The following is a 57,671-nucleotide window of genomic DNA, read 5'->3' as shown; positions in this document are numbered from 1 at the left end:
CCTGGGAGTAAGATTATACGGGTAATGCGGCGTCGACTGGAGTGCCGCGGATCAAAGAACCGGTAACAACCACTTCTTCGATTTCGGGTGAGTCATTTTGCGCCATTGCGGGTCCAGCCACCATGAAGACAGGTGCGGCCAGTGAGGCGCAGGCGATGCTTCGATATAGCTCTTTCAATTTCATTGGGTTTTCCCCCCCGTTGTAATACTTATTGTTTACTGCGTGTTAGCAGACTGCTTAAACAACCATGTACTCAGTTTGCGTCCTTTCGGGGCAATAGCCATCAATACGCAAGCTGATCACAAGGGGAAATTGTCGTGGTAACAACAAACCGCTGTGGACAACCGGGGTTCGAATGTACCCATTAGCAGGGCACAAGGGCAGCCCTGGGGGCTGTTCAATAGATGCGCAAGCTGACGCTGCACGCACTTCACTATTGGCAGTTATCCCAATGGGTGGCGTTGTTCGATACTCGGTTGTCAGCTCAGCTTGTTGTTATTGTGCCGATGACTGACTGAATGGTCTAAACACTCTGGAGTGCAGTGACTTCTTCTCAAAGTGTTACCTAAATTCACAGAATGATCATTTTGTTACTTTTCATAACACATTGTTTTTTAATCATTTTCTGTGTCTTTGGCGAGCTGAAGCATAAACCAGACTTTTTGCTGGCGTCAACAATAGTTACAAACAATAATGATCAGTCAATATTGTATGGCGTAGGATGCTGTAATAGCGGGTGTTTTTTTAAAATCGCTAACAATATTTCTTGACAGGGCTGTTACAAAATGGAGGGAAAATGCTAATAATTGTATGTTTGCAGTTTTGGTGCTCTCATTTTTTATTCCTGAGAGCACTAAAACTTTGCGAAAGTTATTCTGGCAAGTGCTTAAAAAGAAAATTTAAGCCTTTATGCCGAAAGCTGGGGGTAACAATTATTCCGGACAACTGTGAAAAGGCGCTTGCTGGTGGACATACGCCATTTGCATGGCATCCAGAATCGTCCAGAGAATATTCAGTTTAAACTGCAAAATGCTGAGAGCGTATTCTTGCTGCTCGCGTGTTTTGAAGTGATCCAGTGTGATCTGCAGACCATGCTCCACATCGCGGCGCGCTTCCGAGAGGCGTTTGCGAAAGTAACTGTATCCTTCATTATCAATCCAGGGGTAATGCTCGGGCCAGTTATCCAGGCGATTCTGATGAATCTCCGGCGCAAACAGTTCGGTCAGTGAGGAGCAGGCGGCTTCCTGCCACGTGGCGCGACGGGCAAAGTTGACGTAGGCATCGCAGGCAAAGCGCACACCGGGCAGAACACCCTGGTGCGATTCCACGCTCTCGCGGCTCAGGCCAACCGCCTCTGCCAGGCGCAACCAGGCTTCAATACCGCCATCTTCACCTTCAAAGCCGTCATGATCCAGAATACGTTGCACCCATTCCCGACGAACGTCCCGCTCATTGCAGTTAGCGAGGATAGCGGCATCCTTGATCGGGATACTGGTTTGGTAGTAGAAACGATTAGCGACCCAGCCCTGGATTTGTTCTTTGTTCGCTTTACCCGTATTCATCATGACGTGATAGGGGTGATGGATATGATACAGGCGACCTTTGTCGCGCAGTCGTTGTTCAAATTCGTCACGGGACCAGGGAGATTGGTTCATTCGGCTTTATCCTGATTTACTGAAATTGCTTGGCATTTCTCGGGTTACGAAATAGCAGGGGTCTGGTTTCGTCGATATTGTGTTGTTGCTGGTCCTGACTTGCTGCGGCAATGGCTTCGTCGACCAGGTGACGTTTGGGCGACAGGCTGCAAACCGGGTCGGTGGCATAAGGGTCACCGGTCAACAGGTAGGCCTGGCAACGACAACCGCCCAGGTCCTGCTCTTTTTCCGGGCAACTGGCGCAGGGTTCCTGCATCCAGTCGGTGCCGCGAAACCGGTTAAACAGTTCAGACTCCCGCCAGATAGACTTGAGATCCTGATCCTTGACACTGGGGAAGGTCAAACCCGGCAGCACCTTGGCACTTTGGCAGGGTAACACTTCACCTTCGGGGGTCACTGTCAGGAAGGTGGTGCCCCAGCCGTTGCTGCATTTTTTGGGACGGTCATGGAAATAATCAGGGGCCACAAAGAAGACGCGCATTTTGTCGCCATGCTTCTCTTTAAAGCGATTTGTGGCGGCTTCGGCCTCTGCCAGTTGTTCACGGCTGGGCATTAACTGATCCCGGTTGTGCAAGGCCCAGGCGTAATACTGTGTATTGGCCAGTTCCACAAACTCGGCGCCAAGTGACAGTGCCAGTTCCAGGAACGCCGTCACCTGGTGCATGTTCTGACGGTGCAGAACGAAATTCAGCCCTAAAGGTATGCCATGACGAATGACCGAGCGGGTCATGTCCATTTTGTGATGAAAGCTGTTGCTGGCACCAAATGTGTTGTTGGTTGTTTCGTCTGACCCCTGAAAGCTGATTTGAATGTGACTCAGGCCTGCCTGTTTGAAAGCCTGGACTTTTTCATCAGTCAGACCGACTGCCGAGGTGATCAGGTTGCAGTAAAAGCCCATGCCGACGGCGGCTTCCAGTAACTCTTGGAAATCTTGTCGCACCAGTGGCTCACCACCGGAGAAGCCCAGTTGAACCGCGCCCAGGGCGCGAGCCTGCTTCATGACACTCAGCCATTGTTCTGTGCTCAGCTCTTTCTTGCGCGATGCTGGCAACTGCAGCGGATTTGAACAATAGGGACACTGGAGCGGGCAGGCATAAGTCAGCTCGGCCAGTAGCCACATGGGAATGTGATTTGCCCCTGTCTCGGTCATTGTGATTGGCTCTCCGTCATGGCGGAATCCTGGTCAGTCGTGATTAGCCAGTGGTGTTGCAAGGCATGGATGAGAAACTCTTGCACATCGCGGGCCAGAGTTTCTGCGTCGGGATAGTCTTGTTGCAGTTGCGCGATCAGATCGGCTGCGGTAACCGGTTGCTGGCAGCGACTGAGTACCTCATAGGCGCTGTCGCTAAGTTTGACCAGACCTTCCGGGTAAAGCAGTACGTGGCAATCCTGAGCCTCTTCCCACTGTAGTCGGTATTTGCCGTTCATCATAAGCGGTGCGGCGGGAATGGTGTGGTCAATGGTGCTGTCGTTTGACGCTGTCATAATTCAATCTCCATGCCATCCCAGGCCACTTCGATGCCTTCTTGGGCCAGCATTTGCCGCTCTTCGGAGTCTTCATCCAGAATCGGGTTGGTATTGTTAATATGAATCAGAATCTTGCGCGGCTGACTCATCGGGCGCAGCACATCCATCATGCCACCCTTGCCAGATTGCGGCAAATGGCCCATATCAGCGGCTTTCTTCTCGCCCAGGCCGACCGTCTCCATTTCATCCTCACGCCAGAATGTTCCGTCAACCAGCAGGCAGTCGGCATTGTCCATCAGGTTGCGGGTGTCGTCAGTTAATTGCCCCAGACCTGGCGCGTAAAACATGGTCTTGCCCGTTTTATCGTCGGTGACTTTAATGCCGATGTTGTCTCCGGGGTGGGGGTCGTGACGATGTGGAGAATACGGTGGCGCTTTGCCACTGACCGGAATCGCCGTGAAGCTCAGTCCGTCGATACCATTGATTTTAAACGCTGTGTTGTCCAAAGGAATGTCATGACGGTTAATGCCACCATTCCAGTGTTTGAGCATTTTGAATAAGGGAAAGCCAGTGCTCAGGTCTTCGTTGACCATATCGCTGCAATAAATGTCATGGGGGCAGCCTTCGCGCAACATGAGCAGGCCAGTAGTGTGGTCAATCTGGGAGTCCATAAAGACGATTGCCCGGATTGCGGTATCACGCAGACTTCTTGCCGGCTGCAGTGCCGGGAAAGCGGCCAGTTGGGCGAGTATGTCCGGTGACGTATTAAACAGTACCCAGGATATACCATCACTGCTGATAGCGATGGATGACTGTGTTCTGGGGCGGGCATTGATCGTGCCCTGGCGAACACCGTGACACATGCGACAATTACAGTTCCATTGTGGGAAACCTCCGCCAGCAGCGGACCCCAGGACTCTGATCTTCATGAATAATTCCTCAATACTGCGTCTTGCTGGGCAGGCTGCTGATGTCAAAGCATATAGCCAGGCGATACTGTTGTTATGCTGGCATCACCGTGAGCATTCAGCGCCAGAATGAAAAAACGCCAGACAGGCTGGCGTTTTCGGTGGTAGGGGCATGGATGCATGCCAACTACCTTCAGGCTCATTCAAACATGATGGCCTGAATTAGTCTGCCTTGAAATACATAGTGATTTCAAAACCCAGACGGATATCTTGATAGCTTGGCTTAGTCCACATAGTTGATACTCCTTCCCACTGTTACTGTAATCAGTTGTTGAGGAACTTGATTGTTATACATTAACCGATGTGAAATCGGCAGCACCTGTTTAAGTACTGATTCGAATCTATCACAGTAAAAACGGTTTGACTAGTGGTTGCGATAATATGTCTTTCTTTGAGATAAAGCGTTCCTGTGAGCGTTTAATTCTTGCCTTCATGCTGCAACAAAACCGACTGATAGAATGCTTTTTCACACTCTAATGCCTTGATTTGATTTGGTAGTTTTCTGAAACCGTGAGCCTCGTCCGGGAAAACCATAATCTGACATTTCGGTATTCTTGGTTTGAGGGCCTGGTAAATCATCCTGGCCTGTTGCGGGGGGACGACTTTATCAAGTTCACCGTGCAAGAACAGAACGGGAGAATGGATTTTATCAATATGATGGATAGGTGAGCGTTCCCGGTACCGTTCAGCAAATTCTGGCAAAGCACCGATCAGTTGTTCGATGTAATGTGATTCAAACTTGTGAGTTTCTGCAGCCAGGGTAGTCATGTCACTGATGCCATAATAGCAAGCGCCGCCTTTAAATAAGTCGCTGTGGCACAGTGCTGCAAGGACGGCATAACCGCCAGCGCTGCCACCACGAATGAAGATAGCATCCGGGTTTATCAGCTGTTTGTCTGCCACATACTGCACGGCAGCAATGATGTCTTCGAGATCAATTTTCCCCCAATCGCCATATAACCGTTTGCGAAAACGGCGGCCATACCCTGTACTGCCGCGGTGGTCGACATCCAGAATCGCAAATCCCTGCTGTAACCAGTATTGGGTCATCGGGTTTAGTCCGGATTTGGCGCTGCTGCTGGGGCCTCCGTGCACTGTGACTATCAGGGGTGGCGGTTTGGCGGTACTTTCTTCAGGTAAATAGAGAAGGGCGTGCGCCTGCTCCGGGTTGCAGTCTGGCTTGATTTCGCTGTTCGCATTTGTCCCAGTGCTGTAGGTGATGTGGGCCGGTGCGGTCGGTGTAGATTGAGCCGTGGCGGGCAGGAGCCCTGGCTGGATCAGCGTCTGCAGTGTGCCATGGTGGTACTCCAGCAAGGCACCTGCCTGCTCGGGCGTACCGGCAATCATACGGATACGACCGTCATGGCAGGCAAGGGATTCGACATGGCTGAAGTTGTCAGCGATGACTATGCTGTCTGGATCATCACGTTGACTAATCACTTCTACCGTCCAGCGTGATTTATAAACTGTTGTACAGGCCACCATTTGTTCTGCTGTGATGGCAAATTGCTGCTGCCCGACAATCCATGGCGGACTGGCGCAATCCTGGTCTGGTGTATAAAAAGGTATCGCCTGGCTGATATCCAGGACTGCACCTTGTTGGCCTAATGTGTCGGACAGGCATGGTAAATAATATAACTGCCACCACCCGGCAACATCGGTCAAAAACCAGAGTCGTCCGGACGGATCGAATTGCAATTGTTGTATGGCGCCATCCTGCATGCCACCCAGTGTTATGCATCTCTGCGGGGCTCCCGTCTCATCCACTGTGAGTACCTGCAGCTGAGTGTTATCCCAGGGCATATTGGGATGCGACCAACTGACGAATGCAAGGTGGCGCCCGTCAGGGGATAGTCGTGGGCTGGCGATAAAATCGCTTTCAGAAAACAGCACCAGACCTTCGTCCTGAGGAGTATCGCCGGGTTCGTTGCTGTCAGGCAAGGTGATTGCTACCAATGTATTCAGGACAGTATCGCCACGGTGATCTTCGCGGACTGCATACAGCCGTTGTCGCAGACTGTCGTGACAAAAGTCAGCGTACCTAAGCTGGCACTGCCCTTCATCTGGCGTCAAGGCGCTTGCGTGACCTGTCTGTGTCATGGCGGTGTTGCGGTGTTGCAAATCCAGCTGCATTATCTGTTGAGTATCATCCCGGCAAAAATATAATGTGCCTCGACTGACCAGGTAAGGGCGTCCGCCGTATTCATGCAGGCGTGTCCGTACAGCCAGACCCGGTGGGGTCAACGCCAGACAGTCACCCTGATCTGATACCTGGACGACTCGCGGCAGGTTATCTTCACTGGCGCGGGTGCGAATGCAGAAACAGCCCTCTTGGTTCCATTGTAAATAAGCCAGGTTATCGTTCGCACTGAAAACGTCGCTGGGTGTCAGTTGTTGTTTGTGCATAAGGCAAGGTTCCGGGTATCTCTAAACAGGTTTTTGCTCGAAAGCAGCAGGCATTTTTTCGTCCAATATTACGGATTTTGCAAATCACCCGACCGGCCTTTTAATAGTGCCAGCAACGCATCCGGTGGCAGAGCGACCTCCAGGCCGCGTCGGCCAGCAGAGACATAAATCTGCTCAAAGTTTGCAGCTGACGCGTCAAGGTAGGTGGGCAGTAACTTTTTTTGCCCTAAGGGGCTGACACCACCCAGCACATATCCTGTGGTTTTCTCCACCAGCGCAGCATCTGCCATGGCCGCTTTTTTACCGCCGGCAGCCTTGGCCAGTTTTTTCAGGTTAAGTGTGCTCGACACCGGTAGTATAGCCACGATCAGGCGTGACTTATCGACTTCGGCTACCAGTGTTTTAAATACCTGTTCAGCAGGCACAGCCATTTTCTCGGCAGCTTCCAGGCCGAAAGAGCCGTGCGAAGCATCATGTTGGTATTCGTGCACCTCATGAGGTGTTCTGGTTTTTTTGAGTAACAGGATGGCTGGTGTCATAACGTCTTGAGCGGCTACTGTGCCGGGGAACTCGGGTGAGAGGTCCGTCAGCACAGTGCCGTATCGGTAAAGGTGGTTGGAAGATCGTTGTTTATCCTGGTGATACTTTATCTGGGAGCCACCACATTCTGCTCGATTTCACCAATGCCTTCGATACCAATGCGAACGGTATCACCGGGCTGCAGGTATTGTGGGGGTGACATGCCATCACCGACACCTTCAGGTGTGCCGGTGTAAATCACATCACCTGGCATCAGTGTCATGAACTGGCTGAGGTGGCTGACAATTTCGCGTACACCAAAGACCATTTGATTGGTATTGCCGTCCTGGCGTCGCTCACCATTGACTTCAGACCAGATGGAGAGTTCCTGGATGTCATCAATAGAGTCGCGTGTCACCATATGTGGGCCAAAAGGTGCAAAGCTGTCAGCACTTTTGCCTTTGACAAACTGACCGCCACGTTCGCGCTGAAACGCTCTTTCTGAAACATCATTGCCAGTACTGAATCCGGCGACATAATCCAGGGCATCCGCTTCACTGACATACTGCGCTTTTTTACCGATGATGACGACAAGCTCTGCCTCGTAGTCAAGTTTGGTGGCATTACGGGGTGAAATGATGACATCGTTAGGGCCATTTAGTGCAGTAATGGCTTTGCTGAACACCAGAGGTTCTTCAGGTACATCAACAGCCATTTCTGCAGCATGGTCAATATAGTTGAATCCGATGGCCATGATTTTCTGACTACCGGTTACCGGGTTGCCCAGGCGAACATCACCGTTGACTAGCGGGAGTTGATCAACGGGCAGGTCGGCAATGCGCTCCAGCACTTCGTCCGCCAGGTTTTCCGGGGTCCAGTCATTAATGTGAGCTGATAAATCACGGATTTGCCCCTGATCGTCACGTAATCCAGGCTTTTCCTGGCCAGCGGGGCCGTAGCGAAGCAGGGTTAACTCAGCCGCAGCAGCCTGACTGATCATCATGGGGACGAACATGGAGGCGGCCAGCACCGCGACCCAGCCTCTGGTCCTGGGAGTATGGATGGCATCCAAACAGCGTCGTATCGGGTGATTCATAATCTGTTCTCATTGTTATTGGGGGCTGTTTAACACGATGATCCTCATGGTGGTAACAGGCCCGGGTCATGGGGATGAAAAAGGGTAGCGGCACAATAGTATGGAAGATGGCAAGGCGGTGTTTGCCCATCCAGCCGTCAACGGTTAAATTAGCATGCTGCTGTCCTTCTCCTTCAAGCATACAAGACCGATCATAACGGTGCCAGACGGAAGTTGGATTTTATCGATAACCTGAAGTGAGTCCTTTCCCATGACCATTTTTGACAGAATAACAACATTGCTTGGCTCCACATTATCTGAAGCCGGGTTTGCTTGCGCTGAATATGCCAGGCAACCCAGCGGCTGCAAGCGGACAGGCTTGATGGCTGCACTGATTGCCGTGACTTTTAGTGGTCCCTTATGGGCACAGAGTACATTGGTCCACAATATCAATGGCTACACCATGAACAGCCAGCGCGAACGTATTGAATTTGTTGCTATTGAGTTTAATGGCGATACCGTTGAGCGTCTCTATCAGGCTGGTGATACCTTACCGGCGGCGGATGAAGGTGGTCAGTCTATGACCCGGATAGATGGTGAGGGCAAGACACTATTGCCCGGGTTGATTGATGCCCATGGGCATGTGTTGAGTTACGGGTTGAGCCTGCTGCGGGTAGACATGACAGGCACCAGCAGCGAGCAGGAAGCCGTTGAACGGGTAACGCAATTCCGTGCCAGAAACCCTGACTTGAACTGGATTCAGGGTCGAGGCTGGAATCAGGTCCTGTGGGATAGTAATGAGTTTCCGAATGCTGCATCCCTGGATGCAGCCGGTAGCGAAGTGCCGATGTGGTTCAGTCGTGTGGACGGACATGCGGGCTGGGCCAACCAGGCGGCCATGGAGCTGGCTGGCGTTGATGCTTCAACGCCGGATCCTGAGGGAGGCATGATTATCCGCGATGCCGAAGGGCGGCCGACAGGCGTCTTTGTGGACACGGCGATGGATTATATCACCGAGCAGATTCCGGCACTCAGTATTGAGGATCAAAAGCGGGCATTGCTCAGTGCCATGCATTCTTTGGCAGACCTGGGCATGACAAGTGTGCATGATGCGGGTATTTCCAGTACCACATTGCAGGCATACCAGGAACTGGCGGAAGATGGGCCGTTGCCAATACGTGTTTATGCCATGATTTCTGCCAATGATGAAGATTATGTTGAGCGTCTGGGTGAAGGCTATATCGAAACGGCTGACGATACATTCGTGATGCGCAGTGTCAAGATTGTTGCTGATGGCGCACTGGGGAGCCGTGGCGCTTATCTGAATGAGGAATATAGCGATCAGCCCGGACATCACGGGTTATTACTCATGTCTCCTGACCGTCTGACACAACTGATTCAGGTGGGTATGGAAGAAGACTTTCAGATCAATATTCATGCGATCGGTGATGGCGCCAATCAGATTGTGATGGACAACTATGAAGCATTGATTGAAAACACAGGGACGCAAGCACAGCGTCACCGTATCGAGCATGCCCAGATTCTTCGGTTTGAAGATATTCTGCGATTTCATGAGCTGGGCGTGATTCCCTCCATGCAGGCGACCCATGCAACCAGCGACAAGAACATGGCTGTCGACCGGATCGGTGAGGTCAGGATTCAGGGGGCATATGCCTGGCGTAAACTGTTGGATGCTGGTGCCAGGATAGCAAATGGCTCTGATTTTCCGGTCGAACCTGCCAACCCGTTTTTTGGTCTCCATGCTTCAGTAACAAGGCAGGACCGTGATAATCAACCACCCGGGGGGTGGTACCCGGAAGAGAAAATGACCCGGGAGGAGGCGTTGCTCAGTTTTACACTGGATGCGGCTTATGCGGCGCACCAGGATGATATTCTGGGTACGCTTGAGCCGGGCAAGAAAGCGGATTTCATTTTGGTGGATGAAGACTATTTTGCTGTCGAACCGGGAATGCTTTGGCAACTGGATGCTGAAAAAACCTGGGTCGGTGGTCGTCTGATTACGCCCACACCATAAGAGAAAGGCGGGAAGATGTTTCTGGAAGCAGTCTGGATAGGATTTGCCTTTGCTTGCGGGCTTGCAGTCAAGCGTGTGGGGTTGCCGCCGCTGATTGGCTACCTGACAGCAGGTTTTGCGATTTCCTCCTTGCCCGGCACTATTGCCATGCCTGAGCATGCAGACTATGTGCTATCGCACGTAGCACATCTGGGCGTGTTGCTACTGTTGTTCAGTGTTGGCTTGAAGTTGAACCTGGCTAACCTGATCAAACCGGAAGTCATTGGCGGTGGTGTCCTGCACTTTGCCATATCGATAGTTCTGCTCGCGCCGGGTTTATATTTTTTTCTCGATGGGGACAGCTATCGCGCCATCTTGCTGGCCTCTGCGCTGGCGTTTTCCAGTACCGTGCTTGCGGCAAAAATACTGGAAGGCAAACGGGAATTGCGTGCCTTTCATGGTCGGGTCGCCATTGGCATTCTGGTAGTTCAGGATCTGCTGGCGCTGGTCGTTGTATCCATAGCAGGGGAAGCGACACCATCGCCATGGGCGTTACTGGTTTTATTACTGCCGTTTTTACGGCCTGTGCTACACCGTCTGCTTGATGCCAGCGGTCATGATGAGCTGCAATTATTGTTTGGGATGCTGGCAGCGCTGGTACTGGGCGGTTATGGCTTTGAGCTGGTTGGCTTGAATGCGGAGCTGGGAGCTTTGCTGTTTGGTGCCATGCTGGCGGGTCACCGCCGGGCGGTAGAGCTGAGCCGGACGCTGTGGGGGTTGAAGGAATTTTTCCTGGTCGGTTTTTTCCTGCACATCGGCATCGATGGGGTTCCTGGTGTCGATGCCTGGTTGTTTGCCGTGGTAATGCTGGCTTTACTGCCGCTGAAAGGCCTGCTTTTCTTCTTTTTGCTGATCGGGTTCAAGCTGCGTGCCCGAAGTGCATTTCTTACCAGCTTGAGTCTGTCACAGTACAGTGAGTTCGGTTTGATTGTGGCAAGCCTGGTCCTGCCTGACTGGTTAGTGCCGTTAGCTCTGACGGTGGCGTTATCATTTATTATCAGCGCACCTTTAAACAGGAAAGCACATCCACTTTATGATCGCTTCGCTCCCTGGCTGATACGCTGGGAGCGGAATACCCGGCACCCGGATGAGCAGCCTGTTTCATTGGGGCGTGCTGATGTGCTGGTAATGGGCATGGGCCGAACGGGTAAAGCGGCTTATGACTATTTACAATCGCGTTATGAGGTTATTGCGCTTGATTCAGACCCGGCGCGTGTCGTTGATAACGAAAGAGCAGGGCGATCAGTTTTCTTTGCTGATGCTGAGGACCCGGGCTTCTGGCAAAGCCTGGATATGGGAACAGTCAGGTCGGTTGTGTTGACCATCAACGATGTGGAAGCGAAAGTGATTGCCACCCGAAACTTGCGTTCTTCCGGGTTTGATGGGTTGATCGTGTCACACAGTATGCATCAGGATGAGGCCGATCAGATTATGGCGGTCGGGGCTGATCAGACTTACCTGACCATGTCTGAAGCCGGTGTTGGTCTTGCTGAGCACGTGATGCAATCAGGAAGAGTCTAAGCCGGGTTGTTTGCTGTTCAGGGCTGGGTGTTGGCAAGTTGCGCCTTGAGTGATATTTCCAGTAACCCGTCGCGTCTGAGTACACTATGGTTTACTCGGAAATCCTGAAGCATCGAGGTCACTCTGGCCTGGGGACGTGCATATGCTGGAAGCGCTTGCCAGTGAGCCGGGCGCACCACAATTTCATCTTTGGCTGCTACCCCGAAACTGCGGTGGAGCACCGGGTGCCCCTCTTTTAGCAATACATAGGCATGTCCCACTGCACTGTCTTTCAGGTAGGGGGACAGGCTGTCAGAAAATGCTTTCAAGGCGATATCGTCGGTATAATTGAAAAAATCCCAGAAAAAGCAAAGATCAAAACGAGTACCTTGCGGGAAATCCAAGGTCTGATCAAAACGTTCACGCCAGGCCTGGTAAAGAGCCTGGTCTTGCGCTTTCTTGTCGATTAGGCGGCCATCCCGTTTCGAGCTTGTCGCAACCGGTGGGTTCTGGAGTAGTTCATAGGCAGCGCTGAAATGCAGCCGGCATTTGCGGGAAACAAAATGATCAATAGTTTCAGGCACAGCAAACCCTGTATCGAATACCTGCAGGTAATCAACTTTTTGGAAGCGATCAAGAAGATCCGGTACTAATCGGGTTGGCAGAGTCTCCGGGTAAGCCAGAGACTCCCTGGCTGCCAGAGTCATTAGCTGTTACTGCTCCCGCTGCCGGAGCTGCTGCTGTTGCTGCCAGTATTGGAGCTGTTGGCGGCAGATTTGCTGCTGGTTGCTGCACTCGCACTAGGTTGCGGGCTGGCGCTGCTGTTTGCGTGAGCTGGATCAATATCAATGGTCCCTTTGAAGCGTGCGCCTTCTTCCAGCGTCATTTTCGGAGTCACGATATTGCCCTTGATCTGACTGGTGCTGGTGACCACGACTTTTTCCTTGCCTGTGATGTCACCGTCAACTTCACCGTCGATGCGAATGGTTTTGGCAGTCAGATTGGCGTTCAGTTTGCCGGTTTTGCCAATTGTCAGTTCATGTGAAGACAGGCTTACAGAGCCTTCTACCTGCCCTTCGATCAGCAGGTTCTCTTCACCGCTGATATCCCCTTTGACTTTAATGGTTGCGCCCAGCACGGCAGATTTGTTCGACACACTGGCCGGGGCCGGGGCTGAAGAGGTTGGTGCTGGTGCCGGAGAGGGGGTTGAATGGCTCATACTGCTCGCGCCTGAACTGGACGCAGGTGTTGAATTTTCGGGCTTAACGGAAGGTTTGTCCTTGTTTCTGTCAAACATGTTACTCACCGCTTATGTTAATAGTAGTTATCGAGTCGAATGTAGCAAGTAAATATAACGCTGACAACGACCAATCTATTCCCTTCTCAATTAACGCAAAAATAACAAATCCCAGCACAAATCAGTGGTTTTGGGGTAGGATTGACAGGTTGCTAACGAATGCTCGGTATTAATATGCGCAAACTTTATCCGGAGATTGAGCCCTTCAATAGGGGTTACCTTCAGGTATCAGAAACTCACCGTTTGTATTATGAGCAGGTAGGTAATCCGCATGGCAAGCCGGTTGTGTTTCTGCACGGCGGCCCCGGTGGTGGCATCAATCCTGAACAGCGGCGCTACTTTGATCCGGCCAAATGGCACGTCATTCTGTTTGATCAAAGAGGTTGTGGGCAAAGTGAACCCTTTGCCAGTGTGGAAGAAAATACCACCTGGGACCTGGTGGCTGATATTGAGCGTTTGCGCGAACATGTGGGAGTCACATCTTGGGCTGTATTTGGAGGCTCCTGGGGATCAACCTTGTCTCTGGCTTATGCCATTACCCATCCACAACGGTGCACAGCGCTTTTCCTGCGCGGCATTTTCCTGTTGCGACACCACGAGTTGCAGTGGTTCTACCAGCAAGGGTGTTCACGACTTTTTCCCGATGCCTGGGAAGCCTATATTGATCCGATTCCTGAAAACGAACGTGATGACATGATTCAGGCCTATTATCGGCGACTGACGTCAACAGATGCTGCGGTTCGTCAGCAGGCGGCAAAAGCATGGTCAGTCTGGGAGGGAACGACGTCCCGGCTTGAACAAAGCCCAGAAGCGATTGCCGCTTTTGCTGATGACGATTTTGCTGATGCATTTGCCAGGATTGAATGCCATTACTTTATGAATCATGGTTTTTTCCCGGAGGACAATTACCTGCTGAACAATGCAGCACTAATCTCCAGAATACCCACGGTCATCGTACACGGCCGTTATGATGTCATATGCCCGGTGGAAAATGCCTGGCAATTAAAGAAAGCCATGCCTCATGCCGATCTCCATATTATCCCTTGTGCAGGCCATGCAATGTCAGAGCCAGGCATCAGAGACAAGTTAATTGAGTACACTGACCGCTGGTCAGACGAAATAACAAAAAATTGATGTCTATAAAGTGAGGATTAGGGTGAGGGTTCTAGCAAAATGACATTACACCTGCCGACATTGTTGTTGATTCTGACTGGCACAGTAGCCAGTTCCACCCTGGTACTGTTCATTATGTGGCGTATCAATCGTGGTCAGTCTGCCATCATCATGTGGTTGCTGGCTCTGTTTGCGGGTGTGATTTCACTCACCATCATGTACGTGGAATCTTGGATCGGTCTCCCGTCCGGTATCAATGCCATGCTTAGTAATTCGCTAAGTTTGACCGGGTCGCTGTTGATTCTGGAGGGCGTATTGCGGTTTCGTGGCTGGTATTCTATTCGACGCTGGTATGCCGTTCTTGCATGTATTCCCGTTTTTGTCTTTGCTTCCTGGTTTAACCGGTTGGACTCGGTTGCCCGATATCAGTTTCATGACACGGTTTGTATGTTGCTGAGTGTGGCGGCGCTGGTAGCATTTGTCTGGAAGTTAAAAAGCCGACAGGAATTAGTAGCTTATATGCTGGCAGCTGTCAGCCTTGGCTGGCTGGCGACTAACTATCTGATTCGCGCCGGCTTCGCTTTCAGTGGTGATCTGAGCCTGATAAACGGCATGGATTCTGCAATTTCCCATGGCTATTATTTTAGTGGTTTGCTGGCCTCTTTGAACTGGGTATTTGGCCTGGTTATCGCATGTTACTTTCAGGCAAATCAACGTAATGAGCAGTTGGCCCGAGAGGATGCGTTGACAGGCCTGCATAATCGCCGCAGTGTTGATGAGTGCCTGGCCAGGTGTCTGAATGATCACAACCGTAATAACGGTAATTTCGCCATTATCATTCTGGATATGAATGCCTTTAAGTCGGTCAATGACCGCTTTGGGCACCTGGTTGGAGACAAACTGCTGGTCGACACCGCAAAGCGCTTGCGTGACTCCATACGCGAAGGTGATGTTGCTGGGCGCCTTGGAGGGGACGAGTTCATTGTTATTGCCAGGTTCGTGGATGATGAAGAAGCACTGGGCGTGCTGATGACTCGTCTTTCGCGATCACTGAACCGGGATTTTGAGTATCAACCGGGTAAGCATGTCAGCACCACCATGAGCATGGGGGCAGCAGTCTGCCCGGATGACGGAACAACAGCTGACCGTTTGCTGAGTACTGCAGATATCAGGATGTACCGTAATAAGTCAGCTTTTTACGATCAAAGCCCGATGTATGAAAAGGCATCAGCCTGATCACTTCAGCGGGCGGGGGGAGAAAAATGAGAAAAATAAAGAACCTTTGGGTCATTGCTGTTGCCCTGATTTTGTTTGGTAGTGCGATAGCACACTGGGTACAAACCAGCGGCGGAATCAGTATCAAAGATCTGCGCTTCAGTGGTGCTGGCGGCCAGACATTAAGTGCGCTGCTGTATGTGCCGCCAGGAGTGACAGCCGATAACCCTGCGCCTGGTATTCTGGCGGTTCACGGTTACATCAACTCCCGGGAGGTTCAGTCTCCCTTTGCTATTGAGCTGGCTCGCAGGGGGTATGTTGTCCTCTCGCTCGATCAGTCCGGGCATGGCTATTCTGATGGGCCTGCTTTCAGTAATGGCTTTGGTGGGCCAGCCGCGCTTCGCTATCTGCGCAGTCTCGATATTGTCGATGAAAACAATATTGGGCTGGAAGGGCACTCCATGGGAGGATGGACGGTACTGGCAGCGGCAGCAGCCATGCCAGATGCTTACCAGTCTATGGTGTTGCAGGGGTCCAGTACTGGCAGCGGGTTTGCTGCGGAGGGTAGGCCCGACTGGCCACGCAATGTCTCAGTGGTGTTTGCCCAGTATGATGAATTTGCACCCACGATGTGGGGCGTGGCCGAAGGCAGGCAGGTCGCCAGTAGTGAAAAGCTGCAAACCCTGTTTGGCGTCTCGGCACCAGTGCAAGAGGGCAGGGTCTACGGTAGTGTACCTGCGGGAACCGCGCGGGTCTTGCATAACCCGTCAGTGACACACCCGGGTAATCATATTTCACATACGGCTGTCTCTCATACGCTGGACTGGTTTGCTTTGACGTTGGATGGCGCCAATGATCCTGGTGTACGGGTGCAGATCTGGTTTTTCAAAGAGCTGGGAACACTGATGGCACTGATTGGTATAGTGTTGTTTGTACTGGCTGCGTCGCGTCAGTTGATTCAACTGCCGGCCTTCGTATCTTTGCGCGCCAGTGTGCGGCAAAGTGCCTGGGATGCTCGTGAGCGAAAATGGTGGGGACTGGCATTGGCTGGCGCCGTGATTCCTGTTGCCAGTTTTTATCCTGTATTCTCCCTTGGCGCTGCGTTCTTCCCGGCTAATGCTTTGTTGCCGCAATCAATCAGTAACCAGGTACTGCTTTGGGCATTGTTTAACGGGCTGGTGTTATCGTTGCTGGGCATATGGGTGAAGGGGCGGGTCCTGTCACTGAAAGCCATGCCGGGACTGAATCTGTTATTGGCAATCATGGTGGTAGCCGCGACTTACATGGTGGTATTGGCTGTCGACTTTCTCTTCAAGACCGATTTTCGCTTCTGGTTTGTTGGCTTGAAACGCATGAATCTGGATCAGTTCAAGAGCTTTCTCGCCTACCTGCCGTTCTTTGCGGTTTTCTTTGTGCTGCTGGGACGAAGTTTGCACACGGGGTTGAGTGTGGGGGCTGATACGGCTTCAAGGGAACGCTGGTCTAATGTGGCAGTTTTGGCGGGAGGCTTCTTTGTCTTTCTGGCGTTGCAGTATGCCAGTCTGTTTATGACAGGACGATTGCTGACGCCAGGTGAGCCATTGAATACCATTGTGATGATTCAGTTTGTGCCTCTGCTCGCCATCGTTGCGGTGATCAGCAGTTGGTGCTGGCGACTGACTGGGCATTACCTGCTGGGTGCCTGGATTAATGCATTGCTTGTCACCTGGTATATCGTGGCAGGTCAGGCAACCCATGTTGTTTAGTTCAGCGTGGATCAGAAAACTGTGTATGCCGCTTCTCTCAAACGGCTCTGTCTTACTCTGTTCGGACTTACTCGGTTCAGTCAGGGCGTGAAAAATGTTCGGTGGCCCAATACGCCAGTAGCCCAAGTAGCAGGATGGCAGCGGCAGCGAATGCTTCGACAGGTCGTGTTACCGCAATAAAGCCCAGTGTCCAGATGACAATCGCACTGTAAATCAGTGGTGGCAGAGGGTAAAGCCAGGTGCGATAACCGCTATGCCTCTGGCCATGCTGGGCTTTCTGCTCGCGGTAACGCAAAACGAAGATGCCCAGCACCGTCGCCAGTGAGCTCAATCCCAGCAGGAAACCTGAGAAAACCAGAATAGCATCAAACGTTGATGTGACAATAAAGATCACGGTCAAGGCGCCCTGGGCATAAATGGCGAATCGAGGCACGCCGTTATCGCGCGTTTCAGACAAACGGCGAAACAGCCGGAAGTCTTCCCCCATCACCTGTAACACCCTGGGGCCGGCAATTGTCATGGCACTAACTGTTGATATCAATAATAAAGACAGCGTTGCCCCCATCACCAGGCCACCAGTCTGGCCAAAGGTGTACTGGGCGACAATAACGCCGATTTCGATACGTCCTTCCATGTCATCCATGGGCACGGCAAACAGAAAGGTGGCATTGAGAGCCAGGTATAACAGCATGACGATGCAGGTGCCGATGACAAGCACCTTGGGGACAGTTCGGGTTGGATCCCTGACTTCATTGGTAATATAGGTGGCAGCATTCCAGCCTGCATAGGCATAGCTGACGTAAATCAATGAAACGGCAAATGCCGGACTGAGTAGCGTATCGTCGTCGCGGCCGCTTGGCAGCCACTGCAAGGGCTGTGCTGTTCCGTTGGCAGTTACAGTCATCACAACCAGCAAAATGAAAATGATGATCAGGGCGACTTTGATCAGTGTAAACCAGTCTTGCATGCGACCACTGGCCTGGTGACTCCTGCCATGAACGAAAGTTGCGATAATGACCAGTGTCAGGGCAGCGGCCATGCGGTTGATTTCGACGACGTGTTCAGTTGCAGAGCCTAAATAGGCGGCAAATGTCATGGCTGCCAGGGCGGTGGGTGCGGCAAACCCGACGGTGAGTGAAACCCAGCCAGAGACAAAGCCCAGGGCGGGGTGATAAATGCGCGACAGGAAGGCGTACTCACCCCCTGAGCGTGGTAATCTGCTGGTTAGCTCAGCATAAGTTAGGGCGCCACAGAGGGCGGCAATACCGCCGACAAACCAGAGCATTAACAAGGCAAAGACTGAGCGGATGTCCACCAGTTGAAACCCTAGGCTGGTAAAAACACCCGTGCCGATCATGTTTGCTACGACCACTGCCGTAGCAGTTTTGCTGTCGTAACCGCGGTTGCTGTTTTGCGCAGATTTCGAGGGTGGCACGTGCTATCTCGCTGGTGGTAATGCTCGTCTTTGTCCTGGTTAATCCTGATAAGTCCTGACGAGCATGCATATTGTCATCATGCGTTCATTGCCCTGGAGTAGGGGTTTCGTTTATCTTGGCTTCCAGCGAGCATAAGAGAGAAAAGGTAATTATGTCCAGACATTCCCAAGACAACCGGGCCCAAGACAGCCAGGAACAGCCACTGATGGAACAGAATCGACAGCGTCTGTTTGGTGGCTCCCAAATCCGTTATCAGCATGAATCGAGCGCACTGGGCTGTACCATGTTGTTTTCCGTGTATTTACCGCCTGGTGCCTGCAAAGAGCAGACAGTGCCTGCGGTGTATTTTTTATCCGGACTGACCTGTAATGATCAGAATTTCAGCACCAAATCCGGGGCTCAACGAGTTGCTGCTGAATTGGGGGTGGCATTGATCATTCCCGATACCAGTCCCCGTGGAGAGCATGTGGCTGATGATGAAGGCTATGATCTCGGTCAGGGGGCCGGTTTTTATGTTAATGCGACTGAGGCTCCCTGGCAGTCTAATTTTCAAATGTATGATTATATTACCCGTGAATTACCAGCACTGGTTGAGGCGCATTTGCCAGTAAATGAGCGTCGCGCTATCTCTGGGCACTCTATGGGGGGACATGGAGCCTTGATGATTGCTGCCCGGAACCCGGAGCGCTATCAGTCAGTGTCAGCATTTTCGCCAATTGTGCATCCAAGTGCCTGTCCCTGGGGTGAAAAGGCATTTACAGCCTACCTGGGTACGGATAAGGATGTCTGGTCTGAATATGACAGTGTGGAACTGATTAAAGAGAATGGGTGGCATTTGCCCCTGCTGGTTGACCAGGGTGAGGATGATGAGTTCCTCAAGGAACAGTTGCTGACTCGCGATCTGATTGCCGTGGTGCAGGACTGTGCGGATGTCAGAATTCGCTTTCAATCCGGGTATGACCACAGCTATTACTTCATCGCCACATTTATTGCAGAGCATTTGCGTTTTCACGCCAGGCATCTGAGAGCAGAATAATTGTTAATAATCTTGTACAGAAACACGGATCATCACGTCATTTAAGGAGTTGGGTATGAAAACAAAGGCGGCGGTCGCATTTGCAGCAGGAAAACCACTGGAAATCTGCGAAGTTGACCTGGAAGGTCCAAAGGCGGGAGAGGTACTGGTCGAACTCAAGGCAACCGGTGTCTGTCATACCGATGCATTCACTCTGTCCGGAGATGACCCGGAGGGTGCCTTTCCGGCCATTCTGGGCCATGAAGGGGCGGGCGTTGTCGTGGATGTCGGGCCTGGTGTCAGATCACTCAAAAAGGGTGACACGGTGATACCGCTGTACACGCCGGAATGCCGGGAATGTGACTATTGTCTGCACCCCAAAACCAATCTGTGCCAGTCCATTCGTACCACTCAGGGGCAGGGTGTGATGCCTGATGGCAGCAGTCGTTTCTCCCTTGACGGCACGCCAATCCGGCACTATATGGGTTGTTCGACGTTTTCAAACTACACGGTGCTGCCTGAAATCGCCCTGGCCAAGATACGCTCAGATGCACCGCTGGATAAAGTTTGCTACATCGGCTGTGGTGTTACCACCGGGGTTGGCGCTGTGATCTTTGATGCCAAAGTCGAACCGGGTTCTCGTGTGGTGGTCTTTGGCCTGGGCGGCATTGGCCTTAATGTCATTCAGGCAGCACGCATGGTGGGTGCGCGTCAGATTGTTGGTGTGGATATCAATCCGGAGAAAGTGGCACTGGCGAAACAGTTTGGCATGACTGATTTTATCAACCCGAAAGAAGTTGAGGATGTGGTCGAAGCGATTGTCGATATCACGCACGGTGGTGCGGATTACACCTTTGAATGTATTGGTAACGTAAACACCATGCGACAGGCGCTTGAGTCCTGTCACAAGGGTTGGGGCGAATCAGTGATTATTGGTGTCGCGGGCGCCGGGCAGGAAATTTCCACGCGTCCTTTCCAACTGGTCACTGGCAGGGTGTGGCGTGGTAGTGCCTTTGGCGGTGCGCGCGGGCGGACTGATGTGCCGACCATTGTGGACTGGTACATGGAAGGCAGAATCAATATTGATGATCTGATTACCCATACCATGCCGCTGGAAAATATCAATGAGGCGTTTGACTTGATGCATGCGGGCAAATCCATTCGCAGTGTTGTGCTGTATTGATGGTGGTGAACGGTTTTCCTGTCGTTCTACCGTATTTGGGTTAACTTGGCAGGTAAAGTCTGCTTAGAATCCCGATGCTTTGCATAATATAAGAAAGACCAGAAAATTCCGTAGGGGGGATTATGGATTTGGCAGGGATTACCATTATTGTTTACCTGGGTCTGGTGACCCTGGTAGGCATGTATCTGACTAAACGCAGTACCAGTTCTGATGACTGGGCCATCGGCGGCAGTGCCATGGGCGTCTGGATGATTGCTGCGGGGATTGCCGGCACGCGCATTGGCGGTGCCGGTACCTATGGCGTAGCTGGTGACACCATGAATACCGGTATCTGGAATATGTGGTACGGCGTCAACTCTTTTCTGGCGCTGGCTCTGGTCGGTATCTTTTTTGCCATCCCTTATCGCCGCTTGAGACTGGTTACTGTGGGCGAGCTGTTCGTCAAGCGCTACGGAACCTATCGAAATGCCCGCCTGACCAGCCTCTGTGTGCAGACAGAGTATCTGATCGTCAACATTCTTGAGCCGTTGCTGATTGGTATTATTATCAGCGCCGTGTTTGGCATTAATCGTGAAGTGGGCATTATGATCGGGGCGCTGGTCATTGTCAGTGCCACAGCCCTGTCTGGTATCCGTGGCGCATCGTCAACGAATATCATTCATGTGGTCGTGGTTACATTGGGCTTTTTGGCGGTTGCCATACTCGCGGGAGCCGAACTGGGTGGCATTAGCGGTATACGGGAGAAGGTGGATGTGGCACTGGAAACATCAGGCCGGGATTCAGCCAGTTGGTGGAGTTTTGTCGGCATGGGCTGGTTTCCGATTATTGCCATGGGTTTTTCAGCCGTCATTCACACGCCAGCAGCTTCGGTATATGTTAATTACTCCAGTTCTGCCCGCTCAGAAAAATTGATTATCCCGGCCTTCCTGTTGGCCGGGGTGCTTGCTGCGATTATGCCATTTCTGGCATCCATTATCGGTGTCGAAGCCGTGGCACGTTATGGCGCTGACAGCGGTCTGACCAGCTATGCGACCATCACCCAGATCGCGACTGATACCGGGCCGATTATCGGTGGCATTGCTTTGGCTGCCGTTTTGGCTGCATTGATCTCTTCTGGTGGTCCTATCCTGCTCTCCAGTGCAACGCTGTTTGTCAATGACTGGATACCGGGATCTCGTGAGTTCACGCCGACCAAGAAGCTGCGCTCCTATCGCATCACTGCTGTCATTTACGGTCTGTTCGCTGGTGCATTGGCCTGTGTGCTGCCGATTACCTCTGTGTTGCAGCTCTTGTTACTGGGTTTTGCCATGGTTGTGCCACCGGCAATTGCTATCGGTTTTATTTTCTACTGGCGCAAGACGACCGAAGTGGCTGTATTCTGGGGCATCGCCACGGGTTACGGTCTCGGGCTGCTGGCCTGGGCTGCCAATACCTGGGTTCTGCACATGGAAAATGATGTGGCGGCGTATTTCACAACCCTGGTGCCACTGGTTGTCATTCCTGTGGTTTCCCTGATGACTCAGACCCCGGAGAATGAAGGGGAAAGTGTTGACGCGTTCTACAAGGCGTTGAAAACACCTGTCCCCTGATGCCTTTGTGCCTGCCTCCGTTTGAATTATTGAGAAAGCGGAGGCAGGATTTCCAGGTGTCGTAATGCTTTGTCAGTCACTGCCTGGCGAGCAGTAATAAAATTTGCCTGCGCCTCTGGCGTCTCTGCCATCGTGTTTTGGCTGGCCTGTAACAGTGTCGCGAAATACCAGATCTGACTGCCATTATCAGTCCAGCCTACCCACCAGCCGGTATTCATGCCGTTGCCAATGACTGCCAGGCCTGTCTTGCCACGAATAATGACACCTGATTCTTCTCGGTTAACCATGATGTTTTTCACGGTCTGTTGCACGTTCGTGTCAAATGGCAATGACAGGTTGTTGAGTGACTGTAATAGCGTCAACTGTTGCCGTGGTGTGATGCGCAGGTCGCCTTCCAGCCAGAACGTCGTCAAACCGCCGTCCAGATTTTGGTTGCCGTACTCGGCCAAGTCCAGCCAATGCTGCATACGCGATTCACCGACTGTTTTTACCATGCCCTGGTAATGCGGGACTGCTGAATAACGGAAGGCGTCTGCCAGCGTAAGGTCCTGGTTAATTTCAGGGCGGCTTCGTTCGACACCATCCCAGGGGATTATGGTTTCTGCGCTCGCTACCACGCTTTCTTGCAATGCCACCAGTGAACTGAATATTTTAAAGGTAGAAGCCGGGATAGCTGCGCTATCAATATCCAGTGGTGGCAATGTTTCGTCGGGGTTTTGGTAAGCGCCTTGCAACCATTGCCCTGATTCTGGGTTAACTATGATCATTGTGCCGTTATAACCGGACGTGGCGAGAATCTGGTCCAGGGAGTCCAGGTTATCCGGCCTCTCTTGCGCTTGAAGGAGGTTGGCGCCAGTGGCTAGTATGGCAAACAGGGTGATACAGGTGAAAAGGTAGCGGAGGGATCGGTTCATGGTCGTTTACTCTGGTCCTTGATACGGCCTGCGGGATGAGCGGGACGTTAAGTTGTGCGAAGCGTTTACAATCCGCATAATGCACGGTTTTTTTATGGTGGCCAATATGCAATCTGGTTTTGGCAATCTGGATCGGGATTGTCTGGTATGCGGTATGCCGCACTCCCTGGCGCCAGCTGACATCAGGGACCGGGAACAGCAACCCGTTTGTGAAAAGTGTGATAGCCCCTTGTTCGAAGCCTCTGATGGCAGTACAGAGGTTGTCGACATAGCCCATCAACACGAAACGGTTGCTGAGGCGCTTGAGAAGTTCGAGTTGGCTTTACAGGATTGCTGGTGCTATCAATACTGTCGGCAGTTGCGACTGATTACTGGCGGCGGTCGAATTCGCGACGCTGTGCTGGCTGAGTTGAATTATTTGCATCGTCAGGGAACGGTGCTGGATGTCCATAGCGAGAATCGAGGAGCCGTCATTGTGGTAATACGCCGGGACTGAGTTTTTTCTCCCTCTCTTCAAGTTCGTTGTCCATCAAGGTCGTTGTCGCCAGCGAGCCAGCATTTTACCAAGGCTGACAATGGCATCAGCGACTGACCGGATCGCCAGCAATCCGGCTATTTTGAGTCGGGACAGAACCGGCAGTCGGTTTGAACGGTGCCAGCTGTCCAGGTGTCTGCGGTACCAGGCATTTGCATGCGCATAATGATAGGCGCGTTGTGATACCCGGGTGCATAGCAAGGCAGCAATGAAGAAAAACAGCACGCCTGGAATGATGGGCAGCAGCACGCCGACCACGCCCATTATGAGGCAAACGGCAATCAGCAAAAGGCTCACTACCTTGGCCATCCAGGGTAAGGGTCGAAAATCTCTATAGCGTGTTGGCAAGTGCACGACTGGTAACCTCCTGCGTCGTTGTGGCAATCATCAGACCGCCCTAATAGGAAAATATATTCCTTTGCTGGCTCTTGAACCAGAAATTGTTTTCAAAATGACGATCCGTTAAAGTGGCGGTTATTTTTCGTCAAAATGTCGGAGCATCATCCTGTAGTAATGCATATTTGATGCCATCAGGAGGAGTGCCTTATGTTGCTGATAATATTAGAAAAATATTTTATCTGGCATCTGGCTTATCTCGGCGAACATGGTAAATCAAGCCAGCATTTGGTGAATTTGACGAATAGTTAATGATGATAATTTGATTTTTTGTTATAAAAATCATAACAATGCTGGACAAACTGAATAATTCACCTGAGAATAGGGTGCCATCGGTATCTTCAAATCAATCCAATTTCTGAGCAGCGGGCAGAAGGGATGAAAATAACGACAATTTGCCTATTGGCTATCAGCACACTGATTACGGCTTCTATGACGCAAGCGCAAACATTGCGTGGATCGCGTTCGTCCATGGAACAGCAACATGGTCATGCTGTCAGTCATGGTTACCAGTTTGCTCATACATCGAGAGATGTCGATGACATGATCCAGCTTGGTAATTTGCAGCGTGTTCGCCCGACGCCAACAATGGCGATTCACAATGTGTCCTATCCCTATCTGCAACCGGCCGTTAAAACGCTGGTTGAACGTCTGAGTGCGCAGTATTACAACGCTTGCGGTGAGAAGATGACGGTCACCAGCATGACGCGCCCGATTGCCCGCCAGCCATCCAATGCTGCCAATGACTCGGTGCATCCAACTGGCATGGCTTTTGACTTGCGCGTGCCTTCCAATAGTCGGTGTCGCCGCTGGTTGGAGCAGACACTGCTATCTCTTGAGGGAAGCCGTGTGCTGGATGTAACCCGTGAGCGAAGACCACCCCACTATCATGTAGCCACATTCCCGGAACCTTATCAGGCTTACCTGGCCAGTATTCTTGGTCGAACCCACGATTATGAAGTACAGTCTGGTGATACCCTGGTTGCCATTGCTGCGAGAAGCAATGTCACTGTCAGCCAGCTACGCGCGGCTAATAATGTGCGAGGCGACTTGATTCGTGTCGGGCAGGTGCTGACAATCCCGGCAGAATCAAACAGCAATGGCAATGCCACAATGGTGGCCAGCCAGCAAGAGACCGCCACCCAGCAGCCTACGGAACTGGAGCACCAGGTTCGTCGCGGCGAGACGCTTTGGCGCATTGCCAACCGTTACCGAACCAGTGTGGATGCCATACGCTCTCAAAACGGCCTGGCTGGTGACATGTTGCGAGTCGGCCAGGTTCTTAAAGTGGTTGTCGAGTAATTATTCTTCGCTAGAAAACGTGTACTTTCTCTAAATCCTTGCTCTTCGATAAAGTGAGTCTTTTGTAGGTTGAAATGAGTTTATGTAGAGTGTGCTTTTAATATACGATTAAAGATTATGTTTTGGTTTCGTATACAAGCCCCAAGTGTCTGTAAAACGTCTGTAAAAGTAACATCAATTCCCCAAATCTCCCTTCCTTGATCTGAATCAATAAGCAATTTGAAGAATTGCGGAAACAGTTCTTTACAAATTGTGACGACTTTGTTAGTGTTCGACGATGCGACCCAGATCACATTGTACTGGTGCGCTCTTGCTAGGCTTTTTGATCGAGCTTTATATAGTTGGAGTAGTGCTGGTCCTGGTATGTGAAATGCAATCGGGTGCATAAAAAAAATGCGGGTTTCGTGTTTGGTTTTAGAGTGGACAACGCCAGTCTGCTTGTTGAGGAGAGCCAGGCATAGGCGGTACCCGCTAATAAAATATGAGTACGACCATATATAATCACAATGATACGAGGGCGTATAAGTGACTGCTGTAACAATCAAAACAAAACCATCTGTACTATCTACACTCATCAGACAACTGACCACCGGCGCTTCCTTAGCCGTGTTTGCTTCAACGGTTTCTCTGCCAGCGATGGCCCAGGACGAGCCAGAAGTGGAAGAAGTTGTTGTCACGGGTTCATTCATCCGTCGCAGTGAAGGTTTCACTGCCGCATCACCTGTCACCACCATTAGCAACGAAGATCTGCAGGCCGAAGGTACGGTCAACATGGGTCAGGTTGTGCAAAACATGACGTTCAACGCCGGTTCTGCCACGACCAATACGATTCAGGGTACATCCAGTAATACGACTGCATTCAACCTGCGTGGTCTCGGCAGCAGCGCCACACTGCTGTTAATGGATGGCAAGCGTACACCGACATCCAACGTTAACGTGCTGCTGCCAAATATTGCCGTACAACGTATGGAAATCGTGACCGATGGTGCTGCGGCACTGTACGGTACTGACGCGGTAGCCGGTGTGGTTAACATGGTGCCTTACAAGTCATATGACGGCATCAAAACCGAGTTATATTATGAGCAGGACGATGGTCCTGGCAGCTTCAATGAGAAGCAGATATCCACCCTTTTTGGTACCGAAATCGCCGGTGAAATTGACTTTGTCGGTGCATTTGCTTTTCGTGAAGCCGATCCACTGCGCTGGATTGACCGTCCCGACTTGATGAAAGCGGGTTTGACTTCTTCCGGTACTTCCAACCCAGGTAACTGGTCTGTACCCCAGCGTGACGAGATGGGTAATCTGACGGGTGTATCTGCTAACCGTCCAGATCCCTCATGTAGCACTACCCGGGATGATCCTGCCCAAATCGGAGCCAACCCCTTTGGTTTCCAGGCATTGGGTAGCTGCTGGATGGACTTTGGTGATACGCGTGATTTCCGCGAACAAAATGACATCATGCAGGTCTTCACCAATGCGACCTGGGATGTCAGTTCTGACCTGACCCTGAGCGGCCAGTTAATGTACACCCGCCAGACAGCTGATCGTCGCACGTCACCATCCAACCCGGGTGGCCGTACTACGGCACTGCCGACTGTACGCGGTGAGCTGCCAGGCAACCCCTTCCGTGCGGTGAACGCAAGCGGCAATGAGCTGTTTGCCGAGCCTCGTCGTGACAATGCCGGTAACATTGTAACTGATGGCTATGGTCGTCCACTGCCATTGCGTGGTGCTGATAACAATGTCGTGTTGGCGCAAAACCAGTTTGCCAACATGAATAGTGATCCAATGGGTGGCGTGCCTTTCTATGAGGATTTGCCAATCACTCGCTGGCGTGCGGTTGGTAAAGCCGATACCTGTCCGGTACAAAACGCCCAGGACGGTTCCTGTGCTCGTCAGGATGAACTGGATCGTCGCTACACGCGCGTAGCATTTGATGCTCAGTTCACAGTACCTTACCTGGATGGCTGGGAAGGTCAGGCAGGTTACTCGTTCTCCCGTATGCTGGACCTGAACACTGAGTCTCAGGTCTGGAACTATGACGCGATCGCTCAAGGCCTGACCTGTGATGTAGTCAACGACGTGGATGCCTGTTTCAACCCGTTTGGTGTGACAGACCCACAATTTGCGACTTCTCAGGCCGTGATGGATCAGGTGGGCCGGGATCCACGCCGTCGTTACACGGATGATCTGCAAACCTTCGATTTGGTATTCAACGGTACTATTCCATTGGGTAGTTTTGAGCTGCCTGGCGGTGAAATTGGTGCGGCTTTTGGCTTACAGCGTCGTGAGGAGTCACTGGAGCGTATTCCGGATGCACTGACAATTGCGGGCGAAGGCCTGTTGGGTGCCCAGGTGGCGCCATTCTCACGCAGCCGTTCAGTTGATGCCGTGATGGCAGAATTCCTGTTGCCACTGGCGTCTAACTGGGAAGTGAACATTGCTGCCCGTAATGAGAGCTTCAGCACAGGTCAGGAAGACTCCATTGTTAAAGTGGGTACTGTTTATGAACCAACCGACTGGTTAGGTCTGCGTGCAACATGGGGCGAAGCCTTCCTGGCACCAACCATGAACCAGCTGGAAGCACCACGTGACTGTGGTCTGACACTGCTGGATGACCTGTTCTCAAGCTTTAACGCCTATGTGAACTCATGTCAGCAGGGTAACCCGAATCTGGAGTCTGAAACCTCAGAAAGCTGGACGCTGGGTGTAGATCTTGTACCAACTGATAACCTGACGCTGACGTTGAACTACAGCGAAACTGACTTCAGCAACCGTATCGTTAGTACAACCACTCAGGATCTGATGCGTAAGGACTTTGAGAACTTCAAAATCGAAACTGGCTTCACGCCAACTACGGCGAACCCTTACCCAACAGAAGATCAGATTCGTAACTGGGTAGCTAACCCGGCATCAGATGATCGTATCATCCGTGCGCCTAACGACATCGGCTTTATCACAGAAGTCATTCAGAGCGACTCTAACGCTTCTGCGATGCTGGTTAAGGCATACGACATCACGGCTGATTACTTGATCCCAACGAATGAGTGGGGCGAGTTCGGTCTTAACCTGTCGGCTACAATGGTTGACTCCTACCAGTTCCAGCTGGATCCTCTGGATCCTGTGATCGAGGCGGTGGGCAACCACAACAACGATTACGGTGCGGTCCCAGCAATGCCAGAATGGCGCGCCAACCTGCGTGCAACCTGGAGAATGGGCGACCACTTTGTGGCGGCAACCACGCGTTATGTTGACGAAGTTAATTATGACGCGAACAACTATAGCTTCCAGCAGTACTTCCCGCACAGCAACTGGAGAGATGTAGACACCATTCGTGCCTGGACACAGATGGACTGGTTCTACACTTACAGCGGCCTGGAAATCGGTGATGGTCAGACTGGTATCACAGTCGGTATGCGTAATGCCTTCGATCGTGAACCACAGAAAGTGGGTATGACTTCCGGTATCGTAGGTGAGCTGCAAGATCCACTGGGTCGAGTCATGTACGCCCGTATGTCTTACGACTTCTAACCACTGCTTAGAAAGTCTGAACGACACAAAAAAGGGCCGGCAATGAAAAATTGCCGGCCCTTTTTGCTTTGCCTGTCCCTAACGTCGCTGCTCCCAATAGCACCAAAACACGGCACAAGGGAAGGGCATCACTCCACATACCTCAGCCAGTCAGACCACGCTTTGCCTAACGCCCTTCACCCGAAAACGCAGCCGAACTGTTTGAGCCGTCAGGCGAGTTTTCGGCTGCCGGGTGAAGGGCGTTAGGCAGTGGTCGGCTGAGGTATGTGGAGTGATGGTCTGCCCGCAACCCGAGTGAGCGAGCTGATTGTTTGAAGCCACAGGCTGAGTTTTCGCCCGCCGAGCGAGGCCCTAAGTGCTGTGGTCGTCTGCCACCGGTTCTATGAGGCCCTGACCGCTCCTGCGTTCTTACCTATTCGGCATCAGCAGCTTCAGCTTCCTGCCGACGCGCACCAGCAAGAATACCCGCCATGGCGTAGTTACCCTCATGACAAGCGTATTCGTAGATGGGACCTTCCGTTGCATGGAAACTCAGTTCAGCGGTCCAGGGCTGGCGGTAAAGGTTATCGTCTTCTACCGTAAACTGATAAATGACTTCAGTGTCAGAGTGTCGGGTAAAACGCTCAGTGATTTTCCCAGCTTGGGTGATGGCAACCGAGCTTTCAGCCATTTGCTTGGGGTTGATGTTCACGGTTTCCACAACCAGCCAGCCATCTTCATACCAGCCACGCGAGTCACCAAACCAGGGTTGATGCTCGACCGGGCGGGTATTGGCGCGTGCCTCTTCAGCGCTGTCATACAACGGGATGATTCGTGCATCGTGAATCATTTCTACCAGAATGACCAGGTAGTCTTCGGTTTGCACAAACTGGTAATTGCTGTTGTACAGCGCGCCCATCATGCCGGGACCGGAGGTGTTGCTAAAGCCCACCAGGCAGCGCTCTGATAAAGGCAGCGCTTCTGGGCCATCGGCATTGCCTTCGCCTGTCACATACCGCGCACCGAAACTGCGTCGTATCTGGGTCTGTGGATTTTCCAAGAGTGGGATCTGCCCATCAGGGGGATCAATAATATAGGAGGTTCGAAATTCACCTCTGACTCTGGCCAGGGTGCTACCGGGGTCGATCCAGAAATCGTTGTAACCCCGCAAACCAAAATCAAAACTGCCTGCTGGCGGTGCTGCGCCAGGTGTTCTGGCTTCCGGGGCGTCTATCTGGTCGGCCGGTAAGCCTGCAATCGAGGTATTAGCGACGATGGCAGCAGCCTGCTCGGGTGTGACGACCAGCTCGGAAACATTGTCGGGACGTGTCAGACTGGTCAAAGACGCATTGGTCCAAAGACCGCCCAGTTCAGGGATTGAGTCAGTTTGAGCGACGCCGTTTTGCAAGGCGATCGCAAATGGCAAAGCCAATACAGCGCAAACGGTTGGCCGTTTTACAGAGGTACTTTTAACAGAGGTACTTTTAACAGAAACGCTCATGGCAACACTCCTGATGTTTATAGTGCTCTATTTTGTTGTTATTGTGTCGCGTTTATACGGACGTGCTTGTTATGGAATGACTTTACCGTATCCCGCTTGGCAGGGAATGTAAAGTGAATAGATTCACCATTGAGGGTAATGAATATCGGGTATTATTCAGGTGAATATCAATTAAGGCTGTCTCTGTCACGAATCCCCAACAGATAGAGTATGCCGTCGAGACCAAGGGTGGAAATCGCCTGTTTGGCAGACTGTTTCACCAGCGGTTTGGCCCGGAATGCGACACCCAGCCCGGCAATAGATAACATGGGAAGGTCGTTGGCACCATCGCCGACTGCGATGGTTTGTTCGAGGCTGATACATTCCTTGTTTGCGAGTTCTTTGAGCAGGTCGGCTTTACGCTGACCATCGACTATGGGCAGTTCAACTTCGCCCGTGACAATGCCATTTTCAACAGGCAGAGCATTGGCGAAAACATAATCAATTCCCAGGCGATGTTGTAGACGTTCGGCAAAATAATTAAAACCACCGGATAAAATGGCGGTCTTGTAGCCAAGTCGGCGCAACTGTTTTATCAATTCTTCAGCGCCTTCGGTCAGGCGAAGGCGTTCAGCAATTTCAGCCAGTGTCGACTCGGGCAGACCTTTCAGAAGGGCAACGCGTTCCCGGAAGCTGTCCTGAAAGTCTAATTCTCCACGCATGGCGCGCTCGGTAATTTCGACGACCTGATCACCAACGCCAGCTGCCTTAGCCAGCTCATCAATGACTTCTGCTTCGATCAAGGTGGAATCCATATCGAATACCACCAGACGTCGTGTGCGCCGAAAAACACTGTCTTTCTGGAAGGCGATATCCACATTGAGTTCCTGGGCAATGGTCAGGAACTCGGCTCTTAGCGCATCCAGGTCTTCCGGGTCACCACGTACGGAAAACTCGATGCAGGCCTTGCGCTGGTCGATCGGCTGAGACTCCGGAATGCGGCCTGATAGCCTGTCAATGTGATCGATATTCAGGCCATTCCTGGCTGTAATGGTGCTGACGCGTTCGATGTGCTCTGCAGTAATTCGGCGTCCCAGGATTGTCACAATATGGCGTGACTTGCCCTGGCCGGAAACCCACAACTGATAATCATCGGAATGAATTGGGGTGAACCTGACTTGCTGGTCCAACTCGGAGCAACGAAACAGTATATCTTTCAAGATATCGCTTTTCTGGCTGTCATCCGGCAGTTCTATCAGAATACCAAAGGAAAGGGTGTCATGAATCACGGCCTGGCCTATATCCAGAATATTAACGCTGGATTTGGCAAGTATACCGGTCATCGCTGCCGTCAGACCTGGTCGATCCGGTCCTGTGATATTGATAAGGATGATTTCTTTCAATGTGGGGCTCCTGCTGAACCATGCTAACCGCGCGTATTGTACTGAAATTTACTAATTCACCCCAGTGTTATTGCCGGGCAATTGGTCGGTTCACATCCGGTTTCTAAGCTCGACGGTATTGCCATCGGGATCTGTCAGGTATATTGATGGCCCCATACCTTGCGCACCGTAGCGCTGCTCAAAGCCGCCATGGGAAATGTTGTGTTTATCGAGCCAGGCAGTTATGTCCGACTCTTTGCACGGGGCTATTTGCAGGCAGATATGATCGACATTCGGGCGATTCATATCGGGTGGACCGCCGCCTTGTCGTCCCATTTCACTATCAACCGATACCAGGTCAATCAGTGCATTGCCGGCACGCAGCTGGATCAGTCCTTTCTCAGCAGGTAATTCACGTTCAATGACACAGCCCAGTACATCACGGTAAAACCGTATCATGGCGTCTGTATCATTCGTGCGAAGCACGACATGGTCTATCTGTAAGATCTCAATCATATATTGGCTCACTGTTCGACAGTGTAGGTGACATCAATGCTCTGGCTTTCGCCACTGGTGGCCTGCAGCTTGATGCGCTCAGTCATTGTATAGTCGATAGCCAGGGAGTTTTCAGTTTCAAACAGGCCGACTGCATAGCGAATGAAAATACGGGGTGTGATGTACTTGCCCAGCATCAGGCTGCTATCGCTGGTGTCACCAGAGCTGTTGATGCTTAACGCATCCAGGCCCAGCTGGCTTTGAATCTGGTTGACGATCCCTTCGGTCTGGCGGATGCCCAGTGAAGTGGCGGCGCCGATCAGGGCGTTACCGTCCTGTTCACTGCCAATCTCTGCAATCGGACGTCCAGTAATCATGACGGCCAGAATATCGCCTTCGGGTAATGTCGGCGTGGAGAATAGCGTGCTGCGCATGTTGCGGGCAGTACCATTAATCTGTACGCCGACGCGCATATCTTCGACTTCACGTATGGCTCGGATATCGAGTGCCGGGTTGTCAAAGCTGCCCATAAAGAGCAGTTTTCCTTGCTCTATATATAACGTGCGTCCATACACTTCCAGCTCACCGCTGGCCAGGCCAAGTTCACCGTAAGCCACAGGTGTGGCCTGAGCGCGTTGCGTAATGTCCAGTTCGCCTTCCAGTCTTGCGTTCAGGCCAAAACCGGAAACATGCACGTTGTCACCGAGGCGAACCACAAGGGAGCTGGTCAATGGTATGCCTGCCAGCGAAGAGGTTTCTGTCGTTGCCGTATTATCGATTTCGCGTTCTTCTGGCTGGGCGACAATAACCGCGTCACGTGAAACGTCAACAGCCGACTCTGGCAATTCGGCAACGGTCAGATCCACCATGGGTATCTCAATTTCACCAGAAATATCAATGGCCTGCTGACTGGCCAGCACCGTGACGTGGGGGGAGGCTGTCGCCGATAGTGTATCGAGGTTGACGACAGAGACGTCATCACCGTTGATCTCCAATGACAGCTCGCGCGATTCCAGGAACGGGTCAATTAAAGAACCGTTGATCTCCAGCTGACCATCGCCGGAGCGCATGCCCAGATTTATGGAGAATTGGCGACTGTCTTCACTGAATATGGAAGCATTGACGTCTGAGATCGACAGACCCGCGGCTGGTACGTTGAAACGGGTATCTGACAGCTCAATATCAGTGGCTAATACCGGTTGCTCCATGTTGCCACTGACATCGATTCGCCCCTGCAGCTGGCCATTGACGGCACTCACTTGTGGTGCGAGTGCTTCAACCCAGCCCAGGTCGTCAAAAGCAAGCTGCAGGTTGCCACCCAGAGACTGGTCACTGTCCATACTTAAATCTGTGGTTATTCGGCCGCGCATGGCCTGTTGGGTATTATCGGGTTGTTCAACATCCGCCTGGTAGAACTGTAATTCGCTTTGCAGCAACCAGCGCCCGTCCTCTAATTCAGCGTTAACATCAAGAGAGGGCCAGCGGAACTGGTTGATGGAAGTAATGATTTCCTCCTCTTCAACTGACTCGCCCAGCATGTACAAATCACCCGCTTGACTGCTGATTTGCGTGGTCAAGCGCAGCGTTGAAAAGTCGCTGATAGAGCCACTGGCTTCGCCGTTGATCGAGATTGTGCCATTAACTGCCAGGTTGGAAGGCAGCGGCCAGGGTAGTCGCTGCTGTGTTGAACTGGCGGCATTCGAGGGTTCTGCAGCGTCAACCAGGCGGGGTTCCGGCAGAGCATTGTCAATGGCGCGTTCGGCCTCAATGCGATTGAAGTTGTTCAGTGAGTATTCTGTCAGTTGCCAGCTGGCGGCTAATTGATCACCGTCTTCTAGTGAGGCACTCAGGCAAAGGCTGGCGGACTGTGTCTGCCAGCACAAGTCATCTATGCGTGACAAGGTGGATGAAAACTGCAACTGACTGCCATATTGCTGTTGCCACTCACCCAGGGGGGTGTCAATAACACTGCTTAGCAGGCGGCCTTGCCAGCCGCCATCAGCCAGTTCGCCATCCGCATTAATTCTGATTTCGCCCAATGAGCTGTCAACTCTGAGGAGCATGTTATGAGCGCTTGGCTGGCCACGTAAACGTAGCATGACATCGTTAATTGTTTCTGTCGTTTCGGCGACGGGGACCTGTATTTGCCCGCTGCGAAGCTCCAACTCATTCATTCCTGCGCGGTTTTGCCCAACTATTGTCAGCTCAGGAATGACAATGTCCTGAAATTGAACCTGACTGGCCAGCAAGTCCAGGTCAATCACCGGGGCATCCATGTTGCCACTGATATTGGCATTTGCCTCAATCGTACCGGCGATGGCGGGATGGAAAGCAGACAAGTCAGGAATATTGATGACACCGGCTGCCTGGATAGTCTGATCGCTATTCATTTCTGCCTGGATATCGATGTGACTGTCATCTGAATTCAGTCGGAACTGGCTAAGCTGCCAGCGGTTACCGTCAAACGACAACGCACTTGAACCGGCAATAACCCTGTCGTTCACCATGACTCGAAGCTCGGGTACCTGAAGTGACAGATTCATGTCGCCTGAAGGTGGCATGATAACTTCGACCTGGCCGCGGCTTTGCAGGTTTTCCAACGCAATACCGCTATCCTCAAGAGCCAGGTAACTGCCAGGTGCACTGTCTTCAATGCTGTAATTGGCATTGATGGTAACAGCGTCGCTCCAGTCAACCCGGCCATCGATCAGCACCTGGCCGCTCTCAGTTTCCAGCGCCAGTGAATCAATATCCAGGTGGCTGCCGCGCAAGAAAGCCTGGGTACGAATATCACTCTGGATGTTCAGAGAGTCGTTGATTGCGGCATCAACGCTGGCATTGGCATTGAGTCCCAGGTTATCCGGCGTACCTTGAGTCGTCAGTGTAAAGCTGTTGATGGCAAGCTGTTCTGCACCGGGCACTGTCATTGGCGACAAGGTATGAGTCAGGTCCAGGTTTGGATTGATGGTGTCCGTCTCTGCATTGAGGAAACGCGCCAGACCCAGTTCAACACTGCCATTGGAGTTCAGCTCCGCTGGCCCGGACAACTGGTGCACTAATGTCAGGGTGTCGAGGTTGCCCGATAGCTCCAGCGTTCCTTCAGGTGCCGCAATGGTATCGCTGATGTCTTCCTGGTATTGCCAGTTAAGTATGGCTTCAACTGAGTAAGGGCGTCGTAGTGTCGCGCTGATATCCCCGTTCAGGCTGGCCTCAGGTATCTCAAAAGCCAGGTTGCTTATTTCCGCCTGTCGTCCGAATAAGCTGGCGTTAAAGGTGAGCGAGTTGAGGGCAAAGTCAGTGCCATTCTGGGTGATATTGGCACCATCCAGGCGAATATTATTGAGTTGAATGCCTATGGGTAGTGGCAGGATCGAACTGAGAAGTTCTTCCAGAACCAGCGGTGGACCGGGAGGGGGCGGGTTCGGGTTTTCAGTTAGCGTCAGTTGAAGCCCGGCGACCCGCAAAGATTCCAGAACGAATTCGCCGTCCAGTAATGTGATCGGATTCCAGCGGCTGTGAAGCTGCTCTACCTGTGCGGCAGTGGTGGCGTTTTCAAAATAGACACCGTGCAGATTGAGGCCGCGCAGAAAGGAGCCGTCGGCCTGGTCATAGTTGAAGGTTTGTGACTCGCTATTGACCAGGCTGGAGATACGCCCCAGTAACCACTGGCTACCGCTGTTCGTTGCCAGTATGCCACTGAAGGTAATAATTGCAGCCATCAAAACCAGGATGGTGATGCCGAGCCCGCGCACAACCCAGCGTAATACCCGCCGCCAGATGGGAAGTTCAGGTCGTTTTCTGGTTGTATCTGCTGCTGCAGTACTCACAAATCAGGTCCCATGGTGATATGAAGCCGAAACGCATCATCACTGATGGCATGGGCAAGATCGAGGCGAATAGGGCCAATCGGCGATATCCAGCGAAAGCCAATGCCGGCACTGCGCTTCAGGGTCATGGTGTCAAAGTCCCGGAACGAATTGCCGGTGTCAAAAAAGACAGCACCACGCCAGTCTTCACCCATGACCGGGAAGTCGTATTCCAGGCTGCCTACCAGTAAATGCTTGCCGCCGATGACCTCGCCCTCTTCATTCATTGCCCCTAATTCGCCAAATTGATAGCCGCGGATACTGGTGTCGCCGCCAGTGAAGTAACGGACTGAAACCGGCAATTCAAGCAAGGTGTCAGCGATGGTAGTGGCAGCTTCGGCACGGGCGATTATACGGGTTGGACCCAGACTGTGGATCCATTTTACATTGCCTTCTACCTGAGTGAATGTGGTATTCGACAACAGTCCGTCATAAGAGCCTTGCACCTGGCCAAACAAGCGCCAGCCATTACGAGGAAAAATAGGGTCATCGGATTTGGTCCGTGTCCAGTTAGCACCAAAAATGGTGGTGTTGTTGCGCTGTAATTCGGGATCACCGGTTTCAGTTTCGATCAGTTCGGATTTTTCCCGTTCATAATTCACGTACAGGTTTTGTACCCAGGAGCCAGCCACCAGCGATCGGTGTGTCACACCAGTGCGATAGGTGTTGGTAATATAGGTATCTGCTTCTTCACGCTGAAAGCCTGCTGAGAAGCGCAGGCTGTCGTTGACAGGATCCTGCAACGGGATGACGTAACTGACACTGGCATCTTGCTGCAAAGTAGAGAGTGACGTCTCTGCCAGGAAACGGTGTCCACGGCGGTTGATATACCGATCTTCGTAATTACCTGTCAGACGGGGACCCGAGTCGGTGTTGACGCCTGCACCCACCGTATAAACACGCCGCGGTCTCAATGTCAGCCCGATATTGACGGGTATGACTCTGTCTCCTGTCTGGTCGAGATCCGGGGTCACAGCAACCCGGGAAAAATACTGGCTGCTGTTTAAGTGTTGCCGTTGTTCAACGAGGTCTTCGCTATGATATGGAGAGTTGGGTCGCAGTGTGATGAAACGCTGCACAAAACTTTCCGACAGCGCATCAGGAGTGGTGATGCTGATGTCACCAAATGAGTACCGTTCGCCGGGTTCGAAAATCAGATTGATATCAGCGCGTTGGCGCTGAAGGTCGATAGCCAGTTCTGATTGTGTAAAGCGGCTGGCAAAAAAGCCGTTTTCAATGGCGTGTCCACTAATCAACGACTTCAGGCTTTCATACTCGCTGTGCCTGAGAGGATTGCCACGCTGAACGGGTAAGGTTGAGAGTACAGGTGCGAATAATGCAGCTCTGGACTGGTCTGCGATGGAAATATTGATATCACCAAAGAGCACCCGTTGTCCGGGTGAAATATCTATGTCCAGTTCCCAGCACCGGATTTCGTTATTATCGTCAGTATTGCCAGTTGAAGAGGCTTGTCCTGCTTCTTCCGGTTGAACAGTCATAGCCGATAAAGCGGTGAAGGTGATGTCCACAGTAGCCTGGTAGTAACCGATTGCCTGTGCGGCCCGCTGTGTATTACGACGGACCTGAGGCCGCTGGCGGTCCAGGCGCCGCTGACTGACGCTACAGCTGAGCTCCGGTGTGCCTACGTGGGCACGAATATTGGCTGTCAACTCACCGTCAGCCCCGGAAATACGGATTTCCGGGGAGTTGACGCCGTCGGCAGCATCATCCTGTGCATAGCCGGTTGAGCAAAAGGCCACCAACATCGCAGTTAAGACCAGCAACTGTCTGGTGAACCCGGTATTGCGAGACATCTCCAAGATTTCGTTAATTCCAGACTGAATATTGACTGTAAATCTTACCTGTTCTGATATGGTATATCCACTATTGTGCTCAGTCGCCACATACCCGGTGCTGAGTTATACTGAAGTCAATTAGCGATAAATCGTGCTCGCAGAAGCAGCATGAATGATAGCCAAAGGAGATCGGTGTTATGGCAGCGTCAAACGCACTACCGGATACACGTCGGCAACTGAAGGTTGGCGATCGCAGTTACGAAATATTCAGCCTGGAGGCTTTACGTGACAGTGGGTTCGGAGATCCGGCCAAACTGCCTTGCAGCCTCAAAATCCTGCTTGAAAATCTGCTTCGCCACGTTGAACAGGGTTTTGCTGATGCAGAGGATGTTGCCAAGCTGCTTGCCTGGACAGAGTCGCGACAATCTGATCACGAGATCTCATTTATGCCTGCACGGGTGCTGATGCAGGACTTCACAGGTGTGCCTGCCGTTGTGGATCTGGCTGCTATGCGAGATGCCGTTAACTTGCGTGGGGGCGACCCTGAAAAAGTTAACCCACTCAATCCGGTGGATCTGGTGATCGACCACTCGGTCATGGTGGACAGGTTCGCGACTGAGTCAGCCTACGAAGACAATGTCGAAATCGAAATGGATAGAAACCGGGAGCGGTATGAGTTTCTGCGTTGGGGGCAGGAGGCATTCAATAATTTCCGTGTCGTGCCACCAGGTACAGGGATCTGCCACCAGGTCAACCTTGAGTACCTGGCCAAGTGTGTCTGGTCAGCAGAAGTCAATGGCCAAATGCGAGCCTATCCGGACACGCTGGTCGGGACTGACAGTCATACCACAATGATTAATGGCCTGGCTGTGCTGGGTTGGGGTGTGGGCGGTATTGAAGCAGAAGCTGCCATGCTCGGGCAGCCAATTACCATGCGCATCCCGGAAGTGGTCGGCGTGCGTATGGAGGGGCGGCTTAAAGAAGGGGTGACAGCAACTGACCTGGTTTTAACCGTGGCTGAAATGTTAAGAAAACATGGTGTTGTCGGTAAGTTTGTCGAATTTTATGGCGATGGCATGGCGGAATTGTCGCTGGCTGACCGGGCAACGATTGCTAATATGTCTCCTGAATATGGTGCCACCTGTTGTTTCTTCTCTGCCGATGAAGAGACACTGCGGTACATGCAATTAAGCGGCCGTGATGAAGAAACGCTGGCGCTGACCGAGGCGTATTCCAAGGCTCAGGGGCTGTGGCGTGAAAAAGGTGTTGAAGCCGTTTACAGCAGTGATGTCATTCTGGGCCTCGGCACGGTAGAGCCAAGTCTTGCTGGGCCCGGTCGACCACAGGACCGTGTAGCGTTGACTGGTATGGCAGAGGCCACCAGAAAACAATACGGAAATCACAGCAAAACGGCCGTTGCCATGGATCACGGGAAATGGGTCATGGAAGATGGCCACGTCGTGATTGCGGCGATTACGTCTTGCACCAATACTTCCAACCCTTCCGTCATGATGGCAGCAGGGTTGCTGGCAAGAAATGCCCTGGCAAAAGGCCTTAAAGTCAAACCATGGGTCAAAACGTCACTGGCACCTGGTTCAAAGGTCGTGACGCATTATCTGGAAAAAGCCGGTTTGCAGGATCCGCTTGATGAGTTGGGATTTAACCTGGTGGGCTATGGCTGTACTACCTGTATCGGTAATTCTGGCCCGCTTCCAGATGATATTGAGCACGCGATTGATGAAGGCAAACTGACGGTGTGCTCGGTGCTATCCGGTAACCGTAACTTCGAAGGACGTATCCATGCCAAAGTGCGAGCTAACTGGCTGGCTTCACCGCCCCTGGTAGTTGCCTTCGCCTTGGCAGGTACCACTGAAATAGATTTATCCAAAGATCCGTTGGGAAAAAACGCTGATGGTCAGCCGGTTTATCTGCATGATATCTGGCCCACGACAGAGAATATCAAGGAAGCTGTCTCAAACGTCAGCCGTGATATGTTTGTCAGTGACTATGCTGATGTCTTCAACGGCAACCAGGCGTGGAACGACATGCCGGTTGCCAAAGGTGCGACATATAAGTGGAATGATGATTCAACCTATATCCAGAATCCGCCATTTTTTGCTGACGAGCTGGCTCCAGTGCCGGGGGATATCGAAGGTGCCAGAATTCTGGCCGTACTGGGCGATACCGTGACCACTGACCACATTTCCCCGGCTGGGGCTTTTGGCCAGTCGAGCCCGGCTGGTGAGTACCTGATGGCAAAAGGCGTCAAGCCAGGGGACTTTAACTCATACGGTTCTCGGCGTGGTAATCATGAAGTGATGATGCGCGGTACCTTTGCTAACGTGCGTATTCGCAATGAAATGCTGGACAACGTTGAGGGCGGTTTCACCAGACTGATGCCGGATGGTGAGCAGACCAGTATCTATGATGCTGCCATGACCTATGCGAAATCTTCGACGCCGCTGGTCGTGTTAGCCGGCAAGGAATATGGTACCGGCTCCAGTCGTGACTGGGCGGCCAAAGGGACTCGCCTGTTAGGTGTCAGAGCGGTAGTGGCTGAAAGTTTTGAGCGTATCCACCGCTCCAACCTGGCTGGCATGGGGGTGCTACCTTTACAGTTTCCGGAAGGTGTGACCCGCAAGACGCTGAAGATAGATGGCAGTGAGACCATCACATTGTCCGGCCTGGCACAGATCAGCACAGGCATGACCGTGACCATGACTGTCTCTTATACGGACGGAAAGTCCGAAACGGTTGATCTTCTATGCCGGCTGGATACGGCGGAAGAAGTGAAATACTACGAAAGTGGCGGGATTATGCCTTTCGTCGTTAACAAACTTATGGCGTCATGAGTACACGCCAGGAAACTGACAGCCTGGGAGTGGTAGAGGTACCAGCGGATGCGCTCTGGGGGGCGCAGACGCAACGCTCCCGGGAAAACTTTAAGATTGGCAATCATCGATTCGACGCTGCATTCATACGGGCCTTTATTCAGCTGAAAAAGGCTGCGGCTATAGCAAACAGCAAACTAGGCAGCCTGGATAGCGAAAGACGAGACCTGATTGCTCAGGCTTGCGACCAATTGCTGGCCGGGGATTGTTCGGGCCACTTTCCATTGTCAGTCTGGCAGACGGGCAGCGGAACGCAAACCAATATGAATGTCAACGAAGTCATCGCCAATCTTGGCAATGAGCTGGCGGGTGGTGTGCGGGGCAAATACACGCCCTTGCACCCGAACGACCATGTCAATATGTCGCAGTCATCGAATGATACCTTCCCCACAGTCATGCATATGGTTGCCTTGCAGGGCATGCATGAAATGCGCGACTCACTGGGAGACATCATAGAGACCTTGCTGGGGCTGGAAAAAAAGTTTGCTTCTGTGCTTAAAAGTGGCAGGACGCACATGATGGATGCCACGCCTGTGACATTTGCCCAGGAAGTGTCCGCCTGGCGATCACAATTACAGTTTTGTGATCAGCAGCTGTCTGACACTGCTCCAGTTGTCCGGCAACTGGCGATCGGAGGCAGCGCTGTTGGCACGGGTTTAAATACACACCCTGCCTGGGCAGCCACGGTAGTCGAAGAGCTGGCCCGTATCACAGATATTCCGTTTGTGGTGGCAGACAATCACTTTATGTTGCTTGCCGCCCATGAAGCACTGCTGACGTTGCATGGGCATTACAATACCCTGGCGACGTCGCTTTTCAAAATAGCCAATGATATTCGTTTGATGAACAGCGGTCCGCGCTGTGGTCTGGCTGAAGTGAAGGTTCCGGCCAATGAACCGGGTAGTTCCATCATGCCCGGGAAAGTCAATCCGACCCAGGCAGAAGCGCTGACCATGGTGTGTCTGCGTGTTATGGGCAACAACAGTACCGTCAGTATGGCGGGCAGTCAGGGGCATTTTCAGCTCAATGTGTTCAAGCCGCTGATCGTTCACACCTTGATGGAAAGCCAGCAACTGCTGGCCGATGCGATAGACAGTTTTGATCAGCATTGCTTGCAGGGTTTGCAGGTCAACGAAGCGGTGATGGCCAATTATGTGGCACGTTCACTGATGCTGGTCACTGCCCTGAGTCCGGTGATTGGTTATGAACAAGCTGCAAAAGCCGCAAAACATGCTGACCAGCACAGTGTCAGCCTGAAAGAGGCGGTGGTCGCCCTGTCGCTGATGAGTGCTGACGAGTTCGATGAAGCTGTTGATCCCGGGCGTATGACAGCCCCGGGAAAGGAGTAGAACGATGACACAGATGATCAGTATGAACCCTTACACGGGTAAACAGAATCAGGCCTATCAGTCATTTGACCTGGGACTGCTGGATGATGCTTTGTCGCGCGTATCACAAGCGCAAAAGGTCTGGGCTGAACAGTCCTTGGCAGCACGTGCGCAATATTTACAGAAACTGGCATCGCTGCTTCGGGAAAAAAAAGACGAACTGGCACGCCTGGCTACCTCGGAAATGGGGAAGACATTGAGCAGTGCTGCAGCGGAAGTCGAGAAATGTGCCTGGGTCTGCGAATACTACGCTGAGCAGGGTGCTGGCATGCTGGCCACAGAGAACGTCAGCGGAGAAGGCCTGGACGGAAAGGTGATGTATCAGCCAATGGGTGTGATCCTGGCTATTATGCCCTGGAACTTTCCGTACTGGCAGGTCTTCAGGTTTTTGGCACCGGCCTTGATGGCTGGTAATGCGGCGGTGCTTAAACACGCGTCCAATGTTCCTGGTTGTGCACTGGCAATTGAGTCTTTGTGTCGCGAAGCTGGGCTGGACGAGGACCTGTTCCGCACTTTGCTGGTCAGCGGCAGTGACAGTGCCCGCGTGATCAGGCATCCGTTAATACAGGCAGTCACCTTTACCGGCAGTACTGATGCTGGGCGTAAGGTGGCAGCTGAAGCAGGGCAGTATTTGAAGAAAACGGTACTGGAGTTGGGGGGCAGTGACCCTTATCTGGTCCTGGATGATGCAGATGTTGGCAAGGCGGTGGAAAGCTGTGTCACCAGCCGGCTGCTGAATAACGGTCAAAGCTGTATTGCTGCAAAACGGTTTATTGTTGACGAAAAGGTGTATGGTGCTTTTGTCGCTGGTATGGCTGATGCCATGGCTGCAAAATCCGTTGGCGACCCGATGCAGTCAGACATTGATATCGGACCACAAGCCCGGGATGATCTGAGTGAATCACTGGCGCATCAGGTAGAGGAGAGTATTCGACTTGGCGCGGTTCTGGTGACAGGTGGCAAACGAGAAGGATCGCTTTTCTGGCCAACTGTGCTAGGTGAAGTGAGGCCGGGTATGCCTGCTTTTGATGAGGAATTATTTGGCCCTGTGGCTGCTGTGATCCGTGCCAGGGATGAGGCAAGTGCTGTGGCACTGGCCAATCAGTCAGAGTTTGGTCTGGGCGGCGCTGTGTTTTCCCGGGATACTGAGCGCGCTGAGCGAGTCGCCAGGCAGTTACAGGTTGGTGCTGTTGCTATCAATGATTTTGTCAAATCAGACCCTCGTATGCCTTTTGGTGGTGTTAAAGCCTCTGGTTATGGTCGCGAACTCAGTGTGTTTGGCATTCGTGAATTTACTAATATCAAATCGCTTGTGACTGGCTAATACGATAGCCGAGCTTCGGTTTTCTGGAATTTTAATAATGGCAGTGAATGAATATCAGCAACAGGTCAAGGTGCTTTCTGACCAGTTGCTGGAGTTACAGCGCCCGATTCGTATTCTCGATGCAATCAAGTGGCCGTCAGAGGTCGAGAAGACATTTTTCAAAGACAAGGGGCGAGAGCTTCCCAGGCTACCGGAAAATCACTACCAGAATCAGGAGCTGGGTTTTGACCCGGTCCAGCAGCGCGATCGCTTTTTACACCTGAGACGAGAAACCCGTCGTAAACTGGGGCGAAGTGACGGTCTCGGGGGCATCCTGTGCCGGACGATTGATCAGTATCTGCTGGTTATCGATATGCTGGCTAACCGGGGAAGCCCCGAGTTTGGCCGATACAGCCGGGCGCTTTATGGCTCTGCCAGGGATCATCTGCGTGGTGACAGAAAAACCTTGCGGCAACTGGGAGAAAAGCTGGGTGAAATTTTTTCCATGCCAGGCGCAGCGCATCTCGTTCGCCCCTATGAAAAGAACATTTCGGCAACCGACGCAGTAGACATACTTCAGGATCGGCTGGGTAATTATTTTGACCCGGGCGATATCCGCGTCATTTTAAGCGATGGTATCGTCTCAGATGCAGCTGCCGGTGGTGATTACATCAAGATTAACCAGGATGCGTCTTTTACCGAGTTCGATTTGCAGGTGCTGGAAGTCCATGAGGGCTGGGTTCATGTCGGAACGACTCTGAATGGTCGCCAGCAGCCCTGGGCAACCTGGCTCAGTGTCGGCTCTCCCCGGGTAACAGCTTGCCAGGAAGGGCTGGCTGTACTGATGGAGACCCTGACTTTCAGTTCATATCCTGGCAGAGCCCTTAAAGTCAGCGACCGGGTCGTAGCGGTTGATATGGCAGAGCAGGGTGCTGACTTTCTCGATGTTTATCATTTTTTCACCAATCGTGGACTACCGCCTGCAGACAGCTATAAAATCACCCAGCGAGTATTCCGGGGGGGAACCTTGTCCGGCGGGTCGGTCTTTAGTAAAGACCTCTCCTATCTGCGCGGTTTCGTGGAAAACGTCAACTTTATTCGCAGTGCGATTCAATCGGGTGTGCCGGAAATATTGCCGATGCTTTTTGTCGGTAAGATCACGCTGGATGACATTCCGATTTTGTATCAGCACTACCTTGAAGGAACGATAACCGGCCCCCATTATATTCCTGAGATGTTTCGTGACCTGAACGGACTTTATGTCTGGTTTGGTTTTGCCAGCGGGATGTCGGTCATCAATATGGGCCGGGTTCAGCGACACTTTCAAACCCTGTTCGCGAAAATGCCAAAAGTTGCTCCACTGTACGAGAAAGTGATCGATTCTGCAGTTGACTGAGGGTACTTGATATGAAGCGTATTGCGCTGTTTTTGCTCACCAACCTGGCCATTGTGCTGGTACTGAGTATTGTTTTACGTCTACTTGGCGTTGAACAGATTCTGGCCGAGAACGGTACAGATCTTGATCTCAATGCTTTGCTGATTTTTTCAGCGGTTATCGGTTTTGGTGGTTCTTTTATCTCCCTGGCCATGTCCAAATGGCTAGCCAAGCGATCCACTGGTGCCCAGGTTATTTCTCAGCCGCGTAATGCGACGGAGCAATGGTTGTTGTCGACAGTGGCAGATCAGGCCAAACGTGCTGGTATCAAAATGCCGGAAGTGGCTATTTTCCCCTCGCCGGAAGTCAACGCGTTTGCGACCGGTGCGAGCAAGAACAGCTCACTGGTGGCTGTCAGCGCCGGGCTGTTGAATACCATGACCAAGGAAGAGGCAGAAGCCGTTCTGGCGCACGAAATATCGCACATCGCCAATGGTGACATGGTGACCCTGACTTTGATTCAGGGTGTGGTTAATACGTTTGTGATTTTCCTGTCTCGGGTGATCGGTCATTTTGTGGATCGGGTGGTATTTAAAACCCAGCAGGGTCATGGTCCGGCGTTCTGGATTACCTCTATCGTTGCTCAGTTGGTATTGGGTATTCTGGCGTCAGTGATTGTCATGTGGTTCAGTCGGCAGCGAGAATTCCGTGCTGATGCTGGCGGAGCATCGCTGGCAGGTCGTCAGAAAATGATTGCGGCACTGGAACGGCTGAAAATGGGACAGCCAACGCAGATGCCGGATGAGTTGGTGGCGTTTGGGATCAACCACAAAGCGAAGGATGCGTTTGGTAAACTGTTTATGTCCCATCCACCGCTGAATGAGCGAATAGAACGTTTACGTCAGGCGCGTTAAGCGCCTGGCGGTTCTAATGCACAGCGTCTGCTAAGCGGGACAATCAGTCGTCCAGCATGTCGTCAGCATTGTCGTATTGATAACTGATCTGATCATCGTCCCAAAGACGTTCATCATCCAGATCATCAAACTGAAGCTCACCGTACATGCGTTTCCAGTCCAGGCGCTCTTCAGTGCGGCGGCGCAATTCCGTCAGACGACGGCGCTGACCGTGCTTGGTTTCTGGCTCATCCTCAAACTCTGTATCTGCCAGCATACCTGCATCAAGGTAGTCTTTAGCGGAATCGCTAAAATCATCCCAGGATCGACCTTTCATAGTGATAACTCTCTGAAAAATTCCGGATTACGGAACCAATATGAGCATCTGGACAGCCGCAGAAAGCGTGTCCGCAGCAGCCAGCATCCCGCGATCAGAGCCCAGGGAAAATGCCCCGGAAACCAAACGCATGAGCCGGTTTTAAACCGGTAAATCGACTCTTTTGAAGTCGTTTTACCGGACAGGTCTTCACAAGGCGAATTATCTGTATAAATTGCAGTAATGCAAGTATTAAATGAAAAAAATTACAGAGACGATTGCTGTGCCAAAACTGCCTGGCGAATTTCTTTTTTGGCAATTTTGCCAGTGGCAATTCTTGGCAACTGAGCCGTCTGTAACTTAATGCAGGCGGGTACCTTGAAATGGGCTATTCTGGACTGTAAGAATGCCTGTAACGCTTCCACCGAGACAGCGTCTTCGCTTCTGATCTGCACTGATGCGGCGACAACTTCTCCCAGACGCTCATCAGGAAGGCCATAGACAGCGGCTTCACAAACAGCGGGGTGATCTGATAACGCGTATTCCACTTCAGCGCAGGCAATATTTTCTCCGCCGCGGATGACGATATCTTTGGCTCTGTCTTTGATAAACAGAAAACCGTGTTCATCCAGCAGACCGACATCACCGGTGTGGAAGAAGCCATCCTGCAATGCTTTTGCTGTTTCTTCCGGTTTCTTCCAGTACCCCTTCATGATGGTGGCACCTTTGATACAGATCTCACCGATCTCTCCGGCGGGCAGGATATTGCCACTTTCATCCTTGATTTGCACTTGTGTCACTGGTGGAGAAGGGCGGCCCGTGCTTTCCGGTTTGGAAAGGTAGAATTTGCCTGTAATGGTTGCACCAATGGCATTGGTTTCCGTCAAGCCATAGCCCTGGCCAGGCTGAATATGGTCAGCAAATTTATCCTGAATCAGTTTCAAGTGACCGGGTGGGCGGGCTGCACCACCGCTTTGCACGATACGTAAACTACGCAGGTCGGTTTTCTCGAAGTCCGGAGAGTTCATCACCTCCCAGGTCATGGTCGGTACACCATGCAGCACAGATATGCGCTCTTTTTCAATCAGTGCAAGGGCCTGTTCTGCATTCCACTTATACATCATCACGAACTTGCGCAGCATGACAAAGCAAAGCAGGAACTGCGCATGACATCCCGTGACGTGAAACAGTGGCACATTCGCCAGAATCGCTTCGGGGAATTCCGGGTTCTCTACCTTGATTTCGGGCCGCAGGGTTTCATTGGCATCGCGGACAAATATCCAGGTGTAGAGTGCGCTGATTATGTTTCGATGCGTGGACAAGACGCCTTTGGGGTTGCCGGTTGATCCCGAGGTATACATGATGGAGGCATCGTCGTCCGGCAAGACATTGATGGCAGACAGATCCACACTGTTTCTGGCAGCGAGTCCTTTTTCCACCAGTTGCGCAAAAGGCTGTGCCGGGGTGGGGAGCGCCTCCGTTTTGATGGCCACGGCTTCTACTGATAGTTGTGATCGTACCTGGCTTAGTTGCTCCAGTCGTTCATGGTCGGCGAATATGATTTTGGCGCCACTATCTTCAATCCCGTATGCCAGTTCCTTGCTTTGCCACCAGGAGTTCATGGGAACGGCAATGGCGCCTATGATAGTAATCGCCATGTATGCCAGGCACCACTCAGGATAATTACGCGAGCAGATGGCTACCCGGTCACCCTTGCCGATACCGTATTCCGTGATCAGCGCACAACTTATAGCCTCTGCTGTCTTCAATGCTTCGGCGAAGGTATAACGTTCGTCTGCATAGACCAGAAAATCCTGGTCAGCTGCCTCCAGCCCGAGCTGGTAAATACCGTGCAGGTTGGTAGCGACGTTTTTGAAAACGTCCATCTCTATGCCGTTGACTGTCTGTTTTTCGGTTTCCAGAATGGAACCCGGTTTCCGCAGGTTTGCGGCGATATCGCGGAGGGTCAGTAAATCTTGCTGGATTTGTTGCGCGGATAATACGTTCTTCATGCGATTGGACTTGCGCCCGCCTCTTATTCTCGTATTCTTTGACTACCCTAGGAACTGCTGACAGAACCTAACGAAGTAGAGCAATATATACGGCGGAATCGGGCGAGCGCAAGTAAATCGAACGAATGTTCGTATCAGTTTGTCGTGTGTCGCTTATTCCTGACGGATGGTCAAGGTGACTTTGCCCATTACCCGGCGCTCTTTGAAGACATTGAATGCCGACTCAAAGTCCTCAAAAGGGTAGGTCTGAGTGACAATCGGACGGATTTTCCCGTCACTGTACATTTGCAGCAATTCCTGGAAATTCTGCTCGTAGGCTTCGGGTTCCTCCTTGCGGAAGCGGCCCAGAAAGACGCCAACCATTGATGATCCTTTTAACAGGGCCAGGTTAGCGGGGTAGTTGGGAATTCTGCCACTGGTAAAACCGACAACCAGCAGGCGGCCATTCCAGTTGATACAGCGCGTCGCCTGGTCAAAAAGATCGCCACCGATCGGATCATAAATCACATCAGCGCCTTTCCCGTCAGTCAGAGCTTTGACCTTTTCTTTTAACTCACCATCGCCGTAGTTAAGCAGTTCATCGGGCCCGGCCTGCTCGATAAAGGTCAGTTTTTCATCACTGCTGGCGGCGGCAATGACCCGTGCACCCATCAGTTTGCCCAATTCAACGGCAGCCAGGCCCACGCCACCACTGGCGCCAAGGACAAGCAGCGTTTCGCCTGGCTGAATCCGGGCCCGCTGTTTCAGCGCATGGTACGATGTGGTGTAAACCATGGCGAAGCCTGCTGCGGTATTGAAGTCCATGTTATCCGGGATTTTCCGGACAGAGGACGCATTGCAACATACCTGTTCAGCCATGCCACCAATCGTTGATACCGCCATAACCCGGTCGCCTACTTTCAGGTTGCTGACTTCGCTACCCACATGAGAGACCACGCCACCGACTTCCGAGCCGGGGGTAAATGGCATGGGTGGCTGGAACTGATACTTTCCCTGGATCTGCAAGGTATCCGGGAAGTTAATGGATGCGGCATAGACATCGACAACCACCTGGTCTGGTTCTGGTATCGGTGAGTCAGTATCGCCAATGATCAGTTTTTCCGGTCCGCCGTATTCCTTGCATAGTATCGCTTTCATGGTATCCCCCCATTGAGTTTGCAACGATTCAAGCATGATTGTGAGAGACTGACAATATTACCTTTGGTGCACAAGGCAGTCAGTAACGTATAATAGGCAAGATGAAAAATACCTACGCGACAATATGACGATTAGTATGTTGCAACCACGCGAGCAACAGCGACGCCGGGTTCTCAGAGAGATGGGAATTACCCCCTGGTTTCCCCGCGAGGCATCCTCCACAGCTGCCCGGTCACATGATGTTATCTTCTCGTTGGAAGAGACACGTGCTGATGAGCCGGTGCCTAATAAAAGTCATACGACAGATAGTGCGTCCGCTGGTAAGTCGGGGGCTTTGACGCAGGCTCGTCAGTTGCTTAACGATGATGATCAGCACAAACAGCCGAGAGACAGGCTGCAAGATAGGAACCGTAAGCAGCAAGCTAGCGTAGAAGTCCCTGATGGTGGCGATATTGCCGATGTTCCTGACAACAACAGGGAAGTTACCCAGGCAGATGATACCGTTGTTACAAATCAGCCAGTGGCATTCAATTTCACCTGGGTGAATGTGGATGATCGGCTGGCATTGCTCGCCATGATGCCGGGAGCGGAAACGCGCATTCCGGCTGCCCAGCGCGATATGATGAAACGTATGCTGGTAGCGCTGGATCCTGGTATTGATACCTCGAACCTCAGGGCGCGGCTGTTTAGCTGGCCCATGCCGGGTCTGGCTATTCAGGATAGTGCTGCGGCGACCAGTGCGGTGAATGGTTTTGTCGCCAAACAGCTCAATGACAGGCCGGTAGCCAATCTGCTGGTGTTATCATCGGCACTACCGGTATTTTTGCCCTCGACAATAAAAACCGGACAACTTTCTGCCTGGGAGCCATTCAAAGTAGAAGTGCTATATACGCACGCCATGCATGAGATGGTGGACTCACCTTCAACAAAACGAGAAGCATGGCAGCACATGCAAGCTTTACGACAACGACTTTCAACAGGATAAGAAAAGAAACCCAAGCATGACAGAACTGGATCCAATTGCAGGACAGGCACCATCAATTGCTATCGGTCAGTCGCTCACTTGTCGCCGCATGACGGCTGAGGACCTTGATCAGGTAGTGCGTAATGAAAACCTCTCCTATGACAGCCCCTGGACTCGGCGAATCTTCCAGGATTGTATCAGTGCAGGTTATGAGTGCTGGGTGATATCAGACGGTATCAAAGTGCTTTGTCATGGGGTGTTAAGTGTTGCCGTTGGCGAAAGCCACCTGCTGACACTGTGCGTGCACCCACAGGCCCGTCGTCACTCGCTGGGGCGACAAATGCTGCGCAAGCTGCTAACAGAGGCCAGGGTGACTGGCGCGGCAGATTGTTTTCTTGAGGTTCGACCTTCCAATGAAGCCGCTCGTGGCCTTTATTACGAATTCGGGTTCATCCAGGTGGGCGAGCGACGTGGTTATTATCCCGCTTCGTCAATCCAGGATGACCGGGAAGACGCGCTGATCATGAGCTGTCGCCTGAATGAGGTGCAGCTTTAATGAGTGGCTCTCGCCGCTGGTTTGCAGTGGTTGGCCTGTGGTGGGTTTGCCTGAGTGTTCACGCCCAGCCTGGTGCTTTGCCGCAATTGAATACACACCAGCAGCAATGGATCGCAGACCAGATATTTCAAAATGAATGCGCGGGTCGGGAAGCCTGTCTGACCAGCTGGAATGCAGGAGAAGATTTCCCGTCTCTGGGTATTGGGCATTTTATCTGGTATCGCACCGGCCAGCAGGAAGCTTTTAAGGAAAGTTTTCCCGAATTGCTGGCCTTTTATGTCGCCAGTGGTGTTTCTTTGCCGTCCTGGATAGCCGGGTTAGCAGAATGGGATAACCCCTGGTCAGACCGGGAAACGTTTCTGGCCAGCCAGGATAGTGAGCGCATGCAGTCGTTACGGCAATTTTTGCTGGAGACACGACAGGTGCAGGCGGCTTTTATTGTCCAGCGTATGCGCAACAGCCTGGCTTTGATGCAGGCTCACAGTGATACCCCTGATGACCTGCAGCAACGCTTTGCCACTGTCGCCAATGCCGCTCCCCCTTATGGCATGTACGCACTGATTGATTATGTCAATTTTAAAGGAGAGGGCGTCTCGGCTTCAGAGAGATACCAGGGGCAGGGCTGGGGACTTTTGCAGGTGCTTGAGCATATGGATATGGCGGCATTGCAATCGGACTCAGGAGAGCAGGTGTTATCTGCATTTGCCAGGTCTGCAAGAGAGATTCTGGATCGCCGCATCGCTAATGCCCCTGCTGAACGTAATGAAATACGCTGGCGTGCCGGCTGGCATAAACGCACAGAAACCTATCTTCCTGGTGGGTAGCACTCCCGTCCCAGGGTTGGTATTGAAAAGGCAGTATGGAATGAGCTACGAGCGCAATAATATTCGTGACATGCAAGGTTATTCCTGGGGGGAGCAGCCCCGTCAGTCACGCGTTATCAAGTTGAACACGAATGAAAATCCCTATCCGCCGGCACCTGAAGTCGCGCAGGCGTTAACAGATGTCAATGTGGCCGAACTGCGTCGCTACCCGCCGCCATTTGCTGATGATTTTCGTGAGGTGGCTGCTGACTTGCACGGGGTCAGTCAGAACAACATTATGGCGACCAATGGTGGTGATGAGCTGTTGCGGCTTATTATCACGACATTTGCAGATGCGGGTGACACCATCGCCATGGCGGAACCCAGCTATTCTCTCTACCCTGTTCTGGCTGCAGTACAAAACTGTAAAATGCAGCGTATCCCGTTGAATGACGATTGGGGATTGCCGCAAGATTTTGCTGATCAGTTAAATGCCTCGGGTGCCCGTATTGCCTTTATTGTTAATCCGCATGCACCTACCGGTCGTTTGCTGTCAGCGCCTGAGCTGGCGCAAATTGCTGAGACATTCCAGGGGGTGCTGGTGATTGATGAAGCTTATGTGGATTTCATTTCGCCGGATATCAGCTACAACGCAGTACCATTGGTTAAGCAACTGGATAACGTGATATTGCTCAGAACCATGAGCAAGGGGTACTCTTTGGCCGGGTTGCGTTTTGCGTATGGCATCGCCAGCGAATCCTTGCTGGCTCCGATGCTGTTTAAAACCCGCGACAGCTACAATACTGACCTGATTTCACAGCGCCTGGCCACTGCCGCGCTCAAGTCTCAGGCTTATGCCAGGGAGTGCTGGCAAAGGGTTCGTGATGAGCGTAGTCGTCTGGCGTCAGCATTGTCTGACCTGGGCTTTGATGTGTTGCCCAGCCACAGTAATTTTCTGCTGGTCACCTGGGCTGCGAGGCAGGTGGGAGGTGAGCTATTGGATGCCAACGCGTTGTATCAGGCCTTGAAAGCCCAAGGAATACTGGTACGCTATTTTGCTCAGCCGAGGCTTCAGGACAAGCTGCGTATCACGGTAGGTACGCAGGAAGAGAATAATACATTACTCCAGGCCATTCGCGGGCTTGCGGGTCAGTGATGCACTGAGAAGCCCTGGTTAAGCTGCTAAACAGAGGATACATGGCAAAGAAACGTCTACTTTCGCATAAACTGCGCGCAACGTTGACTTTGGTATTGATTGCCGGGGCTGCTCTTTATGCCCTGGTGATGTCATATAACATCTCGACAGAAGAGCTGTTGAGTTTTTTTCTGGGAACGCTGCTTTTCCTGGGAATTATTCTGCTGTCAGCAGTGGCCATTGTGATTGTGATCCGCTTGCTCGCCGCCGGGTTACGTCGGCTGCGCGGTAGCAACGACCGTGATTGATTTCGCTATCGCGGTGTGGATAGCAAGTTCGACATGAGAAAATCCCCACTGCCCGTCATGCCAAAGTACCGTTACAACGGCATCAGCGCTGCCACGAGAGTATTGCGCTGATAATTGGTACTGCACCTGATAATCCGCTAACCACGGCCACCAGTGGCTGCTGCTGACTTCATAGCTGATGTCATTAAGGCTCTGCAGCTCTCCGGCACCCTCCAGCGCCATAAAGAGGTTGTAATAAGTCTCGGCATCGACTGTAGCAAACAATTCTTCATCAGCCGCATTAATGATCGGTGCAGCGCTTTTGGCTTCCATGGATGAGCGGATGATGGCCAGAATTTCATCATGCGTGTCTGTGATGCTTTGCCGATTGAGAAAACGACCGACAGAGTAAACCAATAGCAGTATCAAGAGAGCTGTAAAAAGCAAGGGAAAAGCGCGGTATTTCATTGACATCATCACTATCGGTTAAGGTTGGGACATTATAGGGTAAAAAACAGTAGTAAAAACAGACAGAAAAGCCAGTTTATTGCAGCTTCCTGTGAAATTCAGAAGGATTTATGCACACAGATGTCAGGCATGTCAACCAATTGCACAATTTCTTTTAAAAGTGCATTTTAGCCTATAAAAAAGCAATAACTTATTGAAATATAGCGATATTTGAATTGTACAAAAAATGATCAATTTGAGTTGAAGTACTGTATATCAGGCATTTCAGGCGTTTCTTATCAAGTTATCAACTGAGTTATCCACAGATTCTGTGGACAATCGCTCGAACTGAAGAAAGGTTCAGAAAAAATGTGCTTTGGCAAGACCTTGAATTGTTACTTTCGTGCCCATATCTCGTTACTGGCGGAAGCAATTTTACCGGCGGTTTCTTCTGGTGAATTGTGAGTAGTAATGCTATCGTAAACACACATGATTTTTGCAGGTTTTTCACATCATGGTTGAACTCTCCGGAAACATCCCTTTCCTTTGGCGACTCAGTGCTGAATCCAGTGATGGATTCTGTGCTGTTTCTATGGTCGTTCCTTTTGATTCGGAAGAAGACAATGAAGAGAGAAAAGATCTTACTATTGAAACTAGTGTGATGAGCTTTTCCTCAGACAGCTCCCGTAGTGAAAGAGAAGAGATGCTGGAATGGAACCAGGACGATATGAGCCTGTTCCTCAAGCTGGTGACGTTTCATCAGGACGGCGAATTCGCTGAAGCGACTGATTCCGTTCGTGTTGATTTGACGGATCCGGAAATTATTGAAATTATTCATGTTGTAGCCGCTGCCGGGTTCGGCACAGCCTATTCTTCGGCGGGTGTTATCCAGGATGCGGTCGGGCGCTTTCCGCCCCATGCCTGTGATGTTGGCAGTTTTGCGGCATTGAATACTGTGGCCGGTTTCAAGCGCTGTGTGGTTGTCGATATGGATAATGATGACGTGATCTGTGTACTGCTTGAGGATGTCCCTGGTGTGGAGCCGACCAGTGAGTACGAGAGATTAACGCGGCATGACCTGTTAATGGTGAAGCAGACCGATTTGCTCCACCCTGATTTCTGCCACTCAACGCAGCGGCCACGCCACGCGACACTTCACTGATGCCTGGCTAGTTGCCTTCTTTGCCTTCGGGTGAAGCCTCATCATTGGTGGCCGGTTGCTCTGACCTGCCACCAATCCGGACTGAGTCGGGTTGCTTGTTTTCGGGTGGCGTGAACGTTGATAAATCACTCAAGCGATAATCCGGTACCATTAACGTTTCCTCCTCTTCAGCAATGATTGAGCTGGGAACCACGGCATCCGGTCCAGCCGAGAAGAAAAACTGCCCTACCATCATGATTCGCTTCGAATCCAGGGCTGACCAGTCTATCTGGTAGTAATCCGAGTCTGGCAGTTCAGGCAATGGCCAGATAAACACACGGCTGGGAGTGGGATCGTAACGGAACCCGATATCGACCAGCTTTTCGATGTCATTGCGAAGCGCGAGTTTCATTAATGTCACTGGCTCACTGAATTGAAGAATGAGATCGCGAGGCTGTTCCGGTAAAACAGAGTCATCTTCCGGAATGGTTTCGAAGTTAACTGAGCCGGAATACTGATAACCGTGGTTGTGCTGGGCGTGACTGGTGGTTGCCAGTAATAACCAGCCAATCAGTATGCCTGGCAGAAAGTTGCCTGCCTTGAGCCTGTGTGCGGTCTGTCGAATCATCTCCCTTCCCATTACTGCTGAGTGTGTCCAGTTTATATCATTTTCAAATCGTGATCGGTATGGCCGAACTGACGGATTATTAGGTTTCTGTACGTTTTTTCAGAAATCCGTCAGCCTATTGCATGAATCAGCAAGACGGTGTTGTTGAAATCGTGTTCCAATGCTTCGTGAACCGTTAAACAATAATATAAAGGAGGTGTCCTGTGAGGATGCTGAAGCTTACCCGCCGAGGTCTATCCCGTGCCTTTCTGGCCAGCAGTGTGTTGAGCGCTGCCGGACTGATGATGCCAGCAGTATCATCTGCGCAACAAGGTACTGATGTTACATTCCATAAAGATATTGAACCCATTCTGCAGCGCGCCTGCCAAACCTGTCACCGTGACGGTGGGGTTGCGCCTATGTCACTGGTTACCTATGACGAAGTCGTACCTTTCGCTGGTCTGATCGAATACCGTACCGGTCTGCGAGACCGAGCGGGCGCTATGCCGCCCTGGTATGCGGAAAAAGAGGTGGGTATTCAGCATTACAAACAGGACCCTTCTCTGAGTGACGAAGAGCTGGCCGCTATTTCAGCCTGGGCTCGAGGTGGTGTACCCAAAGGTGATGTTGCTGATGCGCCAGAGCCTCTGAATTTCGATGACGCTGCAGGCTGGTCTGCAGGTCAGCCTGATCTGATTGTCCGCACTGAAGATATTACTGTAGAAGGTCAGGCACCTGACTGGTGGGGTAACATTCCCAGCATTCCCACAGGACTGGAAGAAGACCGTTATGTGAAATCTGTCGAAATCCGCGAAGTGAATGACCTGGATTTGGAAGCCGTTGGTGACACGGTCGGTGGTCGTAACATTGTCCACCATATGATCTGGAGCACACAGGTTCAGGATGAGAATGGACAGGCAACAGAGAGACCCGTTTCCTGGCCTGTTCATGAGATTGCCCGTAACCCTGACATCTTTGATGAAGATGCCGGTCGTTTGCTAAGAGCAGGCTCGGCCATTGTTTCTGATTCAGTCCACCTGCACGCTACGGGTGTAGACACGACCGGTCACTTGGAAATTGGCTTCCGCTTCCACCCGAAAGGCTACGAGCCTAAATACCAGCCGGCTATCATTGGTCTGGGTAATGGTGTGGATATCTCGATCGCCGGTAATGAAGATAACCAGGAACTGCATGCCTATGCGGTGCTTGATCAGCCAACCAAGATCGTGACATTCGAGCCACATTTGCACGCACCAGGTGAGCGCATGTGTCTGGAAGCCTCCTGGGGCTATACCGTTGAGACCCTGTCTTGTGTGGGTTACGACCATAACTGGGTACGTGGTTATGCCTTTGAGGCCGATCACCAGCCACTGCTGCCAAAAGGCACGGTGCTGCACATTGTTGGCTACATGAACAATACGGATACCAACCCGAATGTGCCTGATTCACGTAACTGGCAGGGTTCAGGTAACCGGTCTGTGACCAATATGTTCATCGACCTGGGTATGCGCGTTGCCATGTCAGAAGACGAGTTCTTCCAGGAAATGGCTGATCGCCGCCGAAATCTGAATCTGGGTCCGAATGACCATGTGATTGGTTGTCCGTTGTGTCTGGCACCGCTGGTCGCACCAGTTGAGTTGACGGAAGAAGACAAGGAAGAAATGTCGGACGCCAAGATTGACTACCTGACTATTAAAGACGAAGAAAAAGAAATCATGCCGCATATGGCCGTAGCGGGTTCGGAGGGAGAATGATGTTGAAAGCAGTAAACAATGCACTCAGCAGAGTGCATGCCATTGTGGCAACCGTTGTGTTGGGAGCGGCATTTATCGCCGCTCCGGTTTCTGCCCAGACCTATTTAAAGGGGCAGCACATCGAGCCAGCCTATGAAGGCTGGGAGCAGAACCCTGATGGCAGTTACAGCTTCATTTTCGGTTACCACAACGAAAACTGGGAAGAAGAGCTGGATATTCCTGTTGGCGAGAATAATTTCTTTAGCCCAGGCGCTGAAGATCGTGGTCAGCCTACTCATTTCCAGCCGCGTCGCAACCGCTTTACCTTCAAGGTACAAGTGCCAGAAGACTGGGGTGACCAGGAGTTAACCTGGACCATCACTTCGCCTAACGGTGAAACTCGCACCGCTTATGCGACACTGGATAAAGACTATGTTGTCGATCATGTTGTGATTGCCTCAGAAACCGGTTCGCTGGGTGCGGGTACCAGTACGCCTGAGTCTCGTGCCAATACGCCACCCCAGGTCAGTATCATTGGTGATACCGTTCGCAGTGTGCGAGTTGGTGAGCCGCTGGAGCTGCGTGTCCAGGTAACGGATGACGGGCTGCCCAAGCCAGGTCGTGTTGCCAGCTTGAACCGCGATGCCAGTCCCAGTGCGCAGCGTGAAATTCAGCGTTTCCTTCGTGCACCATCACGTGTGACTGTGGGCAAGGTTAACGGCCTGTTCCTGTCGTGGAGTGTGTATCGT

General features: G+C 51.9%; 49 protein-coding genes (1 of these 49 only partly in view). 25 read left to right on the top strand and 24 right to left on the bottom strand.

Annotated elements, in window-relative coordinates; all coding sequences use genetic code 11:
* Nucleotides 1-13: 13 nt before the first annotated feature.
* The 5 genes from PSCS_RS15920 to pqqB all read right to left on the bottom strand — a co-directional run bounded on the left by PSCS_RS15920 (nt 14) and on the right by pqqB (nt 4,052).
* Nucleotides 14-184 (bottom strand): hypothetical protein, encoded by a 171-nt coding sequence (locus tag PSCS_RS15920; RefSeq protein ID WP_157885708.1) that lies wholly within the window; start codon nt 182-184, stop codon nt 14-16.
* 749 nt (nt 185-933) lie between these two features.
* The gene (gene pqqC / locus PSCS_RS11665) at nt 934-1,656 is read right to left on the bottom strand and encodes a pyrroloquinoline-quinone synthase PqqC (protein WP_068812261.1); all 723 of its coding nucleotides are present in this window, start codon (nt 1,654-1,656) and stop codon (nt 934-936) included.
* A 16-nt stretch (nt 1,657-1,672) separates the two neighbouring features.
* The gene (pqqE, locus tag PSCS_RS11660; RefSeq protein ID WP_068812260.1) at nt 1,673-2,806 is read right to left on the bottom strand and encodes a pyrroloquinoline quinone biosynthesis protein PqqE; all 1,134 of its coding nucleotides are present in this window, start codon (nt 2,804-2,806) and stop codon (nt 1,673-1,675) included.
* Nucleotides 2,803-3,141 carry a pyrroloquinoline quinone biosynthesis peptide chaperone PqqD gene (pqqD, locus tag PSCS_RS11655; protein ID WP_068812259.1) on the bottom strand — a complete coding sequence of 113 codons (339 nt, stop codon included), beginning with the start codon at nt 3,139-3,141 and terminating at the stop codon, nt 2,803-2,805. The genes pqqE and pqqD overlap by 4 nt, the downstream gene beginning before the upstream one ends.
* Nucleotides 3,138-4,052, bottom strand: a complete 915-nt coding sequence (gene pqqB, locus PSCS_RS11650) for a pyrroloquinoline quinone biosynthesis protein PqqB (RefSeq protein WP_068812258.1) — start codon at nt 4,050-4,052, stop codon at nt 3,138-3,140. The genes pqqD and pqqB overlap by 4 nt, the downstream gene beginning before the upstream one ends.
* Nucleotides 4,053-4,093: 41 nt before the next feature.
* Between pqqB and PSCS_RS15915 the strand changes: the two genes are divergently transcribed.
* Nucleotides 4,094-4,252 (top strand): hypothetical protein, encoded by a 159-nt coding sequence (locus PSCS_RS15915; RefSeq protein WP_157885707.1) that lies wholly within the window; start codon nt 4,094-4,096, stop codon nt 4,250-4,252.
* Nucleotide 4,253: 1 nt separating this feature from the next.
* Here PSCS_RS15915 and pqqA read toward each other — a convergent pair whose 3' ends face one another.
* From pqqA to PSCS_RS11635, 4 genes are all read right to left on the bottom strand, one after another.
* Nucleotides 4,254-4,325 carry a pyrroloquinoline quinone precursor peptide PqqA gene (gene pqqA / locus PSCS_RS16470; RefSeq protein WP_082866350.1) on the bottom strand — a complete coding sequence of 24 codons (72 nt, stop codon included), beginning with the start codon at nt 4,323-4,325 and terminating at the stop codon, nt 4,254-4,256.
* 183 nt (nt 4,326-4,508) lie between these two features.
* Nucleotides 4,509-6,497, bottom strand: coding sequence for a S9 family peptidase (locus PSCS_RS11645; protein ID WP_068812257.1), 1,989 nt, complete (start codon nt 6,495-6,497; stop codon nt 4,509-4,511).
* Nucleotides 6,498-6,565: 68 nt separating this feature from the next.
* Nucleotides 6,566-7,036 (bottom strand): Cys-tRNA(Pro) deacylase, encoded by a 471-nt coding sequence (ybaK, locus tag PSCS_RS11640; RefSeq protein ID WP_068812256.1) that lies wholly within the window; start codon nt 7,034-7,036, stop codon nt 6,566-6,568.
* A gap of 107 nt (nt 7,037-7,143) precedes the next feature.
* Nucleotides 7,144-8,016: a fumarylacetoacetate hydrolase family protein gene (locus PSCS_RS11635; RefSeq protein ID WP_068812296.1), complete on the bottom strand. Its 873-nt coding sequence runs from the start codon at nt 8,014-8,016 to the stop codon at nt 7,144-7,146.
* A gap of 346 nt (nt 8,017-8,362) precedes the next feature.
* Between PSCS_RS11635 and PSCS_RS11630 the strand changes: the two genes are divergently transcribed.
* Nucleotides 8,363-10,126, top strand: a complete 1,764-nt coding sequence (locus PSCS_RS11630; protein WP_229694604.1) for an amidohydrolase — start codon at nt 8,363-8,365, stop codon at nt 10,124-10,126.
* Nucleotides 10,127-10,141: 15 nt separating this feature from the next.
* Nucleotides 10,142-11,686, top strand: a complete 1,545-nt coding sequence (locus PSCS_RS11625; RefSeq protein ID WP_068812255.1) for a cation:proton antiporter family protein — start codon at nt 10,142-10,144, stop codon at nt 11,684-11,686.
* A gap of 17 nt (nt 11,687-11,703) precedes the next feature.
* Here the strand turns inward: PSCS_RS11625 and PSCS_RS11620 are convergent, their stop codons facing one another.
* The gene (locus PSCS_RS11620; RefSeq protein ID WP_068812254.1) at nt 11,704-12,372 is read right to left on the bottom strand and encodes a hypothetical protein; all 669 of its coding nucleotides are present in this window, start codon (nt 12,370-12,372) and stop codon (nt 11,704-11,706) included.
* The gene (locus PSCS_RS11615; protein ID WP_157885706.1) at nt 12,372-12,884 is read right to left on the bottom strand and encodes a bactofilin family protein; all 513 of its coding nucleotides are present in this window, start codon (nt 12,882-12,884) and stop codon (nt 12,372-12,374) included. Before PSCS_RS11615 ends, PSCS_RS11620 begins: the two co-directional genes overlap by 1 nt.
* Before the next feature lie 252 nt (nt 12,885-13,136).
* On the opposite strand from PSCS_RS11615, the gene pip reads away from it, so the two are divergent.
* Genes pip through PSCS_RS11595 form a run of 3 tightly spaced genes read left to right on the top strand, consistent with a single transcriptional unit; the run spans nt 13,137 to nt 17,035 of the window.
* A complete protein-coding gene (pip, locus tag PSCS_RS11605; protein ID WP_068812294.1) occupies nt 13,137-14,096 on the top strand; it encodes a prolyl aminopeptidase in 960 nt (319 codons plus the stop codon).
* Nucleotides 14,097-14,135: 39 nt separating this feature from the next.
* The gene (locus PSCS_RS11600) at nt 14,136-15,311 is read left to right on the top strand and encodes a GGDEF domain-containing protein (RefSeq protein ID WP_068812251.1); all 1,176 of its coding nucleotides are present in this window, start codon (nt 14,136-14,138) and stop codon (nt 15,309-15,311) included.
* 26 nt (nt 15,312-15,337) lie between these two features.
* A complete protein-coding gene (locus PSCS_RS11595) occupies nt 15,338-17,035 on the top strand; it encodes an alpha/beta hydrolase family protein (protein ID WP_068812250.1) in 1,698 nt (565 codons plus the stop codon).
* A 76-nt stretch (nt 17,036-17,111) separates the two neighbouring features.
* On the opposite strand, the gene PSCS_RS11590 is transcribed toward PSCS_RS11595, so the two are convergent.
* Nucleotides 17,112-18,470: an APC family permease gene (locus PSCS_RS11590; RefSeq protein WP_229694605.1), complete on the bottom strand. Its 1,359-nt coding sequence runs from the start codon at nt 18,468-18,470 to the stop codon at nt 17,112-17,114.
* Between the two features lie 206 nt (nt 18,471-18,676).
* On the opposite strand from PSCS_RS11590, the gene fghA reads away from it, so the two are divergent.
* The 3 genes from fghA to PSCS_RS11575 all read left to right on the top strand — a co-directional run bounded on the left by fghA (nt 18,677) and on the right by PSCS_RS11575 (nt 22,258).
* A complete protein-coding gene (gene fghA, locus PSCS_RS11585; protein ID WP_106387115.1) occupies nt 18,677-19,507 on the top strand; it encodes an S-formylglutathione hydrolase in 831 nt (276 codons plus the stop codon).
* Between the two features lie 55 nt (nt 19,508-19,562).
* Nucleotides 19,563-20,669 (top strand): S-(hydroxymethyl)glutathione dehydrogenase/class III alcohol dehydrogenase, encoded by a 1,107-nt coding sequence (locus tag PSCS_RS11580; protein ID WP_068812249.1) that lies wholly within the window; start codon nt 19,563-19,565, stop codon nt 20,667-20,669.
* 122 nt (nt 20,670-20,791) lie between these two features.
* Nucleotides 20,792-22,258 carry a sodium:solute symporter family protein gene (locus PSCS_RS11575; RefSeq protein ID WP_068812248.1) on the top strand — a complete coding sequence of 489 codons (1,467 nt, stop codon included), beginning with the start codon at nt 20,792-20,794 and terminating at the stop codon, nt 22,256-22,258.
* 26 nt (nt 22,259-22,284) lie between these two features.
* Here PSCS_RS11575 and PSCS_RS11570 read toward each other — a convergent pair whose 3' ends face one another.
* Complete coding sequence (locus tag PSCS_RS11570) at nt 22,285-23,172, bottom strand: penicillin-binding transpeptidase domain-containing protein (RefSeq protein WP_068812247.1); 888 nt, start codon at nt 23,170-23,172, stop codon at nt 22,285-22,287.
* 106 nt (nt 23,173-23,278) lie between these two features.
* Between PSCS_RS11570 and PSCS_RS11565 the strand changes: the two genes are divergently transcribed.
* Nucleotides 23,279-23,668, top strand: a complete 390-nt coding sequence (locus PSCS_RS11565) for a hypothetical protein (RefSeq protein WP_157885705.1) — start codon at nt 23,279-23,281, stop codon at nt 23,666-23,668.
* Nucleotides 23,669-23,701: 33 nt separating this feature from the next.
* Here PSCS_RS11565 and PSCS_RS11560 read toward each other — a convergent pair whose 3' ends face one another.
* Nucleotides 23,702-24,061, bottom strand: a complete 360-nt coding sequence (locus PSCS_RS11560; protein ID WP_082866323.1) for a DUF454 family protein — start codon at nt 24,059-24,061, stop codon at nt 23,702-23,704.
* A gap of 420 nt (nt 24,062-24,481) precedes the next feature.
* Here PSCS_RS11560 and PSCS_RS11555 point away from each other — a divergent pair, with 420 nt between their 5' ends.
* Nucleotides 24,482-25,405: a DUF5715 family protein gene (locus PSCS_RS11555; RefSeq protein ID WP_068893726.1), complete on the top strand. Its 924-nt coding sequence runs from the start codon at nt 24,482-24,484 to the stop codon at nt 25,403-25,405.
* Nucleotides 25,406-25,930: 525 nt separating this feature from the next.
* Nucleotides 25,931-28,936 (top strand): TonB-dependent receptor domain-containing protein, encoded by a 3,006-nt coding sequence (locus PSCS_RS11550; protein ID WP_068812243.1) that lies wholly within the window; start codon nt 25,931-25,933, stop codon nt 28,934-28,936.
* Nucleotides 28,937-29,348: 412 nt separating this feature from the next.
* Here the strand turns inward: PSCS_RS11550 and PSCS_RS11545 are convergent, their stop codons facing one another.
* From PSCS_RS11545 to PSCS_RS11525, 5 genes are all read right to left on the bottom strand, one after another.
* Nucleotides 29,349-30,416: a hypothetical protein gene (locus PSCS_RS11545; protein ID WP_068812242.1), complete on the bottom strand. Its 1,068-nt coding sequence runs from the start codon at nt 30,414-30,416 to the stop codon at nt 29,349-29,351.
* A 167-nt stretch (nt 30,417-30,583) separates the two neighbouring features.
* Nucleotides 30,584-31,798, bottom strand: a complete 1,215-nt coding sequence (serB, locus tag PSCS_RS11540; RefSeq protein WP_068812241.1) for a phosphoserine phosphatase SerB — start codon at nt 31,796-31,798, stop codon at nt 30,584-30,586.
* A gap of 90 nt (nt 31,799-31,888) precedes the next feature.
* Nucleotides 31,889-32,293: a VOC family protein gene (locus tag PSCS_RS11535; protein WP_068812240.1), complete on the bottom strand. Its 405-nt coding sequence runs from the start codon at nt 32,291-32,293 to the stop codon at nt 31,889-31,891.
* A gap of 8 nt (nt 32,294-32,301) precedes the next feature.
* Nucleotides 32,302-36,099, bottom strand: coding sequence for a translocation/assembly module TamB domain-containing protein (locus PSCS_RS11530; RefSeq protein ID WP_068812239.1), 3,798 nt, complete (start codon nt 36,097-36,099; stop codon nt 32,302-32,304).
* Nucleotides 36,096-37,952 (bottom strand): autotransporter assembly complex protein TamA, encoded by a 1,857-nt coding sequence (locus PSCS_RS11525; RefSeq protein WP_068893729.1) that lies wholly within the window; start codon nt 37,950-37,952, stop codon nt 36,096-36,098. Before PSCS_RS11525 ends, PSCS_RS11530 begins: the two co-directional genes overlap by 4 nt.
* 179 nt (nt 37,953-38,131) lie before the next feature.
* On the opposite strand from PSCS_RS11525, the gene acnA reads away from it, so the two are divergent.
* The 5 genes from acnA to htpX are packed head-to-tail and all read left to right on the top strand — an operon-like array spanning nt 38,132 to nt 45,805.
* Nucleotides 38,132-40,786 carry an aconitate hydratase AcnA gene (gene acnA, locus PSCS_RS11520; RefSeq protein ID WP_068812237.1) on the top strand — a complete coding sequence of 885 codons (2,655 nt, stop codon included), beginning with the start codon at nt 38,132-38,134 and terminating at the stop codon, nt 40,784-40,786.
* Entirely contained in the window at nt 40,783-42,174 is a 1,392-nt protein-coding gene (locus PSCS_RS11515) for a class II fumarate hydratase (protein ID WP_068812236.1), read from the top strand. The genes acnA and PSCS_RS11515 overlap by 4 nt, the downstream gene beginning before the upstream one ends.
* Before the next feature lie 4 nt (nt 42,175-42,178).
* Nucleotides 42,179-43,537, top strand: a complete 1,359-nt coding sequence (locus tag PSCS_RS11510; RefSeq protein WP_068812235.1) for an NAD-dependent succinate-semialdehyde dehydrogenase — start codon at nt 42,179-42,181, stop codon at nt 43,535-43,537.
* Between the two features lie 37 nt (nt 43,538-43,574).
* Nucleotides 43,575-44,912: a flavohemoglobin expression-modulating QEGLA motif protein gene (locus tag PSCS_RS11505; protein ID WP_068812234.1), complete on the top strand. Its 1,338-nt coding sequence runs from the start codon at nt 43,575-43,577 to the stop codon at nt 44,910-44,912.
* Between the two features lie 11 nt (nt 44,913-44,923).
* A complete protein-coding gene (gene htpX, locus PSCS_RS11500) occupies nt 44,924-45,805 on the top strand; it encodes a protease HtpX (RefSeq protein ID WP_068812233.1) in 882 nt (293 codons plus the stop codon).
* Nucleotides 45,806-45,848: 43 nt separating this feature from the next.
* Here the strand turns inward: htpX and PSCS_RS11495 are convergent, their stop codons facing one another.
* From PSCS_RS11495 to PSCS_RS11485, 3 genes are all read right to left on the bottom strand, one after another.
* Nucleotides 45,849-46,121: a hypothetical protein gene (locus PSCS_RS11495; protein ID WP_068812232.1), complete on the bottom strand. Its 273-nt coding sequence runs from the start codon at nt 46,119-46,121 to the stop codon at nt 45,849-45,851.
* Nucleotides 46,122-46,366: 245 nt separating this feature from the next.
* Entirely contained in the window at nt 46,367-48,112 is a 1,746-nt protein-coding gene (locus tag PSCS_RS11490) for a class I adenylate-forming enzyme family protein (RefSeq protein ID WP_068812231.1), read from the bottom strand.
* Between the two features lie 153 nt (nt 48,113-48,265).
* A complete protein-coding gene (locus PSCS_RS11485) occupies nt 48,266-49,249 on the bottom strand; it encodes an NADPH:quinone oxidoreductase family protein (RefSeq protein ID WP_068812230.1) in 984 nt (327 codons plus the stop codon).
* 136 nt (nt 49,250-49,385) lie between these two features.
* On the opposite strand from PSCS_RS11485, the gene PSCS_RS11480 reads away from it, so the two are divergent.
* Genes PSCS_RS11480 through PSCS_RS11460 form a run of 5 tightly spaced genes read left to right on the top strand, consistent with a single transcriptional unit; the run spans nt 49,386 to nt 53,015 of the window.
* On the top strand, nt 49,386-50,234 hold the full coding sequence (locus tag PSCS_RS11480) for a hypothetical protein (protein ID WP_157885704.1): 849 nt from the start codon (nt 49,386-49,388) through the stop codon (nt 50,232-50,234).
* A 16-nt stretch (nt 50,235-50,250) separates the two neighbouring features.
* A complete protein-coding gene (rimI, locus tag PSCS_RS11475; RefSeq protein ID WP_068812228.1) occupies nt 50,251-50,769 on the top strand; it encodes a ribosomal protein S18-alanine N-acetyltransferase in 519 nt (172 codons plus the stop codon).
* Nucleotides 50,769-51,593 carry a hypothetical protein gene (locus PSCS_RS11470; protein ID WP_068812227.1) on the top strand — a complete coding sequence of 275 codons (825 nt, stop codon included), beginning with the start codon at nt 50,769-50,771 and terminating at the stop codon, nt 51,591-51,593. The genes rimI and PSCS_RS11470 overlap by 1 nt, the downstream gene beginning before the upstream one ends.
* Nucleotides 51,594-51,633: 40 nt before the next feature.
* Entirely contained in the window at nt 51,634-52,728 is a 1,095-nt protein-coding gene (gene hisC / locus PSCS_RS11465; protein ID WP_068812226.1) for a histidinol-phosphate transaminase, read from the top strand.
* A gap of 41 nt (nt 52,729-52,769) precedes the next feature.
* The gene (locus PSCS_RS11460; RefSeq protein ID WP_068812225.1) at nt 52,770-53,015 is read left to right on the top strand and encodes a hypothetical protein; all 246 of its coding nucleotides are present in this window, start codon (nt 52,770-52,772) and stop codon (nt 53,013-53,015) included.
* Here the strand turns inward: PSCS_RS11460 and PSCS_RS11455 are convergent.
* Complete coding sequence (locus PSCS_RS11455; RefSeq protein WP_157885703.1) at nt 52,980-53,462, bottom strand: hypothetical protein; 483 nt, start codon at nt 53,460-53,462, stop codon at nt 52,980-52,982. The genes PSCS_RS11460 and PSCS_RS11455 overlap by 36 nt on opposite strands.
* 493 nt (nt 53,463-53,955) lie before the next feature.
* Between PSCS_RS11455 and PSCS_RS11450 the strand changes: the two genes are divergently transcribed.
* The gene (locus tag PSCS_RS11450) at nt 53,956-54,603 is read left to right on the top strand and encodes a hypothetical protein (RefSeq protein ID WP_068812223.1); all 648 of its coding nucleotides are present in this window, start codon (nt 53,956-53,958) and stop codon (nt 54,601-54,603) included.
* 7 nt (nt 54,604-54,610) lie between these two features.
* Here PSCS_RS11450 and PSCS_RS11445 read toward each other — a convergent pair whose 3' ends face one another.
* A complete protein-coding gene (locus PSCS_RS11445; protein WP_068812222.1) occupies nt 54,611-55,210 on the bottom strand; it encodes a copper resistance CopC family protein in 600 nt (199 codons plus the stop codon).
* Between the two features lie 209 nt (nt 55,211-55,419).
* On the opposite strand from PSCS_RS11445, the gene PSCS_RS11440 reads away from it, so the two are divergent.
* Together PSCS_RS11440 and PSCS_RS11435 are read left to right on the top strand one after the other, a co-directional pair.
* A complete protein-coding gene (locus PSCS_RS11440; protein ID WP_068812221.1) occupies nt 55,420-56,943 on the top strand; it encodes a c-type cytochrome in 1,524 nt (507 codons plus the stop codon).
* On the top strand, nt 56,940-57,671 hold the 5' portion of the coding sequence (locus PSCS_RS11435) for a hypothetical protein (protein ID WP_157885702.1). 231 nt of this gene lie beyond the right edge of the window; 732 of the gene's 963 nt are visible here — the first part of the coding sequence; its start codon is at nt 56,940-56,942; the stop codon falls past the right edge of the window. Before PSCS_RS11440 ends, PSCS_RS11435 begins: the two co-directional genes overlap by 4 nt.

It is taken from the genome of Pseudohongiella nitratireducens, assembly GCF_001642735.1.
In the GTDB taxonomy this organism is placed as follows: Bacteria; Pseudomonadota; Gammaproteobacteria; order Pseudomonadales; family Pseudohongiellaceae; genus Pseudohongiella; species Pseudohongiella nitratireducens.
This window is presented reverse-complemented; position numbering and strand designations above follow the sequence as displayed.

Coding starts and splice junctions, on each gene's coding strand:
- pqqC (WP_068812261.1), bottom strand. CDS start 1,656: ATGAACCAATCTCCCTGGTCCCGTGACGAATTTGAACAACGACTGCGC.
- PSCS_RS11495 (WP_068812232.1), bottom strand. CDS start 46,121: ATGAAAGGTCGATCCTGGGATGATTTTAGCGATTCCGCTAAAGACTAC.
- PSCS_RS11565 (WP_157885705.1), top strand. CDS start 23,279: ATGCAATCTGGTTTTGGCAATCTGGATCGGGATTGTCTGGTATGCGGT.
- hisC (WP_068812226.1), top strand. CDS start 51,634: ATGAGCTACGAGCGCAATAATATTCGTGACATGCAAGGTTATTCCTGG.
- PSCS_RS11490 (WP_068812231.1), bottom strand. CDS start 48,112: ATGAAGAACGTATTATCCGCGCAACAAATCCAGCAAGATTTACTGACC.
- PSCS_RS11625 (WP_068812255.1), top strand. CDS start 10,142: ATGTTTCTGGAAGCAGTCTGGATAGGATTTGCCTTTGCTTGCGGGCTT.
- PSCS_RS11525 (WP_068893729.1), bottom strand. CDS start 37,952: ATGTCTCGCAATACCGGGTTCACCAGACAGTTGCTGGTCTTAACTGCG.
- PSCS_RS11470 (WP_068812227.1), top strand. CDS start 50,769: ATGAGTGGCTCTCGCCGCTGGTTTGCAGTGGTTGGCCTGTGGTGGGTT.
- PSCS_RS11545 (WP_068812242.1), bottom strand. CDS start 30,416: ATGAGCGTTTCTGTTAAAAGTACCTCTGTTAAAAGTACCTCTGTAAAA.
- PSCS_RS11445 (WP_068812222.1), bottom strand. CDS start 55,210: ATGATTCGACAGACCGCACACAGGCTCAAGGCAGGCAACTTTCTGCCA.
- PSCS_RS11575 (WP_068812248.1), top strand. CDS start 20,792: ATGGATTTGGCAGGGATTACCATTATTGTTTACCTGGGTCTGGTGACC.
- PSCS_RS11555 (WP_068893726.1), top strand. CDS start 24,482: ATGAAAATAACGACAATTTGCCTATTGGCTATCAGCACACTGATTACG.
- PSCS_RS11440 (WP_068812221.1), top strand. CDS start 55,420: ATGCTGAAGCTTACCCGCCGAGGTCTATCCCGTGCCTTTCTGGCCAGC.
- rimI (WP_068812228.1), top strand. CDS start 50,251: ATGACAGAACTGGATCCAATTGCAGGACAGGCACCATCAATTGCTATC.
- PSCS_RS15915 (WP_157885707.1), top strand. CDS start 4,094: ATGTCAAAGCATATAGCCAGGCGATACTGTTGTTATGCTGGCATCACC.
- PSCS_RS11580 (WP_068812249.1), top strand. CDS start 19,563: ATGAAAACAAAGGCGGCGGTCGCATTTGCAGCAGGAAAACCACTGGAA.
- PSCS_RS11620 (WP_068812254.1), bottom strand. CDS start 12,372: ATGACTCTGGCAGCCAGGGAGTCTCTGGCTTACCCGGAGACTCTGCCA.
- PSCS_RS15920 (WP_157885708.1), bottom strand. CDS start 184: ATGAAATTGAAAGAGCTATATCGAAGCATCGCCTGCGCCTCACTGGCC.
- PSCS_RS11600 (WP_068812251.1), top strand. CDS start 14,136: ATGACATTACACCTGCCGACATTGTTGTTGATTCTGACTGGCACAGTA.
- PSCS_RS11515 (WP_068812236.1), top strand. CDS start 40,783: ATGAGTACACGCCAGGAAACTGACAGCCTGGGAGTGGTAGAGGTACCA.
- ybaK (WP_068812256.1), bottom strand. CDS start 7,036: ATGACACCAGCCATCCTGTTACTCAAAAAAACCAGAACACCTCATGAG.
- PSCS_RS11615 (WP_157885706.1), bottom strand. CDS start 12,884: ATGAGCCATTCAACCCCCTCTCCGGCACCAGCACCAACCTCTTCAGCC.
- PSCS_RS11460 (WP_068812225.1), top strand. CDS start 52,770: ATGGCAAAGAAACGTCTACTTTCGCATAAACTGCGCGCAACGTTGACT.
- PSCS_RS11595 (WP_068812250.1), top strand. CDS start 15,338: ATGAGAAAAATAAAGAACCTTTGGGTCATTGCTGTTGCCCTGATTTTG.
- pqqE (WP_068812260.1), bottom strand. CDS start 2,806: ATGACCGAGACAGGGGCAAATCACATTCCCATGTGGCTACTGGCCGAG.
- PSCS_RS11450 (WP_068812223.1), top strand. CDS start 53,956: ATGGTTGAACTCTCCGGAAACATCCCTTTCCTTTGGCGACTCAGTGCT.
- PSCS_RS11645 (WP_068812257.1), bottom strand. CDS start 6,497: ATGCACAAACAACAACTGACACCCAGCGACGTTTTCAGTGCGAACGAT.
- PSCS_RS11635 (WP_068812296.1), bottom strand. CDS start 8,016: ATGATCAGTCAGGCTGCTGCGGCTGAGTTAACCCTGCTTCGCTACGGC.
- pqqB (WP_068812258.1), bottom strand. CDS start 4,052: ATGAAGATCAGAGTCCTGGGGTCCGCTGCTGGCGGAGGTTTCCCACAA.
- PSCS_RS11570 (WP_068812247.1), bottom strand. CDS start 23,172: ATGAACCGATCCCTCCGCTACCTTTTCACCTGTATCACCCTGTTTGCC.
- PSCS_RS11505 (WP_068812234.1), top strand. CDS start 43,575: ATGGCAGTGAATGAATATCAGCAACAGGTCAAGGTGCTTTCTGACCAG.
- PSCS_RS11510 (WP_068812235.1), top strand. CDS start 42,179: ATGACACAGATGATCAGTATGAACCCTTACACGGGTAAACAGAATCAG.
- pip (WP_068812294.1), top strand. CDS start 13,137: ATGCGCAAACTTTATCCGGAGATTGAGCCCTTCAATAGGGGTTACCTT.
- PSCS_RS11535 (WP_068812240.1), bottom strand. CDS start 32,293: ATGATTGAGATCTTACAGATAGACCATGTCGTGCTTCGCACGAATGAT.
- pqqD (WP_068812259.1), bottom strand. CDS start 3,141: ATGACAGCGTCAAACGACAGCACCATTGACCACACCATTCCCGCCGCA.
- acnA (WP_068812237.1), top strand. CDS start 38,132: ATGGCAGCGTCAAACGCACTACCGGATACACGTCGGCAACTGAAGGTT.
- PSCS_RS11630 (WP_229694604.1), top strand. CDS start 8,363: ATGACCATTTTTGACAGAATAACAACATTGCTTGGCTCCACATTATCT.
- htpX (WP_068812233.1), top strand. CDS start 44,924: ATGAAGCGTATTGCGCTGTTTTTGCTCACCAACCTGGCCATTGTGCTG.
- PSCS_RS11480 (WP_157885704.1), top strand. CDS start 49,386: ATGTTGCAACCACGCGAGCAACAGCGACGCCGGGTTCTCAGAGAGATG.
- PSCS_RS11485 (WP_068812230.1), bottom strand. CDS start 49,249: ATGAAAGCGATACTATGCAAGGAATACGGCGGACCGGAAAAACTGATC.
- PSCS_RS11455 (WP_157885703.1), bottom strand. CDS start 53,462: ATGAAATACCGCGCTTTTCCCTTGCTTTTTACAGCTCTCTTGATACTG.
- fghA (WP_106387115.1), top strand. CDS start 18,677: ATGGAACAGAATCGACAGCGTCTGTTTGGTGGCTCCCAAATCCGTTAT.